Source organism: Clostridia bacterium, assembly GCA_036654455.1.
Classification (GTDB): Bacteria; Bacillota; Clostridia; order Christensenellales; family CAG-314; genus JAVVRZ01.
Window position 1 is genome coordinate 403,700 of the sequence record JAVVRZ010000001.1, and the last position, 46,578, is coordinate 450,277.

Below are 46,578 nucleotides of genomic sequence, written 5' to 3' on the forward strand. Positions count from 1 at the left end.
GCCCGCAGTTGTTGATAAGCTCAACCCTATTAGAGCAACCGTAGGTCCAATTATTACCGCAGGCATAAGCTTGTCAACCCATTTTGTATGAGTAAATCTAATGATAACGGCTATTGCCACATAGATTAGTCCTGCAAATATTGCCCCGACTATTAAACCAAAATAACCATAACCCGCTGTTGCAGCGCCGGTCATTGCGCCCAAAAAGGCAAAGCTACTGCCAAGAAAAACAGGACTTCTTCTCTTTGTAAACAGCAAGTAAACTATACTGCCTACGCCTGCTCCGGCAAGAGCCGCCGATGGGTCTAGTTCTAGTCCGGTTTGCCAAAACACAATCATAGGCACAAGCAAAGTTGCCGCCATAATGGCTAGCATTTGTTGAATAGCGCAAATAATTGTTCTGCCCCACCCCATTTCCTTTGGAGTTGCTTTTACACCATAACGAATTTCCATAGTTTTTTTCTCCTTATTATGCGTTTATATTTGTTTATATTTAAACTAATCTTTTGTAAACAACGCTACGCTGTCAATTTTATCGGTTTCGAATAGTCTTACGGCTACTACTTCGTTAAGGCTAGTAGGAATATTCTTACCTACGTAGTCGGGACGAATGGGTAATTCTCTGTGCCCTCTATCAATTAAGACGGCAAGCTGAATACTTCTAGGTCTACCTAAGGCAATAATAGCTTCAAGCCCGGCTCTTACCGTGCGACCGGTAAAAATAACGTCATCGACTAAGATAATATCTTTTCCGGTGACGTCAAAATCTATGCTAGTGTTATTAAGTTGAGCCGAACTAGATAATTCGGTTAAATCATCTCTATATAGTGTTATGTCAAGTTTGCCACAAAGCACTTCTCCTTCTAAACTTGCTAACTTTTGACTAAGCCTATAACAAAGCGGAGCGCCCCTTGTGACAATGCCTACTAAGGCAATATTAGAAACGCCTTTATTGTGTTCGATTATTTCGTGACTGATGCGAGTTAAAGCCCTGTCTATTGCAATCTCGTCCATTAAAATAACTTTTAAATTCATAGTTCCTCCAATTTACATACAAAAAAAGTCTTGCAAGATAAACCTCGCAAGACAAAAGTAGTCTAACAAAAATATGGTCATCTTGCTGGTATCTCGTACCAAACTTAAAGATTTTTTAACTTCTAAGATATTATCATAAAATAAACTAGGTGTCAACATATTAACAAAAAGATTATTAAATATTTGCAAATTAAAAATAAAAACACTTGATTTTTACCGTTTATTAGTTTAACATAATACTAGCTTAATTAATAAGGAGAGCAAAATATGAATCTTACCATATTTGACCATCCGCTAGTCTCTCATAAAGTTGCCTTGCTTAGAGATGTGAAGACAAACAGCAAACAATTTAGAGAACTTGTGGAAGAACTAGCTATGCTTATGGCATTTGAAGCGTTTAAAGACATTCCCACCTATGAAGTAAGCGTAACTACGCCCCTTGAAACGACTAGCCAACAAGTAGTAGACGAAAATTCCGTAGCTATCGTCCCCGTACTTAGAGCAGGTATGGGTATGGTTTCGGGAGTACAAGCCTTGTTTCCAACGGCAAGAGTTGGTTTTGTTGGCTTATATCGTGACCACCAAACACTCAAACCTTGCGAATATTATTGTAAACTTCCCGACCTTAACGGACGAATTGCAATAGTGCTTGACCCTATGCTTGCAACAGGCGGTAGCGCAGTAGCCGCTATTGATTTACTTAAAAAGCACGGCTGTACAAGAATTAAATTAATGAATATTATCGCCGTACCCGAAGGTATTAACGCCGTACAAACAGCCCACCCCGACGTACAAATTTATTGCGCCGCAGTTGATAGATGTTTAAATGATATTGGCTACATTTTACCCGGACTAGGCGACGCAGGCGATAGACTATTTGGCACAAAATAATATTAAGACCTTATTTTAAGGTCTTAATTTTTTACTTTGGTATAATTTACACGGTTTTTAACAACCGATACTTTTGTTAACTTCTTTTATTTATTTCTTTTGTTAACTACTTTTATCAACTTCTTTTGTCAACTTTAATTAAAATCTTTGGTAAACTATTATTATGCTACTCGTCTACTTGGAACAGCTTTGCCATATTCTACGCTTTCAAAAATATCGGCTTTTGCGCTAGGATAATTTTCAAATCTATAATTGTCCTTATCCTTACCTATCAAGGTAATGTTATCAACCTTAATGTTCTTACCTTTGCCGACCGCATTTGTTTCAAAGTTAGCCGAGATATCGCCGATTGCAAGTATATCGCCATCGACTACGCCTTCTAATTGACCTAGACCTGCAAGTTCGGCTTTGGTGTTAGTATCATACATTTTATTTTTAGCCTTAATTCCATTTAAAGCTATTGCCTTGGGCTTAATCTCGCCACACAATTCGTTACATAAATAATAATTGCCTGCGTTTTTGCCTGTTAATTTAATGTTATAGGTAGAAATTTTCTTATTACCTACATTTTTGTCTTCAAAATAAAGTTGGTCGCACTCGGCGCACACTTCGTCGCCCTCTTTTACGCCAACAAGTTTAAAGTTGTCAACTTTAAGAGTATTTGAACCATCGTATTCCTTACAAATAACATTCTCAACTTTTAATTCCTTAGGCATTACTGAAATAACGCCTTGTTCTACAACCGTATTATACTTGTTTGTCGAGCCTAACAAAGCGTAAGAATTTGTGCGGTAAACGCCAACGCTATTTGTGGGAACATTTTTATTTATTAAAGAAACAATGTCTTTTTTGTCGCCATCGACTAAGCCGTTGATGTCATACTCAATTTTCGGCATTTCGCTACCATATTCGTAAGCCATATCTTTAACCTTAACTTTTAATATTGGCTTATCTATTTTTACATCGTAATTAGAATATACTTTTTTACCAACGGTCACTTTTACTTTATTGCTACCTACGTTTGCCTTAGTAAGATTATAGCTGTAAGCATTTTTGTCTGTGATAGGTTTGCGTTGCATTTCTTTTTCGTTTACATACCAAACAACTTCTTCTTTACCGTTTGAAGTCATTGATTTGTCGGCTACATAATTAAGTTTAACGCTTTCGCCATAAGGCGCTACCGCATTGCCGTTAATTTTGCCCATAACTTGCATTTTATTGGTGTTTGCCCCCATAATGCCAACAATAAACATCACTACAAGCGCAACAAGTAGCAAAAAAACCAAAACTCCGCCTCCGCCTTGACTATCATTATCGTAAGTTCTTGCCCTTTCGCCTGATTCTACGTTATAAATATTAGAACCCATAATAATAGGGTTAGAATTTTCGGTTTTGTCTAATGTACTTTGAAACCCTTGTTCTACGTCCTTATAAGGTAATTCGCTACGCTGTTGCTCTAAGCTAGAAGCTATATTTTGGTTAATTGCCGACTGCTCTTTAAGTTCCTTTTGTTCGGCGTTACTAGGTTTGTCTTTTTTGGTTGCCATTCTTTGCCCTCCTTATATTTTTTATTAGTATGCAACAGCGCTAAAAAAATATTTATGGTTAAAGCTATTAATTTTTCCTCAACAAAATTTAATATTCTATAACCAAAGAAAAACAACGTCAAGATTGCAAAGACAAAAATTATCGACTATATTAATATTCCTCAACCAAAGAAAAATCGATATTAAAGCGTTAACAAAATTATATTGAAAAAAAAATGTCGACTAAATTAAATTTAGTCGACATTAATTGTAAATATTAAAATTCTAGTCTAGGGCTTCAAAAAAATTAAACCTCTTGTCAATGTTAGAGAAAAAGAACCAAATAAGTTCCCTTAGCCCTTGTTTCTTTTCGGCTCGGTGTTTGTCGCAATCTATTACTGTGCGAAGTCCAAATAAAAAGCTAGCCGACATATTATAATAAAAATCTCGTCCAAAATTAGTGGCGACTTGGGGATATATGCGTTGCATACTAAGCGAAAATTTCTTTGCCGTAACCTCTATTAAAGCCTCTATGTAACTGTCAAAATGTTCTTTAAGTCCGCTCTTTACTATTGCAAGCTCTTGTCTATAAGCTAAGACATAGTCAAGCACTTTGTCGGGAAAAACCGCTAAGTCTTGCTCGCTGAGCGAAAAGTTAGTTTCAAATAGCACAACGCCGGCTTCTATCAAATTATTAGTAACCGCCAAAAAAAGAGCTTCCTTATCAATAAAATATCTGTAAATATTGCCTAGCGATGTTTTCGCAAGTTCGGCAATGTTACGAATAGAGGCGTTTTTGTAGCCCTGCTCTAAAAATTCTTGTTTTGCCGAAGCAAGAATACGGTTTCTTACCTCTTCCTTTAAATACTGCATATATACTGCCTCCCTACTTGTATAGTTTAGCATAAAGAAATACAAATATCAATAAATTATGTATTTATTAGTATATATTTATTTTATTATGTAATCAATAGGCGCATTCGAGTAACATTTTGTCGGCAAGTAAGGCTATAAACTCGCCGTTAGTAGGTTTTTCGTTGCTTGAATATACCTTTACTCCAAAAAGACTATTGATATTCTCAATTCTTCCCCTGTTCCAAGCTACTTCAATAGCGTGTCTTATGGCTCTTTCGACCTTTGACGAAGAAGTTTCAAATCTTGTAGCGATAGTTGGATAAAGCCCCTTAGTAATTGTATTAATAATAGAAGGGTTATCAACTGCGAGTTTAATGCCTTCTCGCAAAAATTGATAACCCTTAATGTGCGCAGGTATGCCTACCGATATAAATATATTGCTAAGTTTTTCGTCTAAGGTTTTGAATAAATCATTTTTCCCCATACTGCTTCTCGCCTTAGCTGACGGCCTTTTAATCGCATCGATTAAGGCTTGTGTATTATAAGGCCTAAGCAGATATTGGCTTACCCCAAGCTCATACGCTTTAAGCACAAAGACTTCGCTTTTTAACTCGGTTAGAACTAAGCGTCTAGGCGCAGGCGTTAACTGACCTAATTGAGTAAGCAGAGTAAAGCCGTCCATACCCGGTATCATAATGTCCGTCACAACAACTTCGGCATTTGTCTGTTGTTGCAATTCGACTGCGTTTGCGCCATCATCTACATTATAAACGACTTCGATAAATTCGCTGTCTTTAAACTGATTGGCAATAGCGACGTTTCCCACAAAACCAACTCTTGTTTTCATATTAATCTCCCTATAATTGAATGTAATTAAAATTTAACACACTGAATGGCAGAATTATAGCACTATTTTGTCGTTTTATCAATGATTTTGTACAATAATATTTCAATAATGAAAAATAAAGTTATTATTGTACAATAATAGCTTTATTTATATATAATAATCGTTATTAATGGTTATTTGTTACATTTTACATTGACTGGCTAATCAAATTTAAAATTTAATTATTTAGCGATTAGTATTTTGAACGCATTAGCTTTGCAAGTTACTGTTTGACTAACTTCTTGTTTGTCAAAATAGTCAACGTAGAGCTGGTCTAACGTAATTGTCGCCTCGGTAACACATACAATTACCAAAACTTTGCTTTCTTCTTGTTGTCTAATGTATGCGATATAGCCTTGACCGACTGAGTAAAGCTTGTATATACCGCCAAAACTTGGTAATTTGCGAAGTTGCCCTAGCAAAACATAGAAAGACACAAGTTCTTTATCCTCGTTTCCCCAGGGAAAGCATCTACGACAAAAAGGGTCGCCATAACCCGACAGCCCGGCTTCGTCGCCATAATAAATTGACGGAAATCCAATTAAAGTATATTGAAGTACAGTAGCGAGTAACAACTTTTCTCTTGCTGAGAAATATCGCTCGCCTTCGAGTATTCTTTCGGCAACTTCTTGTTTGTTGCTTCCGCTAAAAACTTGGTCGTACAACGCCGTAATTGCTCTTGCGGTGTCGTGCGAAGAAATAAGACTCATTAAATTATTAAGCACAAAAGAAGGATAATTGTTAATTAATTCGTCCATAAATTCGGCAAGTCCGTAGCTGTTGCCATTTCTAACGAAGTCAATTATGCAATCTTTAAGTTGATAGTTCATAACGCTGTCAAGTTGACCACCTTGAAAATATCTTCTGCGAACGCCATAAGAAATTTTGTTTGTAGCGTCCTCCCAAACTTCGCCGATAATAGCGCAATCGGGTTTAACGGCTTTTGCCCTAGACACAATTTTGTCAAGAAGGGCGTCGCCTATCTCGTCTACGACGTCAAGCCGATAGCCACTAGCCCCTAGTTTAAGCCACTTAGCTACAATGCCATTATCGCCTGCAAAATACTCTTGTAAACTTGGGCTAGCTTCGTTGTGGGTAGGCAGTGTTTTAATGCCCCACCAACTGTCATACTCGGTGCGTTCTTTGTTGGTGAAATTAAACCAGTCGCAGTAAGGGGAGGTCGTAGATTGATAAGCCCCAACGGTAGCGTATTTTCCATCTTTATTAAAGTATTTGCTACTGCTACCCGAATGGTTAAATACTCCGTCAAGTACGACTTTAATGCCTAGCCATTGCGCTTTTTGACACAAATCAATAAAATCTTGCTCGTCGCCAAAGGCGCTATCTATTGTTTCATAGTCTTCGGTATCGTATTTATGGTTAGAATACGCTGTAAAAATTGGCGACAAATATATTGTAGTTACGTTTAGAGAGCGTAAGTAATCAAGCTTGCTAATAACGCCTTTTAAATCGCCTCCGTAAAAGTCATTTGCAAATTTGCCGTTTACAGCAAGATAATTTGGGGTTGTTCCCCATTCTTTCGCTAGTTGGTCTTCACGCAACTTTACTTGACCGCTTTTACAAAACCTATCTACAAATATGTGATACATTACGCCGTTATTTAACCAGCTAGGAATAATATAAGTATTAGAATATACAAGTTGTTGGTAGTAACTAGGATTACAATAGAATAGTACGGCATTTTTGTTGCCACCACAGCCAAGATAAGCTGTCGTGCCCTTTCTAGTGACTGTAAAACAGTACCAATATAGTCCTTTTTTAAGGTCGACCGTGCAAGAATAATAGTCTTGCCCGAGTGCGCTATTGACTTTGACTAAATTATATTTTTGGTCGTTTTGACCGTCTAAATGAATTAGCAAAGACAAATAGACTACGCCTATTGAGCTATCGACTTTGACGCTAAATGTTAATTTACCAGCCTCGCAAGCTCCAACTGTGCTTTTATATTTACTATCTAAGGGATTATACTCAAAAAATTCCATTTTTATCGTTTTCTCCTATTAATATTTTGATTGTTAATTGGTAATTAGTTTTAAATAGGCTTTAAATTCCAAACTTGTTTAGCGTATTGTTCTATGGCTCGGTCGGCGGAAAAAATACCCGAACAAGCTATGTTATGCAAACACATTTTATTCCAGTTAGTCTTATCAAGGTAGGCTTTGTCAAGGCTTAGACAGGCTTTATTGTAAGAGTCGAAGTCCGCAAGGCACATATAAGGGTCGGGTAAATTGTCTTTAAGCAAATAATCTTTAATTACGCTAAAATCTTCTTTGTCAATACCACTACTAAGTAGGTCGATAGCTTGACGCAGTTGGTCGTTTACAAAGTAATATTCCATACTGTTGTAGCCTTCTTTCCATTTTTGACTAACTTCTTGGGCTGTCATACCAAAAATAAAAATATCTTTATTTCCCAGTTCTTGGGCAATCTCTACGTTTGCGCCGTCTAACGTTCCTAACGTAATAGCGCCGTTTAACATAAATTTCATATTGCCTGTTCCGCTAGCTTCTTTGCCGGCAAGAGAAATTTGCTGTGAAACTTCCGCCGAAGGCATAAGCTGTTCGGCAATAGTAACGCTATAATTTTCCAAAAAGACAACTCTAAGCATTTGGGAGATACGCTTATCTTTTTCAATAAGTTTGCCTAACTTATATATTAATTTAATTATTTCTTTCGCCATATAGTAACTGCTCGCAGCCTTTGCTCCAAAAATAAATGTTTGCGGAGTAATTACCATATTAGCGTCATTTTTAAGTTGGCAGTAAAGGCTAACAATGCGAATAGCGTTAAGAAGTTGGCGTTTATACTCGTGCAAACGCTTAGCTTGAACGTCGAAACGAGAATTTGGGTCGACAATTATGCCGTGTTTGCTTAGAGAATTACAAAAATCAATTTTATTTGCAAGTTTAATTTCGGCAAGTCTATCTAGAACGGCGTTGTCGTTTGCAAACTTGTTAAATTGACTAAGTTTGCTAAAATCTGTAATATATTCTTGACCGATAGTGTCGTTTAAAAGGGCGGTTAACCGTGGATTAGCTTGACACAACCACCTACGGCACGCAATTCCATTTGTGATATTTATAAATTTGTCGGGATAGTATTCGGCAAAATCGGCGAATAAGTCGCTCTTTAATATTTGGCTATGAAGAGCGGAAACGCCGTTAATGCTATGCGAGCCAACAACGGCAAGGTTAGCCATTCTAATTTGGTCGTAAGCTATTACCGAAGTAGCCGAAACTTTCTTCCAATCATTGCTCTTTTGCCACATTTCTTGACTTTGACGTTTGTTAACTTCCTTAGCTATATCGTAAAGTCTTGGAAGCAAACGCTGAAACAAGTCCTCGCCCCATATTTCAAGCGCTTCACTTAAAATTGTATGATTTGTGTAAGAACACGTCGCCGTAGTTATTCCCCAGGCTTTTTCCCAGTCAAAACCTTGTTCGTCAAGCATAATACGCATTAATTCGAGTATAGCAAGCACGGGGTGCGTGTCGTTTAAATGAATAGCCGCAACTTTATCAAAGTTAGACATATCTTTATAATATTTGAGGTGGTCGGCAACAATATCTTGCACTGCCGAACTTGTCAACAAATATTGCTGTTTAAGCCTTAAAGATTTGCCGGCTACGTTGTTATCGGCGGGATAAAGCACTTTGGTAATTATTTCGGCTTCGGCGTCTTCCTGCATAGCTTTAAGATATTCGCCTTGTGAAAAAGCTCGCATATCAAATCGTCTTTTGTTTCGAGAAGCCCAAAGCCTAAGCACCGAAACGGCTTGACTGTCGTAACCGCTTATCATTAAGTCGTAAGGGACGGCTTCAACTTCTTGATAGTCAACGTGAGTAAGAACCATTTTGTCGCTACGCCATTGTTCGCTTATTCTACCGCCAAAACGCACGGTTACCGCTTTGTCGGGACGCTCGGTAAGCCAAACAGCTCCGCCCGGCAACCAGTTGTCGGGAAGTTCGGTTTGCCAGCCATCAATTAATTTTTGTTGAAAAATACCATACTCGTATCTTAGGCAATGACCGCACGCAGGATAACCCAAACTTGCAAGAGCGTCCATATAGCAAGACGCAAGACGACCGAGTCCGCCGTTGCCGAGTCCGGCATCGCTTTCTTGTTCGTAAAGATTGTTTAAATCAAAGCCTAAGTCACTTAAAACTTGACTAACTTCTTGCGTTAGACCAAGATTAAAAAGATTGTTTTTTAAGCTTCTACCCAATAAAAATTCCATTGACAAATAGTAAACTCTTTTTTGTCCGTTACTCTTAAAATTATGGTTAAAAATTTTGCGTTTTTGTAATAATATGTTCTTTATTACAAGCGCAAGAGCATTATACATTTGTTTGTCGTTGGCTTCGGCGGGGCTTACTCCACAGCTTGCCGATAAACTGCCTTCTATTAATTGTTGAATTTGTTGCTTAGTCATTAATGTACCTCGTAATATATTTGGCGTTAGTCTAGTAAATAGTAATTTGCGCTAAGTGGCAATAAGTCTAATGTAATTTTGCCTTCGTTATCGGTAATAAAACTGCTCATTTGGTCGGTTGACATAATACAAGTAAATTTTGCCAAGCCATATTTAGTATATAACGTATAATTAGACCTAGTATCTTGTGAAAAATTAAATACGCAAAGCATAGTTTGGCTTGAACTTTTTCTCAAAAAGGCAAGCACGCCGTTATTGTCATTTGCTTGAATGGCAATAAATCCGTCAGGCGAATAGTCAAGCTCGAATAAACTCGGGTGGGACAAGTAAATATTGCCTAGACGAGCAAAATAATCTAGGTAATCTTTATGCGACGCATAGTCAAGTAGCAACCAGTCGACTTCTCTTGTAGGGTTCCACTCGATAAACTGCGCAAGTTCGTTGCCCATAAAATTAAGTTTTTTGCCAACTTGGGCAAATAACAAAGCCGAAAGCGTTTTTAATCCCCTAAACTTTTGCTGGTAATCGCCGGGTAATTTGCCTATTAAGGAACATTTACCGTGTACGACTTCGTCGTGTGAAAAAGGTAAAATATATTTTTCGCTTTGAGAATACATAAGCGGAAAAGTCAATTTGTTGTAAACTTCATAACGTTTGTCAAACGGAGCGCAAAAATACGATAAAGTATCGTTCATCCAGCCCATATTCCATTTAAAATCAAAGCCTAATCCGCCTTGACAAGTACTGCCGGTAACTTTATTAAATGCGGTAGATTCTTCGGCGATTAAAATACAATTCGGGCAAGTAGCGCTAATTGTGTTAGATAATTTGCGTAAAAAATCAATAGCTTCTAAATTATAATTACCGCCATATATATTTTTATTCCATTCGCCGTCGGCTCGGTCATAATCTAAATAAAGCATACTTGCGACTGCGTCAACTCTAAGTCCGTCAAAGTGAAACTCCCTAAGCCAATAAATTGCGCAGGAAATTAAAAAATCTACGACTTGGGGCTTGGCATAGTCAAAAATATTTGTTCCCCAACTCTTATGCTCCCTTCTTGTTTGGTCTTGACTCTCGTATAAGCAACTGCCGTCAAACTCAATCAAGCCAAATTCGTCTTTGCAAAAATGGGCAGGCACAAAGTCGAGAATAACGCCTATGTCGTTAGCGTGGAGAGTGTCGACAAGATATTTTAAATCGTCGGGGTTGCCGTAACGTGAAGTAGGCGAAAAGAAACCCGTAACTTGGTACCCCCACGAATCGTCTAACGGATACTCCGCAAGCGGTAGAAATTCTACATAGTTAAAGGACATTTTTTTACAGTAATTGCAAATTAATGGCGCAAGTTCTCGATAATTATATTCTATTCCATTGTGTCTACGCCAACTGCCTAAGTGCATTTCGTAGATATTTACAGGCTTTTTATCTAAACAAGTCCTCTTATTAATATATCTAGCGTCGCAAAATTCGTACAAACTTTCAAAAACAATAGAATTTGTGCTACCTCTTGTTTGCGAATACTTTGCGTAAGGGTCTGCCTTATATTTAATGCCTTGATTAGTTTCTATTACAAATTTGTATTGGTCAAAGTCGGTAGCCTTAGTAATAACCGACCAAACTCCGTCACTGTCTTTTTTAAGGGGGCAATTCGCATAGTCCCAGTTATTAAACGTGCCAAAAAGATATACTGCGTAAGCGTTTGGCGCATATACTCTAAAAACAAACCTATCTTTATCAAATCGGTTTGCGCCTAAGTAATTATAATCTTGAATATTTTTCACGTTCATCTATTGTATTTTGCAGTAAGGTCTGCAATCCTTTGCGCTTGAAGGCTAGATTGTTCTTTCGCCTGCGCCATATAATTGTCGTTTTTGTTTATAACGCCGTCAAGACAAGATAGGTCTTGCATATTTATAATAATTTCGTCCCAACTTGACGCAAATAAATCTTCAATTTGTGTCTTGACCTCGTTGATATGAGTTAAGTCGTCAAGACTTTTGTCAACCTCTAAGTAACAAACACAATTTGCATAACTGTTACGAGGAGAAATTATGTCTTTTTTAAATGTATTAGCCGTTGGAATAGCTAAATGAGTTAACATTTTTTTATATGTTTTACCAATGTTTTGAGCTTCTACAATTATTTGATTTTTTAGTCCAATCAGTAACTTATCAATAGAAAATCGCCTATTTGTAATAATTTTCTTAATTTTAGGGCGTTTAATATCTATCGCTACAACTTTTAACGTCATAGATAAGTCGTTAACTTTGATTATATCAAATAGCTGTTTAGCGTAGTCAAGCTTTTGACTTAAATATGTCGAGTTTGCTAACGCTTTATAGTTATAGGCAGGATAAATAGTGTTTTCGCATTTTGTTTTTGCCAAGTCTACCTTGTACTTAGGCAATTTATCACTGCCAAGCAAAAAAATATTTTGGTTAGCCCAAACATCGGCGCTTTCAAGCGGAACGCTTTGACTAATTTGCCCGATTAACTTAATATTTGCTTGCGTAGCTTTATTAAAAACTTGAACAAATTGCTCACGCAAAATGTATTGCTCAAATTTGTAGTATTCTATTTCTTCTTCGCAAAGTTTGTTATATTTAATTTTACCTTGCTCGGTAGCAAACTTGATGTCGTCGTCCCAATCTAGCCAAGATTTATTTGTCAGTAGCTTAACTGCGCAAAATAAAGCGTAATCGTCTAACCACTCTTTATTTAAATCGCAAAAGTCGTGATAGCTAGCTATGTTAGGTTGAGCAAAGTAATTTACATAAGCTTTGCTAAAAAGTTTGAGTTTAATTTCTCTTGCGTGGTCTATATCTAAGCAATTTTTCTTCTCGCAAACCAAATCTTGTTGGCAAAGTAACCCTTTCTCGACAAAATAATCAAGGTCAACTAACAAGCTGTCGATTGCAAAGGAAGATAAATATGTAATTGTTCCTATATCCCAATAACTTTGCTTAGCTACCGACAAAAATTTAATAAAACTTTCAGCCTCATAGCCCAAACTACCACAACCAAATTTGTCGGGCAAACTAGATATAGGCAAATAAAGTCCGCTTTTCATAGTAGAAAGCCTAGCGATAACGCAACAAGGAAAATACCTGCAAAATAACTGGCGCTATTGCAAATTAAAATGCTTTTTTTGCGCCATTTATAATTATATAATACTATAAAATAATCGGATATCATAAATAATGTCATTCCTACGGCAAAAAGAGTGGCAAAAACACTCTGTCTATACGTAGCTATGCAAATGCTAAGTAATGCGCAAATAGATATTGTCATAAGGTAAGCTACGACTAACCAAGCGCTATTGCCAAAACTAATAAGTTTAAGCCTTTGAGCGACTATTATAAGTATAAATAAAACAAAACACCCTAGTAGCCCCCAGCTATATGTCGTAAACGGAACGCCAAAAATATTAATCATATAAACTAAGGTTGCAAGTAAGGCAATGTTGCCTACATAAAAAATAATTCCGCCGTTGACTAGCCCTTCTTTTGTATTTGTAGTAACTAAAAAGATATCGCCTGCAAGCGTAAAGACAAGCCCAACCAACATTGCAATTTGAATAATCGGTCTAGTAAAGTTGAGGGCAGAGCCAACTACGGCTAAGGCGAAATAGAGAACGGCTAGGATAGTCTTAACAACTATTCTATTTGTACGATTTTGCCTAACTTCAACAAAGAAATATATAAATAGTAGTACCGCATAGACTACTAAAAATAGTATTTGATATAATTGCATTTGTTCCCCCTACTTTGTTTACGCAAAATAATTATATCATATTTTATAGTAACAATAAAGGTATTTACATAAAAAATCTGTCGCAAAATGTTGATTAAAAAAATGGGACTACCTAAGTAGTCCCAAAAAACAATAGTTTAAAAATTAAAATGCTAATTCTTTTTTTACTTCAATAAAGGCTTCGACGCAGTTGTCAATGTCGGCTTTTGTATGAGAGGCTGACATTTGAGTACGTATTCTAGCTTTATTTTGAGGTACGACAGGATAGTAGAAACCTACTACGTAGATGCCCTTTTTAAGCATAGCTTCGGCAACGTTTGCTGCAAGCGTTGCGTCAAACAACATTACAGGCACAATCGGGTGTCCTTGTCCGGCAAGCGTAAAACCAGCGTCCGTCATTCTTTGACGGAAATAACTTGCGTTATCCATTACACGTTTGCAAGAAGAAGTATCGTTTTTAAGAATTTTAAGAATTTCCAAAGTAGTAGCGGCTATTGAGGGAGCAAGCGTATTACTAAACAAATAAGGACGACTTCTTTGACGCAAAAGGTCTATGATACCTTTTCTACCGCTTGTAAAGCCACCAGATGCCCCGCCAAGCGCCTTACCTAGCGTGCCGGTAATAATGTCTACCCTATTAGTTACGCCACAGTACTCGGGCGTTCCCCTGCCTGTTGCGCCTACAAAGCCCGTTGCGTGAGAGTCGTCTACCACTACAAGACAGTCGTATTTATCGGCAAGAGCGCATATACCTGCAAGGTCGGCAATTATACCGTCCATTGAGAAAACACCGTCGGTTACAATAATCTTTTGTCTTGCGCCCTTATCATTTGCCTCTTTGATACACTGTTCTAGGCTTGCCATATCGTTGTTTTTGTATCTTAAACGCATAGCTTTGCTTAGCCTTACGCCATCAATAATACTTGCGTGATTGAGTTCGTCGCTAATTATAGCGTCCTCTGCCGTTGTGATTGTTTCAAATAAACCGCCGTTTGCATCAAAGCAAGAAGAATAAAGAATGGTGTCTTCGGTTGAAAGATAGTCGCTTAAACTAGCCTCTAATTCCTTGTGGACGCTTTGAGTGCCACAAATAAATCTTACGCTTGACATACCATAGCCGTATTTGTCATAGCTAAGTTTTGCCGCCTTAATTACACGTTTGTCGTCGCAAAGTCCTAAATAATTGTTAGCGCAAAAATTAATAACGCCCCTACTTGCAGTAGTATCGATAATGTTACTTTGCGGTGTGGTAATTATTCTCTCGGTCTTCCACAAGCCTTGCTCTTTGATACTGTCGTTAAGCGAGTCTACAATTTGTTTGCTGTTATTATACATTGATTATTCCCCCTTACTCCAATTTAATATTACTTTGCCACATTCTGCCTTATCCATAAGTTCAAATCCTTGAAGATAATCAGTATAGTCAAAGTGATGAGTGATAATTTTGCTAATATCTAGTCCGCCTTGTAGCATAGATGTCATCTTGTGCCACGTTTCAAAAACTTTACGACCGTAAATACCCTTGATGTTAAGTTGCCCAAAGATTATACGCTCCCAGTCGACTTGGGTATTTTGACTTAAAATACCTAAACAAGCTATATTTCCGCCATTAATCATATTCTCTATCATTTCGGCAAAAGCGTATTTGTTGCCCGACATTTCATAACCTATGTCAAAGCCTTCTTTCATACCCAGTTCTTTTTGAAGTTGCTTTAATGATTTATTAGCCGTATTTACGGTAATTACGTTGGGAACGACTTTTTTAGCTAGTTCAAGTCTATAATCGTTGACGTCGGTAATTACTACTTTTCTCGCCCCGTTATGTAGACAAATTGCCGAAGCCATAATGCCGATTGAGCCTGCGCCTGTAATAAGCACGTCTTCGCCGACTACGTCATAAGTAAGCGCAGTGTGAGTAGCGTTGCCAAACGGGTCAAAAATTGCGTACATATCTTCGGGTATTGATTTGTCGCACGCCCAAAGGTTAGCAAGAGGAATATTTGCATATTGCGCAAAAATACCTTGTCTGTTAACGCCAATGCCTAAGGTGTTATTACACATATCGAGTTGACCACGTCTACAATTACGACAAGTACCACAAGTAATATGACCTTCGGCGCTTACTAAATCGCCAACTTTGAAGTTTGTAGGTCTATCGCTCTTAATTTCTACAATTTCGCCTACAAATTCGTGTCCTATTACCATAGGAATAGGAACATTCTTCGCCGTCCATTCGTCATAACGGTAGATATGTAAATCCGTACCACAAATTGCTGTCTTTCTAATCTTAATTAAAGCCTCGTTTTGTTGTAAGAGAGGTATATCAACCCTTTCGAGTTCTAGCCCTTTGCTAGGATATCTCTTGACTAATGCGTCCATTTTTGGCATAAAAATTTGCTCCTTTGTTATATATTTTTTCACCCATATTCTAGCACACTTTGTAATAGTTTACAACTACGATTGAACATATTATTAAATATTTGCAAATATTTTTATTGAAGAAAATTATTAAATATATATAATTTTTTTGCGGCAAGCTATTTTAAATACAACTCAAATTATCTTTTTGCCAGTACTTTTTTGACAATAAAAAAATTCTTCTATACTGTTAAGATATAGAAGAATATTAATTAAAATTGCATACAAACTAGATTATTTATATTCGTCGCCAAAAATTTGTTGGTAACAATCAAATGACTTTTGTATTACTCTAATTGCTTCGTCTGCGCCCCTAACTTTATCTACGGCAGTTTCCATACCTTCAAGCGCCTTATAAACGGTAAAAAAGTGCCTTATTTCGTCAAAAGTATGACTGGGTAAGTCGCAAATATCCTTATAGGTGTTGTACATTGGGTCTGAAAAAGGTATGGCGATAATTTTTTCATCTAGTCTAGAATTGTCCATCATACTAATTACGCCTATCGGGTAGCATCTAACCATAACCATAGGTTCGATTGCCTCGCTAGAAAGTATAAGCACGTCTAGCGGATCGCCGTCGTCGGCATAAGTGCGAGGTATAAAACCATAGTTTGCCGGATAGTGAGTAGAGGTATACAGTATGCGGTCAAGAATAAGTAGTCCTGTTTCTTTGTCAAGCTCATATTTCTTTTTACTGCCTTTTTCTATCTCTACAACGGCTATAAAGTCCGTAGTAGATATTCGTTTTTTGTTTATTCCGTGCCAGATATTCATTTTTTCCCCACCTTATAATTGATAATTAATTATACTTAAAATGTATTGCCTTGTCAATAAATATTTTATACGGCTAAGTGGTTAAAAAGAGCTGTAAAAATAATTTTCTACAACTCTTTTTATAGTTAACTAATTAACTTGATAAAACTAAGTTTTATTTAACTTCTGCCAAAAAATCTTTAATGCGGTCAAGCCCTTCGTTTATCTTTTCAATGTTTGTCGCATAGGAAAGCCTAATAAAGTTTGGAGCTCCAAAACCCTCGCAAGGAATAACGGCAACCGAAACATTGTCGATAATCAAGCTTGCAAGTTTGTTAGCGCCATCTATTACTACGCCGTTATAGCTCTTGCCAAAGAAACTTGAAACGTCAACCATAATATAGAATGCGCCCTTAGCGTGAATAGCTTTAACGCCCTTAATTGTACTCAATTTCTCTAACATACGATTGCGACGAGCTAAGAATGTCGAGCGCATTTCGTCTAAGAAACTTTCGTCGCTATTTAATGCGACTTGCGAAGCATATTGCGAAGGAGTGTTAGCGTTACTGCTCTCGTGGCTTTGTAGTCCGTCCATAAGTTTAGCTACCCTTGTTGTGGGAGCTGCCGCAAACCCGATACGCCAACCTGTCATAGCGTAGGCTTTGCTCATACCGTTGATAACTATTGTGCGGTCGTACATACCGTCTAAACTTGCGATAGATACGTGTTTGTTACCATCATATACTAACTTTTCATAAATTTCGTCGGCTACTACCCAAATGTTGGGGTGTCTTCTTAGTACGGCTGCTATGCTTTCTAACTGTTCTCTTGAATACACTGCGCCTGTTGGGTTAGACGGCGAATTGAGAATAAGCGCCTTAGTCTTACTCGTAATGGCTTTTTCTAAGTCGCTTGGATTGACTATAAACTCATTTTCGGCAAGACAATTAACAACTACGCTTTTGCCTCCGCAAATGCCAACTAATTCGGGGTAAGTCAACCAGTAAGGCGCAAGAATAATTACTTCGTCGCCCTCGTCTACAAGCACTTGCAAAGCGTTAAATAACGATTGTTTAGCTCCGTTACTAACTACAATTTGAGTTTTGTCGTAAACTAAGTCATTATCTCTCTTAAATTTATCGCATACGGCTTGCCTCAAAACAGGAGTACCCGAACTTGCGGTGTACTTCGTCATACCTTTATCTAAGGCTTCTTTGCCGGCTTCTACTATATGCTTAGGAGTGTTAAAATCAGGTTCGCCCACGCCAAACGATATAACGTTAACTCCCTTTGCCTTTAACTCGTTGCTCTTTGCGGTAATAGCCAAAGTCAAACTCGGCGATACTGCAAGACATCTTTTGCTAAAATTTTCCATTTCTAACTCCTTTTTTGTTAAAAATACTTAAACTAAGTTGTTTAGTTTCTAAAACGGTTGATACTATTCTGTAATGACTGTTCCGCTCTTACCCGCAAGAGCAAGCGCTGTTTTTTCAAGATTGGCAATTACAGCTTGCTTATCGCTACCTTTTACAAATGATAAGGCGCTACTTACCTTAGGAAGCATACTTCCCTTGCCAAACTGCCCCTCAGCCATTAATTTTTCGGCTTGCGAAACGGTTAAAACGTCAAGGTCAACTTGATTAGGCTTGCCAAAGTTTATACTTACCTTGTCAACTGCGGTAAGTATAACAAGCTTGTCGGCAGAAATAATCTTAGCAAGTAAAGCGCTTGCAAAGTCTTTGTCTATTACTGCTGGTACGCCAACATATTTGCCGTCTTGTTCGATTACCGGAATACCGCCTCCGCCAACTGTAATTACTATGCAATTTGAGTTGATTAAAGTAGATATAACGTCTTTTTCAACTATATCGATTGGTAGTGGCGAAGCTACAACTCTACGAAAACCTTGCGCTCCAAAGTCCTTCATAATATAGCCGTTTTCCCTTTCGAGTATCTCAGCCTTTTGTTTGTCGACAAATGCGCCGATTGGTTTAGTTGGGTTAGTAAAGCCCGAGTCGTCTTTATTTACAATAACTTGGGTAACTACCGCTACTGCCGAACGAACAATATTCCTTCTTTTAAGTTCGGTTTGTAGAGCGTTTTGTAAATGATAGCCTATATAACCTTGACTCATTGCCCCACATTCGGGAAAAGGCATTATCGGCGTAGAGTTATCAACCTTATTAGCCGTTTCAAATACGCTATTTATCATACCTACTTGCGGACCGTTACCATGAGTGACAACTACGCTGTGTCCTTGTTCGATTAGGTCGACTATTGCCTTTGCGGTATTAATTACAAGTTCCTTTTGTTGAGTAGGAGTACTGCCAAGAGCATTACCCCCGAGCGCTACGACAAGTTTCATACTCTTTTTCTGCCCCCGTCTATTGTAGCTACCATAATAGCTTTAATAGTGTGCATACGGTTTTCGGCTTCGTCAAATACTTTACTATTTTCACAACGGAAAACTTCGTCGCTAACTTCCATTTCTTTTAGACCATATTTTTCAAATATATCTTTGCCAACTGAGGTTTCTAGGTCGTGGAAAGAAGGTAGACAATGTAAGAAGATACAATTCTTGTTGCCAGTCTTCTTATACATATCCATAGTTACTCTATAAGGTTCAAGCAATTTAATACGTTGCTCGTATTGAGCTTCTTCGCCCATAGATACCCAAACGTCGGTATAAAGCACGTCTGCGCCAGCTACGCCTTCTTCGACATTGTCTGTTAAGGTAACGCTACCGCCGGTTTGTTTGCAAAGGTCTTTCATTTGATTTACTAAGTCTTGGCTAGGGAATAATTCCTTAGGAGCAAGTCCTACAAAGTGCATACCGAGTTTTGCGCAAATTATCATAAGGCTGTTGCCCATATTATTACGAGCGTCGCCTACGTATACTAATTTAACTTGATTTAGGGGTTTGTCAACAAATTCTCTTATTGTCATAACGTCGGCAAGAACTTGTGTGGGGTGATATTGGTCGGTTAAACCATTCCAAACTGGTACGCCTGCGTGTTTGGCAAGAAGTTCAACTACTCTTTGCTCAAAACCACGATATTCGATACCGTCATAAAATCTACCAAGAACTTTTGCAGTATCTTCGAGAGATTCTTTTTTGCCCATTTGACTATTAGATAAGAAAGTTACGTTTGCGCCCTCGTCAAAGCAAGCTGTTTCAAATGCGCAACGAGTACGTGTGCTTGTCTTGTCAAATAACAAAACGATGTTTCTGTTTTCTAGACCTCTGCCTACTTTGCCCTGTTGTTTTTTGGTCTTTAATTCCTTAGCTAAGTCCAATAAATACATAATTTCTTCGGGAGTGTAATCCAAGAGTGTCAATAAACTTCTGCCTACAAGATTAATTTTCATAGTGTGTTCGTACAAAACGTACGACCTCCTTTATTATTTTCTTTCATTTCCATTATAACATTAAGCCGACAAAAATCAAGCAAAAAGCCGTCTGTTTTTTCCATTATTGTTAAAAGTTCTGTAACATTCTGTTACATATATAATATTTTATTTGTTAAATATTTTAAAAAAACTAATTTTATTTTGCTTAGGTATTGCATTCTAGCTTAAACTATGACATAATACAAAAGTATGAACATATTTTAAAGGAGATATTTTATGACACAACTTTACGGTTTTAATCTAGACAAAAAGCAATACATTAAAGAAGTAAATTCTTATGGCTATTGTTATACTCACCAAAAGACAGGCTTAAAACTATTTTATTTGCAAAATGACGACACAAATAAGTCATTTAACATCAGTTTTGCTACGCCACCTGCAAATAGCACGGGCGTTGCCCACATAACTGAACACAGCGTGCTATGCGGTTCGACAAAATACCCCGTAAAAGAGCCATTCGTAGACCTTATTAAAGGTTCTCTCAACACATTCTTAAACGCTATGACCTATCCCGACAGCACGTATTACCCTTTTGCAAGTCAAAACGAGCAAGACTTTATGAACATAATGGGCATTTATCTTGACGCTGTATTTTGCCCTAATTCTGTCAAAAGAGAAGAAATATTCTTGCAAGAAGGCTGGCACTATCACTTAGAGAACAAACAAGACGACCTAACAATTAACGGAGTAGTCTATAACGAAATGAAAGGTTCGTTCTCTTCGCCCGAAACATTAATATTTGAAGAAGTTCAAAAAGCTTTGTTTAACAACGCTTACGCAAATTGTTCGGGTGGCAACCCCGACTTTATCCCCGAATTATCTTATAAGGAATTTGTAGAATTTCACCAAAAATATTACCACCCCAGCAACGCTTCTATCTTTTTATATGGCGACTGCGATATAAATAAAGTTTTAGCCTTTATCGATAAAGAATATCTAAGTAAATTTGATAGACTAGACGTTGATTCTAAGATTATCCCCACCCCTGTTCCCAACAAATTTAAGACGGTAAATATCGCCTACCCGATTGGCGAACAAGATACGCTAGAAGACAAAACTTTTGTAAATATTAGCTATGTCGTAGAGCAAAACCCCGAAATAAATTTTGCTATGAGCGTTCTTGCTCAAATATTGTTTGGCACGGAGGCTTCTCCCGTTAAGCTTGCCCTTCTTAACAACAATTTATGCGGAGACGTTAGCGCAGACTTTGTAGATTCGCTACTTCAACCTGTGTTTACCATACAGGTTTCTAACACAAACCCCGATAAAGTTGAGCAAATTAAGCAAACTATATTCGATACTCTTTACAATTTATACAAAAACGGCATTGATAAAGAATTAGTCGAAGCTTGTTTAAACAAAGCCGAATTCGATTTAAGAGAAGCTAATCACGGCGGTTTGCCAAAAGGCGTAATTTATAGCATTGCTTGCTTATTTAGCAACCTTTACGGCTTAGACGCATTCGCTCCCCTTTATTACGAAGACGTTATCGCTAAACTAAGAGCTGAAATTTCCAACAACTACTTCGAAAATTTACTAGAAGAAAAACTTCTCAATAACGTTTTTGGCGCTATGGTTGTGCTTACGCCTCAAAAAGGCATTGGCGAACAAAAAGCTATTGACGACGCAAAAAAATTAGCCGAATACAAGGCGTCGCTTTCTAGTCAAGAGATTGACCAAATCGTAGCAAAAACTCAGGCTTTACAAGCGTATCAACAAGCCCCCGACACCAAGGAAGCTACAAATACTATACCGGTGTTAAGTCTTAGCGACCTAGACAAAAAATCAAAATTCCTACCCGTTGAAACAAATTGCCAAAATAACGTAACAATAGTTTCTCACCAAACATTTACTAATGGCATAGCTTATGTCAACTTAATGTTTGATACTTCTAGCGTCGCTCAGCAAGACCTTGCATATCTAGGTATACTAAGTAAAGTTTTAAGTAAATTAAACACCGCTAACCATACTTACGAACAAATATCTAAGCAGAGTTTAATTCATAGCGGAGGCATAGAGTTTAGCACAAACGCATATTCAAATAATGCTAACACTAAGACCTTCCACCCCTATTTAATAGCCGAATTTAAGGCTGTTGACGCAAAAATACAACAAACTATCGAACTTGTTAAAGATATATTATTAAATACCGACTTTACCGACAAGGCAAGACTATTACAAATTCTTAACGGCGAAGTAGCGTATAGCCAAATGTTTATGCTTCAAGCAGGACACTCGGTAGTAAGCTATCGTGTAGGCTCGTATTTTAGCCCGATTATGAATTACTTTGAAAAGACTACAATGTACACTTACTTTGATCTAGTCAAATCAATAGTAGCCGACTACGACAATAAGGCAGACGAGCTAGTCGCTAAACTAATTTCTCTTGCAAAGCAAATTATTACAAAACCTAACTTGTTTGTAGGCGTAACGGGAGCAAAAGAGCAAATTGAAGCTCTAAACAAAGCTATTGACCAATTAACAACAGCTTTGCCTGCTAGCCAAATTACTGCGCAACCTCAACAATTTACGGTAGATTGCGCAAACGAAGCTTTCTTAACCCCTTCTAACGTGCAATACGTGGGTCAAGGTTACAACTTTATTGACTTAGGCTTTAAGTATAGCGGTCAACTTCTTGTAGCTAGCACAATACTAAGAAGCGATTATTTATGGAATAACGTAAGAGTACTAGGCGGAGCTTATGGCGCAATGCTCAATATGGGTAGAAACGGCAACTTTGTCTTAGTTTCTTATCGTGACCCTAAGCTTGCAGAAACATATCAAGTCTATGAGAATATGCCTAAGTATTTGCAAGAAATTAACCTTACCGACAAAGAAATATTGAAGTATATTATCGGCACTTTCCAAAGAATTGACGCCCCTCTAACGCCTCAACAAGCAGGACAAACTGCAATAACATATTACATCAATAAACTTACCGCAGACGATATACAACAAACTCGCAACGAGATATTCGCTTGCACTAACAAAGATTTAGTAGCAGTAGCCGACTTAGTTAAGGCAGTACTGAGCAAACACGCAGTTGCAACTCTTGGTAACGCTCAAAAAATACAAGAAAATAAAGATTTATTTAAAAAATTAATCTAAATTTAATTCTTGTGTTAACTTCTAGACTTAGACTATTTAAATTTAAAGCAAAGTCTTAGTTTCAAGTTTCGCAAATATAGTTTATTTTTAACGCTAAAAATACCACCCTTTTTGGGGTGGTATTTTTTTAACAAAGAAATTTATATAAATTTACCTAAGCATTTTAGCTTTAATATTTATCAAAATATTTTAGTCTTTAAATTGTTTGATAATCTTTTCAACCGCATTTGTTAAGTAATCTAATTTGCAAGCTTCTATATCGCCTTTATCGCAAAAAGTAGCAAGATTTTGGTCTATTGGAATACTAGCTAGCAAGGGTATATTATTTTGCTCGGCTACTTTGTTAGTTTTATTTTGCCCAAAGACATATAATTTTTTGTTACAATCGGGACATAACACATAACTCATATTTTCAACAATGCCGATTACGGGTATCTTCATCATTTCAGCCATTTTAACAGCTTTTTGCACAATTAAGGAAACTAATTCTTGCGGAGAAGTAACTACTATAATACCATCGACTTTAATTGATTGAAATACCGTAAGCGGAACGTCGCCTGTGCCCGGTGGCATATCGATAAACATATAGTCTACGTCTTTCCAAATTATTTCACCCCAAAACTGTTTAACGAGATTAGCTATAATTGGACCTCTCCAAATAATTGGTTGCGTTTCGTCGGGCAAAAGCAAGTTAGACGATACAATTTGTATGCCCTTGCGACTTAATTTAGGATACGCTCCGTTGTCGTCGCCGGACAAACTGCCCGAAACGCTAAACATCTTAGGAATAGACGGACCTGTGATATCTGCGTCAAGTATAGCTACCCTCTTGCCTTTGTCAAGCATACCTACTGCAAGTAAGGCTGTAACAAGAGATTTGCCCACCCCGCCTTTACCGCTAACTATGCCTATTACGTGTTTAACGCTAGACTGTGGGTGAAGTTTTTCTTCTAGGCTACGTTCTTGACAATCTTCTTTGCAACTAGAACAATCGTGATTACATTCGCTCATTTTTCTACTTCCTTTTATATTCTTTATTTATATAATCTACTTTTTACTAATTTTTATCAATTCTATTTTTTTGTTTGGTTTTGTTTATTTTAATTTGCTTAGTTTAGCTGTTTGACATTATAGCTAAATAGTTTTTATCTAAACTAAGCAATTAAAAACAAATTTTTCGCAGTAGCGGTCTAAGCGGTCGTTGAAGTAGTTTAATTACTAAGCCAACCGTCAAAGCTAATATTACCGTGCCTTCTCTAATGCCTACGACTTTTCCAAATACAATTAGCGATAAGATAATCGAGCTAATTACCATAAAGACATCAACTAATATTTTAAAAGTGGAAAAACTAAACTTCTTTTGCTTTTTGGTAATCGCAAGCGCAAGCCCTTCGACAGGTAGAGGCAATAAATCGACCTCGACATATAAAAATACGCCAAAAGCGATTAGTATTACGGCTATTGCTAACATACCTAATTGTCCAAAATATGTTGGAAAGCAAAAACCGCCTAGAACTAATTTCCACAAGTCGCAAGAATATCCAAAAATTGTTGAAAATATTAATTGAAAAACATTATACCACGCAAATTTTTTGCCTAGAATGCACCACTGCAAAATCACCCAAACGGCATAAGTAAGCGTTATTGTAACGCTTAAAGGTATATTGGTTGCTAGATAAATTATATAGGGCAAGCTACTCGCCGCAGAAATACCTAAATTGCTATTGATTGCAAACGCTACGCCCAAACCTATAAAAATTAGCCCGACAACGTAGATAATTACCCTAAGAACAAATTTTTTAGCGCTTTTTGCTTGCAAAACTTTATTTACATTTTGCTTGTCAAAAACTTCTTGTTCTGGGTTTAAATCTACTTGATTTTGACAACCTTTTGGAATATTATTGCCTAAATCTTGGTCTATTTCTTGTTCGTTATGCAAATTTTTATTTGTCATTTTAACCTTTATTGTTGTTTTTGATAGGCTAATCGTTCTTGTCCGTCGGCAAGAAAAATTATTCCGCAGTAAGTAAAACCAAACTTAGCAAATAAGTTCTGCATCACCATGTTGTCTTTGTGAGTGTCTACTCTAATATTTTTAATTTTGTCAAAACAAAACTCTAAGCAGGCTTTTGCTACGCCTTTACTGGTTTGACTGCTTGCAAGTCTATGTATGACGCCGTATTTATCCTCATTGAGCCATTTGCCTATGATATAAGAGTAAGTAGAATCATTTGCGATTGTAAAGCAAAAGACTCCGCAAATTGTATTATTTTCAAGACAAACATATAAGTTAGCGTTTAAAATATCTTGCTTGATTATTTGCCTACTGGGATATACTTTTTTCCATTGATTAGGGTTGCCTACTTTGGCCATAAAGTCTTGCGCAGTAGAATAAATTGACATAATATCGTCAAGTTGAGAAATATTTGCGTATTCTATCTTCAAATTAGTACCTCTTTCTAGCAGTAATATAGCACAATAATTTGCCTAAGGCAACAACTACTCAAACATTTTTTGATATCTAGATAAAAACATTTTTAAAAAATTAATGTTCTCTATTTCTTCAAATTTAATTGTTTTAAGCTGATTGCCCTCTATTTGTTTAATATCGGCAAGAGGAATAGCCGTAATTATTGGCGAATGAGTAGAAATAATAAATTGACAGTTGTGATGCGTAGCGTATTCTTGTATAATATAGGCAAGATTATATTGATTTTGGTAAGATAATGCGCTTTCGGGTTCGTCAATTAGATATAGTCCGTTGTCACGCAAGCGAGAATTAAAGAAAGTTAAAAACCCTTCGCCGTGAGAAGAAGTGGACAATTCTCTTTTATACATATTATTTAGCTGAAATAAAGTCGAAGCGTGCGGTTGGACGGCATAACTTTTGGCGGTGTCGCTTAAAGAGCTACTTTCTATTTCATTAATTTGTTCTTTGGCTTCCTTTTTCATTTGACAAACTTGTTTGATATAATCAATAAAGTCTTCGGCTGAAAAAAAGAATTTTGTCTTTGGAGTCGCTCTCCGTTCGATTACAAAACAAGACGTTACTTTTGCTATATCTTCGTTTATGCTATAAGCCGACAAAGAAAAGCAACTGCTTCTTTGAGCGAGTATTTTAATTAAAGTAGACTTCCCTGCGCCGTTATCTCCGCAAAAAATGGTAACTGGGCTAGTAAAACTTATGCTTTTACAGTTGTTGACAAGCGGAATAAAAGGATAGTCCGTTTTAGTTAAATTGTTGTTGACAAGTTTATCAATAAACATTTTTGCTCCCGTTTATCGTTTATTTTGTTTATTTTAATAAGTATATTGTACCATAAAATTAATATCTTTTCAAATGATATTTTATATTAACTAAATAGTAAAAACTTAAATAAATGAAAAAAAGCTAAGTATTTTTCCAAAACATCTTGATTTTATGTGACATTTTGCTATACTTAAAACGTAGACAATATTATGTCTAAATCTATAATAATTGGCGGTGTATTATGCGTATTGAAGAACATCCTATATTGACTTTTCCAAAGGGGAAAATGGTCAAGTTTTATTTTTGTGGCAAAGAACTTTACGGCAAAGAGGGCGAGCCCATAGTTGCGGCTTTACACGACAATAATATCAAGGTGTTAGGCTATTCCAACAAATCACGCCCTCGTGGACTGTACTGCGCAATAGGTAATTGCTCGTCTTGCCTTGCGACTGTAAACGGAGAACCTAATGTTCGCACCTGCGTAACTCCGCTACAAGAGAATATGCAAGTTGAGATACAACACGGCAAAGGAGTGATAAAATGATTAACACAGATTTAGCCATAATTGGCGGAGGCCCTGCTGGTATGCGAGCGAGCGTTCAAGCGGCAAAGATGGGCGCAAAAGTCATTTTAATTGACCGTAACGCTAACTTAGGCGGACAACTTATCAAACAAACGCACAAATTTTTCGGTTCAGAAAAACAATACGCCTCAAAAAGAGGCATTGATATTTGTAAAATTCTACTTCAAGAAGTTTTAGATAATCCAAACATCACCATTATGACAAATGCAACCGTACTTGGCGTATATGAAGACGGCGTAATAACTATCGAACAAAACAACAAATATAAAAAAGTCTTTCCAAAGGCTATTATAGTGGCTACCGGCGCAAGCGAGAAATTTTTACCATTTGCAAATAATGATTTGCCCGGTATTTATGGCGCAGGCGCAGTGCAAACGCTTATGAATGTTTATGGGGTTGCTCCCGGAAACAAAGTTGTGATGGTAGGCGCAGGCAATATAGGCTTAATTGTAAGCTACCAACTACTTCAAGCAGGCGTTTCGGTAGTAGCGGTCATTGACGCTGCCCCAAACATAGGCGGTTACCTTGTTCACGCTAGCAAGCTTGCAAGACTAGGCGTGCCTATTATGACTAGTACGACCATTAAAATGGCGCACGGCGTTGACTGTGTTGAAGGAGTTACCCTAGTCAAACTTGACGCTAATTGGCAAGAAATTCCTTCTAGCGAATTCTATCTTTCTTGCGATAATTTATGTATTTCGGTAGGTTTAAGTCCGCTATGCGAGTTACTCTATCAAGCAAATTGTAAAATGAGCTATGTTTCTACCTTAGGCGGATTTGTGCCTATGCGCAACGAATTAATGCAAACTTCAATACCTAATATATTTATAGCCGGCGACGTTGCAGGCGTAGAAGAAGCTAGTTCGGCAATGGTTGAAGGTTCAATCGCAGGGCTTACGGCAAGCAAATATTTAGGCTTTAATATGCCCGACTACGAAATGACTTTGCAAGATTATTTAAGTCAAATAGCTACGCTTAGAAACGGTCCAATAGGTAAAAAAATTACCCAAGCGCTTGAACAAGTTAAATTAGGAGGTAACGAATAATGTTAGAAAAAACTGGTATCGCCGAACAAAATTTAATTGACCAAGTTATTCCTAGTCAAATAAGGCTCTCAAAAGGCGCTGTGGCGGTCGTTGAATGTTTTCAATGTATTCCCTGCAACCCTTGTTACACTGCCTGCGTACGTGGAGCGATGAAGAAATTGACCGATATAAACGATAGACCCCAAGTCAATACCGACATTTGTAACGGCTGTGGAATGTGCCTTACAAGTTGTCCGGGTCTTGCGATATTTATAGTTGACTGCTCTTATAGCGACAAAGAGTGCTTGATTAAACTTCCTTACGAGTTCCTTCCCCTACCAAAAGAAAACAGTTTTGTAACCGCAACCGACCGTAGCGGTAAACCCGTTTGTCGAGCCAAAGTTGTAAAAGTTACACTTTCGGCTAGACAAGACCGAACCGCTATAATTAGTTTAGTTGCGCCGAAAGAATTTGCTAACGTAATAAGATGTTTTAAAATCGAAGATATTTATTCCAATAACACAATCATTTGTAGATGCGAAGGGCTTACCTTAGGCGAATTAAGAGAGCTTATTCGCAAGGGGTACACTACTCTTGACGAGATAAAGCGTATTTCTAGGGCGGGTATGGGAGCTTGTCAAGGTAGAACGTGCAGGCAACTTATTATGAATGAAATTGCAAAAATTACCAATGTCAAACCGGCAGACCAACTTATGTCGACTTATAGACCGCCGGTAAAACCAATTAAATTAGGACTACTTGCAACGGAGGACGACGACAATGAATAAAAGCGCAAGCGTAGTAATTATAGGCGGAGGTATCTCAGGCGTATCAATCGCTTACGAACTAGCCAAACGAGGACAAAAAAACATAGTTCTACTTGAAAAAAATTTTTTAGCCAGCGGTTCGACGGGCAGGTGCGGAGCAGGTATTCGTATGCAATGGGGTACAAAAACTAATTGTTTGCTCAGTAAATTTGCAGTAGAAAAATATAAAACCGCAAATCAAGAACTTGACTATGAGTATGATATCGAATTTAAACAAGGCGGTTATTTGTTATCGGCTGCGACCGAAAAAGAAATGTCGCAATTTAGAAAAAACGTCGAGCTTCAAAATAGTCTAGGCATTAATAGTAGAATGATTACGCCACAAGAGGCAAAAGAAATTATCCCCTACATTAACACCGATTATATGATAGGCGGAACATTTTGCCAAGAGGACGGACACTTAAACCCTTTCCACACCACGCAGGCTTATGCAAATGCCGCTACAAGGTTAGGCGTTACCATTGAGAAGTTTACCGAAGTTATGGGTATTGAGGTCAAAAACGGCAAAGTTTGTGGCGTAAATACCACAAAAGGCTATATCTCAACAGATACTGTCGTAGATTGTTGCGGTGGCTATTCGCAAAATATCGCAAGCCTTGTAGGCATTAAACTTCCTCTTTATACTCAACGACATCAAATACTTGTCACCGAACCCGTAGAAGAACTGCAAGGGCCTATGTTTATGGGCTTTGTTCACAACATATACATACAACAAACCCCAAATGGCAGTTTTATAATGGGACGAGGCGACGACAACGAGCCTACTGACCTACGTATAACAAGTAGTTGGCAATTTCTTGAAGAAATGGCTAAAAATTGCATTAAATTATTGCCTTTGCTTAAAGAACTTACAGTAATTCGTCAATGGTCGGGGCTATATAATATGTCGCCCGACAAACAACCGATATATGGCAAAGCGCCCGAAGTAGAAGGTTTCTTTGTCGCTGCGGGTTTTTCCGGACACGGCTTTATGTTTGGACCTGTAACCGGCGTAGTTATGGCGGATATGATACTGCAACTACCGCCCGAAGTAGATATTTCGGCTATGCCTTACGATAGATTTACTACGGGAGATTTATTTGTCGAACCAAGCGTAGTATAAATAAATTCTTATAGTTAAACTGTTTAAATAGCTACGCTTATGTGTTATAACTATATAGACCTAGTTATAGTTTTACCATAATTATAATAAATATTTTTATTTTTAAAGGAGATAATAATGAACGGACATTTTTCAGTACCTATGCCAAGTAACGAACCAACCTATTCTTACCTAGTCAATTCCCCCGAAAGGGCATCTTTAAAGGCCGAAATTGCTAGGCAACTTGCTACCGTAATTGATATTCCTATAATAATCAATGGCAAAGAATATACAACAGAAAATGTTAAAACGGTTAGAATGCCCACTCGACATAGTCATATTCTTGCAAATTTGAATATCGCTACGCCCGAACTACTTAAACTAGCTTGCAAAACTTCAATGGAAGCAAAAAAGGACTGGGCAAATATGGCGTGGGAACATAGAGCGAGTATCTTTTTAAAGGCTGCCGAGCTTATTTCTCACAAATATAGAAATTTACTCAACGTTGCAACTATGCTAGGACAAGGAAAAACAGCTTATCAAGCCGAGATTGACAGTGCTTGCGAGCTAACCGACTTTTTAAGATTTGACACTTATTTTGCCGACCAAATATATAAAAATCAACCCAACAATAACAATAATGTTTGGAACCGTATGGAATACCGCCCTCTTGACGGTTTTGTATGCGCAATTAGTCCATTTAACTTTACCGCAATAGGTGGAAATTTACCGTGTAGCCCGGCAATTATGGGAAATACTGTGGTTTGGAAACCCGCTACGACTTCGGCGTTATCTAACTATTATGTAATGAAAATTTTAGAAGAAGCCGGAATGCCAGCAGGCGTAATAAACTTTTGTCCTTGCGTAGGCAAAGACGCAAGCGAATTTATTCTGTCTAACCCAGATATGGCAGGCTTCCACTTTACAGGCTCTACCTCGACTTTCCAAAATATATGGAAATTAGTAGGCAATAATATAGCAAATTATCGCTCGTATCCTCGTCTTGTTGGAGAAACAGGCGGTAAAGACTTTGTATTTGTACACCCTACGGCAAATGTTGATAATGTTGTAGCCGCCTTAGTTAGAGGTTCTTACGAATATCAAGGGCAAAAGTGTTCGGCAGCTAGCAGAGCCTACATACCTCAAAGTTTGTGGCAAGAAATAAAAGAGAAACTACTTGGCGAGATTGCAAAACTAAAAATGGGCGACGTTACCGACTTCGACACGTTTTTAGCCGCAGTAATCGACAAACCTTCTTTTGATACCATTAAAGGTTACATCGACTACGCTAAACAAAGCAAAGACGCAACCGTTCTTTGTGGCGGTTATGACGACAAAATTGGTTGGTTTGTGTCCCCTACGCTAATTCAAGCCCACCGCCCGGACTTTAAAACTATGGTTGAAGAAATATTTGGACCGGTGCTTACGGTTTATATATATCCCGACGAGGAACTTAACCAAACATTAAAACTTTGTGATACTTCTTCAATGTACGCTTTAACAGGTTCAATATTTGCGCAAGACAGACTAGCGTTAATACAAATGGAGCAAGCGCTAAGCAATTCTGCCGGCAACTTCTATATAAACGACAAACCTACCGGCGCAGTAGTTGGTCAACAGCCCTTTGGCGGAGCAAGGGGTAGCGGTACAAACGACAAAGCAGGCAGTATTCTAAACCTCTATCGTTGGACAAGCCCCCGCACGATTAAAGAAACATTTTTGCCTAGTAACGACATAACTTACCCCTATATGAACCAAAAATAAATATGTTTTGGTTAAAAAACAAGATATTATATTTTAAATAATATTTTTAACAATAACTAACTAAACAAGTTTGTGTTTCTAACAATGTAAAAACTTCTAAATAAAACAAAGGGCGTCTTAAATTTAAGACGCCCTTTAATTAATTTAATATATTTTAATTGATTACCGACGCATTACAAAGTGGTCAACGCCGTGAAAATTTCTCTCGCACATTAAAGTAAAACCTAGATGTTCATAAATAGACATATTTACCTTAGTATGCGTTTCAAGTATTGACGAGCGGTCGCCTACAAGTTCGTAAAGCGTTTTTTGTAACAATTTTTTACCACGAGCCTTAGGGTCGATACATATATTTTTTAAATAAATATCTTGCGGTTTAATATACTTTTCAATCGCCTCTTGACAAAATTGCGAATATTCTGTGCCTAGTTTGCAAGCCTTGTTGCCTACTGTTAGGAAAAACGGAATAGAGAAAAAGGGGTTTGCTAGCAAACTTTTGTATCCTCTTGAAATGTCTTCGGGGCGTTTTACTGTCGTTACTAAGGAAAAATCAGCATTTGCATAAGTATAATCTAAGCCATCGTAGACTTCACAGCAAAAGGTGTAATATATTTTTTTGACAAAATTCTTGTCACGCTTAAATAAAAGCGAATATAGCGGATAATCTTTGAAATTTTCAGCTAAAATATATGCGCATTTTTTAAAATCTTTTTCTTGAATTTTTTGCAAAATGCGAGGTCTTTCAATTTGAATTTGGTCTATTCTGTTTACTTTGGATTGATTAATTTCAATTTCCTTTTCTTGATTAGCATTTTGTGGCATTATAATTTTAGCGTTTTCGTCTTGTTTTGCGTTTTGACTTAAAATTATTTTGTTTGGTTGTGATTGGTTAATGTCCTTTTCGTTGAATTTGTCTAGCATTTTAGTTTTTTCTCTCTTGGGTTATTTGAACCCGATATACATATATTTTCTACTAAGCATTGCGTTTTTGCCTTACTAATACATAAAAACGCTCATATTTACTTAATATATTTGTATTTTAACATAAAAAAATTTGACTGGCAAGCAAAAAATAACCCCCTTGTAACCAAAAACGCTTTTAAGTAGAAGTTAAAAAATAAAAATAAATTACAATTTAAAAAAAGATATACTTAACAAAATATGTTCGAGTTACTTTATCGTAACTCGAACATATTTCTGGTCAGGGTGACAAGAATTGAACTTGCGACCTCTTGAACCCCATTCAAGCGCGCTACCAAACTGCGCTACACCCTGTTAAACTGCCTTGTTGGCAGTTTGTAAAATTATAATTTGTAAATATCGTCGCTACTCTCAGGCTTAAATATACGATTATTCTTAATCTCGGTATCGCCTAAAATTGCGTTCTTCTTTAATTTGTTAATATATAGGTAACCTAAAATACCGCACACTATAAGAACAACAAAACATATTGCGCTAGCAAACCAAGGACTAAGCCAAAATTTGGCTACCATTTGCTCACGAGCTGTTATTATATTAGCCTCAAATTGTATATTTGTCAAGATATTAACAACACAATTTGACACAATTTCTATTTTTTTGAGATAGTCATCGCCTAAGGCTTTAAGCCCGAATTCGAGAGTATCGTTTGGCGTGTGCATAACATTATTGCTAGTTACGCTACTTTCTTTGTAGCCTATTGCGGTATTATAATTGCCCGAAAAAATCGAAACTGTTGGAATATTGACGCTTCTAAAACTAGAATTGTCCGAGCTTTGCGCCATTTGGAAATAAGGATAAGTTCCTAATCCGCTAAAACCGGTTATAATGCCTTTACTGATAGGCTTTGCATAGGTCTTTATACCGTAAGCGTTGTTGTTTGCAACGTCGACAAACATATTATTGTAATCGGTATTGATGTCTTCGGCATAAAAATACACGTTATCGCCCATTGAAATTGAGTCAATATTAACCATTAAGGCAATATTATCTCGTTGGGTAGTAGATAGATTAGCAACATATCTTAAAGAACCTAGCATACCAAGTTCCTCAGCTCCAAACGCCACAAAAACTATGTTAAATTTGGTTGTAGAAGTTGCGATTGCCTTTGCAATAGAGAGCAAAGCAGTAATTCCACTTGCATTGTCGCTAGCTCCGTTGCCTACGTTTACGTTATCATAATGAGCGCCAATTACAATTTGCTTTAAATTTGGGCTTGTTATCTTTGTTGAAGCTACTACATTATATGACGTAGCTATCAAACCGTCTTTTTGAAATTGAAATTCTTCTATTTTGCATTCTAGCCCATAGCTTAAAAATTTATCTCTTAGATAAATGCTAGCGTTTTTTTCTCCTTCGCTACCAGCTACTCTTGAAGGACAAGCCTCTAAAAAGTCGTTTAATATATCAAAAGTTGGAAAACTAGTATAGTCCTTATTTTGTTGAATTTCATTCGGCTGAGCTAGGCAAAACGCATCTAATGGAACTAAACTTAAAGTAAGCGTAATCGCTAAAATAATCAATATAATCTTTTTCATATTACGCCACCAAGGTCGCAACGCTTGTCACGCCAAAATACACAATAAATAAAATGAGCTCGCACTTAAAGAAATGAGGTTCGTTTAAGTTGTTAAGATACAATTTTTTAACAGTTTTGTAGAACAATATAGCGCAAATTAGCGTAGCTATTAATGGTATAAGCAGTTGACCCCAAATATGAATTATAGGTGTAATATAATATAATAATTTTAAAACGCCCATAATTAAATGTCGCAAGACAAAAAATGCCGTGACAATTAAGGTAAATTCTGCTTTTGGTAGATAATAAAGTCTACAAAAGTTGATTATAACGCTTACCATTATCATAAGTATGCCTAGCATACATATACCGGTAACTACTGCGACTAATGGAACATACCATAAACTGGCGGTAAAATCTACAAAAATCATACTCATGTAGTCTACAATGCCACAAGTGTCATACCAAAAAGCAAATACATAGGTTACTACGAATGCAATTCTAATAAGCCACGCCGAGAGAGCATATTTTTCTCTTAATTTTTCAATCATTTTTGCTCCTTATTTATAAGTTAAGTAACTGTAAAACCAAAATCTTAATGTGTTGTTCGTTTAAACGCATTGCGCCGACTTCACAATCTAATTTGTAGAATATATCTAACGCATGTTTAAGTTCTTTTGCCGTATATTTTTTTGCCGAACGCTTAGCAATTTCAATGGCGAATTTATTTACCGACATCATTTTTGCAATTTCAACTACGTCAAAGCGAGATATTGAGGCATAAAACATTCTTCGATAGGCGTTATACAACATTCTATACAAGTCACGAGGCTTTTGCGTTGGCAACATAACTTCAAGTAACTGTAACGTTCGAGAAACATTTCTTTCGCATAAGCTATTTGATAGGTCGTAAATTTGAAATTCTATCTCTTTATGCACAAAAGCGTCGACAACATCAATGCTAATATGTTTGTTGAAGGCAATCAATTTGTTTGCTTCGTTAGATATTCTTGACATATCGCAAAGGCAATAGTTTGCCATTTGTTGTAAGGCGTTACGGTCAAAAGAAATATCGGCTAATTTAAACTTAGCTTCTAACCACTTTACAACTTCTTCGACGCTAAGCCTACTACAATCTACGCAAGGAAAATTGTAAGATTTGTAAAAGTCTTGCGCATCTTCGACAACAAATATAAGACAGCAATCGTTGTTGGGCTGAGAAATATAGTTATCTAGGCGTTTAAATTTAGTTAGACTAACCGATTTGCCCTTAGCTTGCTCGGCAGTCTTAATAGTTGGGTTAAAGTCTTTAACAATTACGACTTTTTTAGCAGAAGCGAAGGGAAAAGTCATACAAGCTAAGACTACTTCGTCTATGTTGATGTCGTCACCACAAAAAGTTTGAACGTTCATTTCGGGCAAATTAATTTCTAACGCCTGTTGAATGTAAGTCACTGCTGTTTCACGTAAGTATGCGTCCTTACCTTCGACTAATAGGACGGGATAAAAGTTGCTTTTTAATGAATTCTTTAAGTCGGCAAATTTCAAAATTATCCCTCCTTGTTTTTAACGCTACAATCTTATTTTTAGTTTACCATTATTTATGAAAATTGTAAAGTTACCAAACTGAAAAGTATCGAAAATATATTCTCCGCTATCAAAAGGATTAAAAATTGGTATATTTTGATAATATTTAGCTATTGTGTTAGCATCATTTGAAGCAAATACTGCGTCGACGCTAGCAAGACGCTCGGGATAAAAGTCATAAGTGTCGGCGAGCAAAATTCGGGCCTTACAAACGGTAATCATTATTTGTCGAGCGTCGCCATAATATATCGCTCTAATTACATCGTTTGAATTTGTTTGTAAACAGGCTACTTGATTGAATTCTTTTAGAGTTTGGTCTACTTCATAATTTAGGTTACCCGAAATTTTATAGATATTTGTAACTTTAAATTGTGATAAAATAGCGTGAATAGTACGGCTAGAAGCAACCGAGTAATTTTTAATATAGAGATTAAGATTGTTACACTTGTACCTATTACAATGTTTTTCGAGTATATCAATATCCTTAGTAGAAATAAAATCGCTTAAAACATAAATGTTATTTTCTTTTGTAGTTGCCACCACGCAATTTGCTTGTTCGCCATAAAAATAAACTGCGTCGACATTTTGTTTAGGCAAAGCGTCAAACACCGATAGACCTATTGTAACTATACTTAAAACGCTTAAAATTATGGACTTTTGTCGTAAGGTAAAATTGAAATATCCTCTATATATCAAAAGAATTAACACAAAACAAATAACGCCCGAAGTCAAAGGCGGTAAAATAGCGTAAGAAAAGGGCAATTTTGTAGCCCACAAAGCTAAAAGCCTAATTAGTCTTATAAAAGTCTGCGGAATAAATAAGATGTACCCTATAAACGGCAAGGGCAATAGCCCAACAATTATTGTCCAATAGCCAAACGACAGTATAGGAATAATTAAAATATTAAGCAACACTCCTATAAAAGAAACCGTACCATAAAACCAAGTTAAAATAAAAAATGTTCCTAGCGTTGCGCCTACGCTGATTATAATCGTAGTTAAAACAAAATTTAATATTTTATTTACATTATACTTTTTAAGTATTCTTCTCGTACAATTTGAAAAAGTCGCAATACCAAACACCGCCCCTACCGACAATAAAAATCCGCAGTCAAAAATATAAAATGGCTCTATTAACAATACGACAAAGCTAGCTATTGCAAGCGAAGTTAACATATCGGTTTGCCCGCCTAGTAATTGTACGGCAAGCATAACTACGCACATTACGGTAGCTCGTGTAACCGAAGGGGTAAAACCAATTAGACAGCAATAGAGCAACAGCGGAATTATCGTTAAAAAGAAGCGTTTTACTTTACGAACATTTGCTTTTTGTAAAATAAAACTAATAATAGCCACCAAAAACCCTATATGAAGTCCCGAAACAGCTAGAATATGAGATATGCCACCTTGTCGAAACGCATCTTTATCAGCTTGCTCCATTTGCGAAGTATCGCTAAGCACAAGCGGTAAAGCAATCGAGGCTTCTTCCTTGTCCATATATTTGTATAAAGAATCTTTAATATATCCTCTAATACTATCAATTACGCCTTTATTTGCAGGCATTGTCTTAGCTACGTATATTTTATTTGCCGTATATTTTACGCCTTGCTTATAATGATAGACGTCAATGCCATCTTTAAATATATTGATTGAAGAAACGTCGCCTACGCACTCAAATTTATATCCAATTTCAAATTCAACCGAATTTGCATAAGCGTGGCAAAAAGGATAAACATACAAACTAAGATTTCCGTCAAGTTTAAATTTGTCTCCTCCGTTATCAATTTCAACATCTTGCAAAACTAAATAATTATACTCTTGATTGCTGTCTTTTGTAATATAACCGCTGATTAATACTCTATCAAAATTCTCTTTTTTAGGAGCGACGACAAGATATCTAGCAAAATAGTTAGCAAAACCGCAAGAAATGGCAAGAACGCACAAGCTTACAAAAATTATAGCGTTCTTTTTCTTTAATATAGCAAAGACAACAAGAAAAATTAGAAGTAAAATTGCAGGAATTATGGCATAAACTCTACCATTTGTAAATAAATAACCGCAGTAGACGCCTAATGTAAATATTATAGCAAGAATTACCGTCGGGCGAAAATTTATAAATCTAGCTTTCATAAAGCGTCGCCTATGTAAAATCTACCTTTAAGATAAGAAAATTCGCCTAGCAACTCAATTAATTGCTGTTTATTATCAAATTTATTGTATCTAGCCAAATAGTCAAGTATTAGGTCGATAATTTGCCTATCAATTTTTTGTTCAACTGCGACTTTTTCAAAAGAACGACTATTGACGTTGATTACGAATACAATTTTTCCATAATAAAGATTGTTAAGGTATAAATTACGCTTTGAAGTATCTATTTCTTCAAAATAGTCATAGTTAGTAATAGCGTCTTTAAGAGGTTGCGCCTTTAAAAGAAGCTCTTGATAAGTCGTCCCTGCCGTAAATTCGTAGTAACCCTCATGTTCGACAGCTCCGCCAATATAAATAGTGTAAACTTCGCCCGAATCGTATCCAAAAGTATATTCAAATTGTTTGTATGTAAAGTTATCATAAGTAAAAAAGACAACAATAATATTTACAACAAGAATAGCCAAAAATACGCTAGCATAAATAATTATGGACGTTTTTTTCATAAGTAAAGTCGCCTATATTTAGGTTAAGTGAAAATAAATTATATATTTTTTGTTACTACAATGTCAATACCTAATCCTAAACAGTTGCTCAAAACAACGTCGCCAATGCTTACGGGGTGGGTTAAAACAACATCTTTAAGCAAAGCTAAAATGTCAAATAGTTTATTTTTAGGCACTTCGGCGCTACTCTTTACAGGCACAACTTGATTAGTATTTGTTTTAACAAGGCTTGTCAACATTCTTTTGGGCAATGAAAACTCTTGTTTTGCGTAAATTTCACCACGCTTACAAGTATTTCCCGACACAATAAGTTCCTGACCTACTTTTTCAACCGTTATTTGACAGCCCAAAGGACAATTAATACAAGTAAGTTGCATAAATTAAACCTCCAATTTAACTATTAGGTCGTTGGTAATTGCCGACTTGTCTAGTTCTACGCTGACCATTTCGCCGGGCGACATTACTAAGTAAGCTCTACTTAATATCTTTTGCTCGCCACAATAAATTACAAGTTTTGTTGATTTATAAGTCTTATCTACCCTTAAAAACAGTTTAACTTTGCCTTCGCCTTGACAAATTTGTTGAGGAAGGGCATATCTTACGCCATTTGCGACCGAAACGGCAAATTTTTGAGTAATAGGTAATTTATTTAAGGCATATAGCCCAGCGGATTTGCCTGCTAAAAGTCCTTCTGCGGAAACGTTATCGACAAGGTCGTGAACGTGTAGAGTATTGCCACAAGCAAAAACTCCGCTGATTGAAGTTTGACGATTGTCGTCTACAATCGCCCCGCTAGTTATGCGGTCAAATTGCATATTAGAGGAGGCTACAAGGTCATTTTCGGGAATAAGTCCAACTGAAAGTAACAAAGTATCACATTCGACTATGCGTTTAGTAGATTCTATCACACGCATTTTGTCGTCAACCTCGGCAATTTCAACTGCCTCGACACGAGATTTGCCAATTATTCTTGTAACCGTAGTAGAAAAATATAGCGGAATATCAAAGTCATTAAGACATTGTACAATATTACGCTTTAATCCGCTAGAATATGGCATAACTTCGCAAACCATCAATACTTTTGCGCCTTCAAAAGTCATACGACGAGCCATAATTAAACCAATATCGCCCGAGCCTAATATGACAATTTTTTTGCCGACAAGATAGCCTTCGATATTACATAGTCGTTGCGCAAGCCCTGCGGTAAAAACTCCGCTAGGACGGTCGCCTGCTATATTAATAGCGCCTGCCGAACGCTCTCTACAACCCATAGCTAAAACAACGGCGTTACAAGTGATTTCAAGTATGCCTTTACTTGCAGAAACTACCGTAAGGCTCTTTTGCTGTCCGTCAAGACGCATATCAATTACAAAAGTTGACAACATTGTGTCAATATTAGCGTCGTTGACCAAATTTACAAATCTTTGCGCATATTCTGGACCGGTAAGCTCTTGCTTAAAATAATGTAGGCCAAAGCCATTATGAATACATTGATTAAGAATACCGCCAAGTCTTGCGTCACGTTCGATAATTAATACTTTTGCATTTTGTTCTTTGGCGGATAAAGCGCTAGCTAGCCCCGCCGGACCACCGCCAACGACTACGACATCATAATGTATCATAATTCCTCCTTGATGTTTGCTAGGATAATTTCGCTACCCTTGCCAAGTTTGGTGACTTGCCGTAATGGAATTTTTCTCTCTCGGGCGATAATTTCCATAACACGTTGAGTACAAAAACCGCCTTGACAACGCCCCATACCAACACGCACTCGGCGTTTAAGGGCGTCAAGTGAACTCGGCTTTAAGGGCGAATTTAATGCGTCGACAATCTCGCCTTCGGTTATGCGTTCGCATCTGCATACCATCTTTGCATAAAGCGGATTGCTTTCAATTAATTTAGAAAATTCTTCTTTGGTCATATCTCTTGTCAACGGCCTATGCAAACGAGGCAAAAAGGTCGGCTTTTTTGTCATAACAATATTTGTCTTAGGCAACATCACTTCTGCAACGTGTAGCGCAATCGCAGGGGCAGAAGATAGCCCGGGCGAACAAATGCCTGCAAGCGTAATTAAATTATCCTTTTGTTCAATTACAAAGTCACCGCCAAACGATGCCCTTACTCCCGCAAACACACGTATGCTCTTGCGAAAGTTAACATTCTTTAACATTTCGCTAACGCTTGCTTTAATATAATCAAGTCCGCTAGCTGAAACTGCGGTATCATCGCCGTCGCTAACGGCAATAGAAGTAGGTCCAAGTATAACGTTTCCGTCTGCCGTAGGCGACACAAGCACGCCTTTGCCACGTTGGTCGGGCAATGGAAAACAAGTATGCGTGTAGTTCTTACGCTCCACGCTATCTAATATAAAGTAGTCGCCACGAGTATATAAATAGTCAATTTTGCTACCGCCGGCAAGAGCGTTAATCTTGTCTGCGCCGTAGCCTGCGCAGTTGATTAAAACCTTGCAATCGTAGACGCCCTTATTTGTTGTCACTTTAAAGCCGTTGTTTGTGCGTGTAACGGCAGTAACCTCGCTTTCGAACATTACCTCAGCGCCATTTATTACAGCTTGTTCGGCAAGCGCAATCGTCATTTCGTAGGGCGAAACTATACAAGCGCTAGGGGCATAAAGTCCGTAGCAAATGCAATCGGCTATGTTTGGCTCTTTTAAAAGCAACTGCTGTCTATCAAGAATTTGTAGCCCCTCTACTCCGTTAAGCAGTCCCCTTGCAAGTAGAGTTTGTAGCCCCGACAGCCCGTCTTCTTTTGCAAGCACAAGCGAACCATTATTAATTAGAGGCACGCCAAGTTCTTCTGCAAGCGCCTTGTACATCTTATTGCCCAAAACGTTAAACTTCGCCTTTAATGAGTTGCAAACGGCGTCGTAGCCGGCGTGAACTATACCGCTATTTGCCTTAGAGCAACCGCACGCAACGTCTTCTTCCTTTTCGAGCATAAGCAATCTAAGATTAAACTTAGATAATTCTCTTAATACGGCAGAACCAACAATTCCTCCGCCGATTACAATGCAATCATACATAAATTACACACCTTTAAATTATTTTTCGAAGTCATTATAACAAATATTGACAATATAGTAAAGAAATATGGCAAGTGATTATTAAAGACTGATAAATATAACAATTATTATAAATTTTAATGCAAAACAAAATTGAAACAATACAATTAACCAATATTTGGACAAAAAAACAACCCGCCTTACCTGTCACTACGCATTAAATCAACCTGACATAATCAGGTGGGTAATCTGTCTTAGATTTCTGTCTTCCACTGGGTCGTTTGACCACGCTAACTCAAATATGAGCCGTCGAGGCGTGACATAATGTTAAGAACTCAATTTCCCTTATTTACTTTGTGGTTGACGCAAAAAGCTTAGCCAACAGTTCAAGCGGGTCTACAATTATTATAGCACAAAATTTTTAATTTTACAATATTTTAATAAAAAAAGCTTAACCAAACGGTTAAGCCAAAGCGACAACGACATTATAAAGTTTAAGAAAATTTACAAGACCATAAATACCGTAAAACAAATTAAGACCAACGCACGCTATATATATCCAAAACACAACGCCATCTCGCTTGATATTGTATCCGTACCATTTAAAAGCCATTGAGGGCGAAATAAATATATCGCTAAAAAATTCCTTAACACGATAAACAACGACTTTAAACGCCTCGTTGAAACCACCGCTAAACATAAATGCCAGTACAAACAGCGTACCTACTGCGCCGGCAAAACACATCGCTTGGTAGAAATTAAGCTCTACGCTAACTTGTGGTTGACAAGCGAGAAATAGGCCGTATAGTATAAAAAATAATACGATTGGTATGCCACAGGCAACGGCTACAATTATAAGCACGCCCTTATAGGGCTGTTTTTTCTGTTGATCTTCGTCCATTTGTACATTATAGCTGTATTATCAAATTTTTGCAAGATATTAACATAGTATTTCACCAAAAATTAACAATATAGTATATACTATTCCTCTTTGGCATTCTCTTTGGGCTTAATTATTAAACAACGCAAATTAGAATTGTTCTCTTTGCCCTCAATCAATCTCATTATATTCTGTCTGTGCTTAATAACTATTATTATCCACACTAACGCAACCGCTGTTATGCTAGCGATTGCTACGCTAGAAGTAATTAATTCGTTGGAAATTACAATACAAATGGTGTAAATTAGTTGCCCGGTCAAATGCAATAGCGAAAATACGCTTATTTTGTCACAAATTAAGATAATTATTACCCCTACGACAAGTGCGCAAATCGTAAACCAAAAGTGAATTATCAAAAAGAACCCTAAGCTTGTAGCTACGCCTTTGCCACCCTTAAATTTAAGAAAAACCGGAAAAATATGTCCGCAAACTGCGCAAAATAACATAAAGTAACTTGCAAATACAGCAAGTTCAAAACTGCCAAACAAAGCCTCTATTAAGTATTTGCCCACAACGGCGGCGACTATGCCCTTAGTCATATCGCAAATAAAAGTAAGGGCGCCTAGTTTGTAGCCAAAAGAACGCACAACGTTAGTCGTGCCGGGGTTACCGCTACCGCACGCCCGAATGTCTTGCCTAGCAAATCGCTTTGTAAAAATAATTGCGTAATTAATATTAGATAGCAAGTATATGGCTATGCCAATTAACGCTAGTTGCCACCAATAATCAAGTATTATCATATTTAAAACCTCTATTAATGAGAAATATAATACCATAATTGACCTAAATATGCAAATTATGCAGTAATCAAATAAAAAAAATCAATAATAAAAAAAATATAGAAAACTTTTCGCTTAATTTTTCATTATTAGTTTCTTATAAGAAAAATAGCCTATTATCTTATTAATCTATCTAAAAAAAATATTTCAAGATATTGTCAAAGACTTGCGCAAAAACTCAACTTATGATATAGTACAAAAGCGTAAATGCTTTACGCCTCCATGGTCAAGTGGCTAAGACGTTGCCCTCTCACGGCAGAATCAGGGGTTCGAGTCCCCTTGGGGGTACCAACAAAGAACACACGAATAATTTATTCGTGTGTTCTTTTTCTCTTGTTAAACAATTATCTCAACGCTATTGGTCTTAGCTTGCGGGCTAATAGGCAAATATTAATTGTATCGCCTAAATCGTATTATAGCGTTAACTTCTAGCGATTAAGTTATCTTGCTATACTGAATATGGCAATGTATAGAAACCGCTAGCGTAAGAGATAAGGTCTCCTAATACATTATATCCGTAAACCGTAATCCAAACTTCTAGATTAAAGGTTGTTGTGACTTTTGCGCCCTGGATTAATCTATATTCGCCACAGCCATCGAAATAATACGCTTTTGCATTATCGGCGTTATTTAACGTAACAAGACCGAATGTTGAACCAAGCGGTAAACCTTCCTTTAATGTGTCGGTAGTTAAATATTGATTGCCAAGGCTAGCGTCTAATTTTTCATACATCTTTAATTTCTTAAAGCCGGTATTAAATTCATAATTTAACGCAAATAGAGAAGCGTTAATATTCTCATTGAAAATCATTACCGGATAAGCTCCCTTATACTCATTATCCTTAGAATTAAAGCTATGAGTAGTGACTGACAAACTAACGCTATAACTTACGATATCTTTGTTTGTGTGCATAAACTTAATCTCACTATTAAATGGTAAGTTTGATAGAGTGTTGTTATAAGCCGTTTGGGCGTCTGCGTCTAATAAGCTTGCTACATCTGTAAGTTTATTGCCTGTAAAATCAACTTTTGCGCCTACTGCGTCAAGATTTGCTTGCTTAATAGTAGGCTCAATATTGCCGTCGCTAGATGTTGGAGTTTTTCCAAAGTTAACTCCGTCTCCGGAAAATTGTACTCTATGTGCGATCGCCCAAATACCATTTATCGCAATCATGTTAGTTTTGATTGCTTGTATATTATTCCATAATCTTACCGTTGGCTGACCATTAGTAGTTGTTAGAGTTATTTTACACTCACTTGCATACCCAATTAGATTGCTTGCATACTGCCCAATAGAATGGACAGTAACGTAGGAATTTACATTTGTAAAAGTACAATTTGTCGCTATCGCCTGTCCTTGTGGACGAGCGGTATAACATATAAATACGCCGTAGTATGTGTCACGCGTTAGTACTTCTCCGTATACGTTAAGGTCTATAAACTTAGATTCTGCTTTTTTCGCCACAACAGGATAAAGAGCGCCGTTAGTTCTTACAAGCGAAGCATTTCCGCCTAAAAATACGCTACCATTACGTATAGCGATTATTTCTGCGCAATTAACCAAATATGTCTTAATACCGCTTATTGCAAATCCGCCTAAGTCGATATCAGCATTCTTGACCCAACCAATGCTTTTGTTACCGCCATCGGCATTAAAATCGATATTATTTGTAAGCTTATAATATGTTTTTGTAGCTCCGTCTGCTTTTGCGTCTTCTGTTTTAGATATTTTTTGCCATTGTTCGGTAGTAGAAATAAGGTAAGGATTATTTTCCGTACCATCGCCATCGGTAAAATCAGCGGTTAAGCTAGCGACTACAAGATATTCGTAATTTAACTTAAATTGCGGGGCTGTTTTGTAATAGATAGTTGCAATTCTTTTGCCAACAGTAGTTAAATTGAAGTTATCTACGACAATATTTGCGTCGTTGCACTTAATGGGATGTTCCGTACCATTTTCCGTTGTAATCTTCAATTCAATAGCTGTAAGGGCGGTTGTTCTGTCTGCTTCATTTGCGCTTTTTTGATATTTAATACTTGGGGCGCTAACAAATTCAATCTTTTTAATGTCTTGTAATGTGGCGCAAGCAAATAGTCCGCACCCTATGACTAAACAAAGCGTAATCGCCAGTAATTTTTTTAGTTTCATAATGTTTACTCTCCTTATTTTTTTATATTATTTTTTGATATATCAAGTCGCCATTATAGCGAATTTTTATAGTGTAACCCGTGTAGTCAGCAACCTCTGTATTCGTAAATAAATATGTAGTATGGTTTACACAAGTCAACGTGGTAGAACCTGTTTTTTCTAACGTTACGACATATTTACTAAGGTCATTTAAATTGGTTAGATATTGCGTATAATAAGGCAAACGTATCTTAACTATATTTGCGCCTTTTGAGATAGATACTGCGGTAAAATAGCCGATTTTATCTAAATGCCCTATTAACAAATTACGAGAGTCGTAAATTTTGCCAACATAAACTATGCAGTCGGTGACAAACGTTCTGTCAAAAGTAACCGAACTTGCAATGCTTGGCATACCCGCTGTTTCTAAGCAAGGCAATATTTCGGCATAATTTTTCCCGTCGGTTGGCGCTTTTACAGTAGTCCCCCACGAATAAGACTTTGCCACGTTGACTTGTATATTATTAAGCTTCTCTGCCGATTGATTGATTGCCCCCTGCTCATACAACACATCGCTATTGTTAACAAATACGTTAGCGCCTATTAGGGTTGAAAAAGCGCCAACACAAACGATTTTTACGCTATCGGGAAGTTTTATGGTTGAAAGAGTAGTCGAGTTGCCAACAGTGCTATACAAGCTTACGCTTTCATATTTGGCGCTTGGTATAATTGTAACGCCTAAGTCAAATACGATATTGCTCGCCATTCTCAATTCATTTCCTCTTTGGGTAATTGTATTGTTAGATTGCGAAATATATATGATTGGGTTTGTAGTAGGGTCAAACTTATCTAAGTGAGCTTTTACGCTTTGATTAAGTTTGTTTGCCGTAGTTTGCTCTGCAACGCCTGCTATAATAGTAGCAAAAGACGTACTTATATGGTCTGCATAACTTCTTATTTGCTTAATTGCATTAGAAATGACGTTGTCGCCAAAGTCAAAATATAAGTAGTTTTTGTCAGTAGACAAAGCCGAAACATCGTTAGCGTAAATCGACGTTGTCTCCGCATAAGCTTGATTAGGCGTGTAATCATAGGCTAATTTAACGCTACCCTCTATTGCGGTCTTAGTGTTAGCTAGCTTAACTTCGCTACGAACGGTATCATACCAAATAGAGTTACCCGACGAACTAGCTGTTGGGGTTAAACCGCTTGCAACAATAACGTTGTACGCAGTGTGATAATCTATTGACTTTAAGCCTGTCTCTAATTTATAAATACCTAATTGATCGTTCATATTTGTAACGTTGGTTGTGTCGTTGCTAACCCTAGCTCGCTCTATTATTCCGCCAAAC

The 46,578-nt window shown here is 37.1% G+C and carries 40 protein-coding genes and 2 tRNA genes (1 of these 42 running past the window's edge); 8 read left to right on the forward strand and 34 right to left on the reverse strand.

What is annotated here, in order from left to right; genetic code table 11:
- On the reverse strand, positions 1-453 hold the 5' end (the start) of the coding sequence (locus tag RR062_01955) for a solute carrier family 23 protein (protein ID MEG2026477.1). Its footprint begins 942 nt before the window's first position; only the first 453 of its 1,395 coding nucleotides appear in the window; it begins with the start codon at positions 451-453; the stop codon falls past the left edge of the window.
- A 45-nt stretch (positions 454-498) separates the two neighbouring features.
- On the reverse strand, positions 499-1,035 hold the full coding sequence (pyrR, locus tag RR062_01960) for a bifunctional pyr operon transcriptional regulator/uracil phosphoribosyltransferase PyrR (protein ID MEG2026478.1): 537 nt from the start codon (positions 1,033-1,035) through the stop codon (positions 499-501).
- A gap of 267 nt (positions 1,036-1,302) precedes the next feature.
- Between pyrR and upp the strand changes: the two genes are divergently transcribed.
- The gene (gene upp, locus RR062_01965) at positions 1,303-1,926 is read left to right on the forward strand and encodes a uracil phosphoribosyltransferase (protein MEG2026479.1); all 624 of its coding nucleotides are present in this window, start codon (positions 1,303-1,305) and stop codon (positions 1,924-1,926) included.
- Between the two features lie 161 nt (positions 1,927-2,087).
- Here the strand turns inward: upp and RR062_01970 are convergent, their stop codons facing one another.
- From RR062_01970 to argF, 14 genes are all read right to left on the reverse strand, one after another.
- Positions 2,088-3,473, reverse strand: coding sequence for a YDG domain-containing protein (locus tag RR062_01970; GenBank protein ID MEG2026480.1), 1,386 nt, complete (start codon positions 3,471-3,473; stop codon positions 2,088-2,090).
- 264 nt (positions 3,474-3,737) lie between these two features.
- Positions 3,738-4,325 (reverse strand): TetR/AcrR family transcriptional regulator, encoded by a 588-nt coding sequence (locus tag RR062_01975; GenBank protein MEG2026481.1) that lies wholly within the window; start codon positions 4,323-4,325, stop codon positions 3,738-3,740.
- Positions 4,326-4,419: 94 nt separating this feature from the next.
- On the reverse strand, positions 4,420-5,154 hold the full coding sequence (spo0A, locus tag RR062_01980) for a sporulation transcription factor Spo0A (GenBank protein MEG2026482.1): 735 nt from the start codon (positions 5,152-5,154) through the stop codon (positions 4,420-4,422).
- A 221-nt stretch (positions 5,155-5,375) separates the two neighbouring features.
- Entirely contained in the window at positions 5,376-7,196 is a 1,821-nt protein-coding gene (locus RR062_01985) for a glycoside hydrolase family 13 protein (protein MEG2026483.1), read from the reverse strand.
- 50 nt (positions 7,197-7,246) lie between these two features.
- The gene (locus tag RR062_01990; protein ID MEG2026484.1) at positions 7,247-9,646 is read right to left on the reverse strand and encodes a glycogen/starch/alpha-glucan phosphorylase; all 2,400 of its coding nucleotides are present in this window, start codon (positions 9,644-9,646) and stop codon (positions 7,247-7,249) included.
- Between the two features lie 26 nt (positions 9,647-9,672).
- On the reverse strand, positions 9,673-11,436 hold the full coding sequence (gene glgB, locus RR062_01995; GenBank protein MEG2026485.1) for a 1,4-alpha-glucan branching protein GlgB: 1,764 nt from the start codon (positions 11,434-11,436) through the stop codon (positions 9,673-9,675).
- The gene (locus RR062_02000) at positions 11,433-12,719 is read right to left on the reverse strand and encodes a 4-alpha-glucanotransferase (GenBank protein MEG2026486.1); all 1,287 of its coding nucleotides are present in this window, start codon (positions 12,717-12,719) and stop codon (positions 11,433-11,435) included. Before RR062_02000 ends, glgB begins: the two co-directional genes overlap by 4 nt.
- Positions 12,716-13,402 carry a lysoplasmalogenase family protein gene (locus tag RR062_02005; GenBank protein ID MEG2026487.1) on the reverse strand — a complete coding sequence of 229 codons (687 nt, stop codon included), beginning with the start codon at positions 13,400-13,402 and terminating at the stop codon, positions 12,716-12,718. Before RR062_02005 ends, RR062_02000 begins: the two co-directional genes overlap by 4 nt.
- A 144-nt stretch (positions 13,403-13,546) precedes the next feature.
- Entirely contained in the window at positions 13,547-14,737 is a 1,191-nt protein-coding gene (locus tag RR062_02010; GenBank protein ID MEG2026488.1) for a glycine C-acetyltransferase, read from the reverse strand.
- A gap of 3 nt (positions 14,738-14,740) precedes the next feature.
- Positions 14,741-15,790, reverse strand: coding sequence for an L-threonine 3-dehydrogenase (gene tdh, locus RR062_02015; GenBank protein MEG2026489.1), 1,050 nt, complete (start codon positions 15,788-15,790; stop codon positions 14,741-14,743).
- Between the two features lie 264 nt (positions 15,791-16,054).
- A complete protein-coding gene (locus tag RR062_02020; protein ID MEG2026490.1) occupies positions 16,055-16,594 on the reverse strand; it encodes an inorganic diphosphatase in 540 nt (179 codons plus the stop codon).
- Between the two features lie 154 nt (positions 16,595-16,748).
- A complete protein-coding gene (locus RR062_02025) occupies positions 16,749-17,948 on the reverse strand; it encodes a pyridoxal phosphate-dependent aminotransferase (GenBank protein ID MEG2026491.1) in 1,200 nt (399 codons plus the stop codon).
- A gap of 63 nt (positions 17,949-18,011) precedes the next feature.
- Positions 18,012-18,938 (reverse strand): carbamate kinase, encoded by a 927-nt coding sequence (gene arcC, locus RR062_02030; GenBank protein ID MEG2026492.1) that lies wholly within the window; start codon positions 18,936-18,938, stop codon positions 18,012-18,014.
- Entirely contained in the window at positions 18,935-19,942 is a 1,008-nt protein-coding gene (argF, locus tag RR062_02035) for an ornithine carbamoyltransferase (GenBank protein MEG2026493.1), read from the reverse strand. The genes arcC and argF overlap by 4 nt, the downstream gene beginning before the upstream one ends.
- 258 nt (positions 19,943-20,200) lie before the next feature.
- Between argF and RR062_02040 the strand changes: the two genes are divergently transcribed.
- Complete coding sequence (locus RR062_02040; GenBank protein ID MEG2026494.1) at positions 20,201-23,092, forward strand: insulinase family protein; 2,892 nt, start codon at positions 20,201-20,203, stop codon at positions 23,090-23,092.
- A 189-nt stretch (positions 23,093-23,281) separates the two neighbouring features.
- Here RR062_02040 and RR062_02045 read toward each other — a convergent pair whose 3' ends face one another.
- The 4 genes from RR062_02045 to RR062_02060 all read right to left on the reverse strand — a co-directional run bounded on the left by RR062_02045 (position 23,282) and on the right by RR062_02060 (position 26,359).
- Positions 23,282-24,103, reverse strand: coding sequence for an Mrp/NBP35 family ATP-binding protein (locus RR062_02045; GenBank protein ID MEG2026495.1), 822 nt, complete (start codon positions 24,101-24,103; stop codon positions 23,282-23,284).
- A gap of 151 nt (positions 24,104-24,254) precedes the next feature.
- Complete coding sequence (locus RR062_02050) at positions 24,255-25,046, reverse strand: DUF6198 family protein (GenBank protein MEG2026496.1); 792 nt, start codon at positions 25,044-25,046, stop codon at positions 24,255-24,257.
- An 8-nt stretch (positions 25,047-25,054) separates the two neighbouring features.
- Entirely contained in the window at positions 25,055-25,537 is a 483-nt protein-coding gene (locus RR062_02055) for a GNAT family N-acetyltransferase (protein MEG2026497.1), read from the reverse strand.
- Positions 25,538-25,591: 54 nt separating this feature from the next.
- The gene (locus RR062_02060; protein MEG2026498.1) at positions 25,592-26,359 is read right to left on the reverse strand and encodes an AAA family ATPase; all 768 of its coding nucleotides are present in this window, start codon (positions 26,357-26,359) and stop codon (positions 25,592-25,594) included.
- 224 nt (positions 26,360-26,583) lie between these two features.
- Here RR062_02060 and RR062_02065 point away from each other — a divergent pair, with 224 nt between their 5' ends.
- The 5 genes from RR062_02065 (at position 26,584) to pruA (ending at position 31,622) form a co-directional block, all read left to right on the forward strand.
- A complete protein-coding gene (locus RR062_02065) occupies positions 26,584-26,886 on the forward strand; it encodes a (2Fe-2S)-binding protein (GenBank protein ID MEG2026499.1) in 303 nt (100 codons plus the stop codon).
- The gene (locus tag RR062_02070; protein ID MEG2026500.1) at positions 26,883-27,971 is read left to right on the forward strand and encodes an NAD(P)/FAD-dependent oxidoreductase; all 1,089 of its coding nucleotides are present in this window, start codon (positions 26,883-26,885) and stop codon (positions 27,969-27,971) included. Before RR062_02065 ends, RR062_02070 begins: the two co-directional genes overlap by 4 nt.
- The gene (locus tag RR062_02075) at positions 27,971-28,738 is read left to right on the forward strand and encodes a (2Fe-2S)-binding protein (GenBank protein MEG2026501.1); all 768 of its coding nucleotides are present in this window, start codon (positions 27,971-27,973) and stop codon (positions 28,736-28,738) included. The genes RR062_02070 and RR062_02075 overlap by 1 nt, the downstream gene beginning before the upstream one ends.
- Positions 28,731-29,879: an FAD-binding oxidoreductase gene (locus RR062_02080; protein ID MEG2026502.1), complete on the forward strand. Its 1,149-nt coding sequence runs from the start codon at positions 28,731-28,733 to the stop codon at positions 29,877-29,879. The genes RR062_02075 and RR062_02080 overlap by 8 nt, the downstream gene beginning before the upstream one ends.
- Positions 29,880-29,993: 114 nt before the next feature.
- A complete protein-coding gene (gene pruA, locus RR062_02085; GenBank protein MEG2026503.1) occupies positions 29,994-31,622 on the forward strand; it encodes an L-glutamate gamma-semialdehyde dehydrogenase in 1,629 nt (542 codons plus the stop codon).
- 162 nt (positions 31,623-31,784) lie between these two features.
- On the opposite strand, the gene RR062_02090 is transcribed toward pruA, so the two are convergent.
- The 12 genes from RR062_02090 to plsY form a co-directional block, all read right to left on the reverse strand.
- Positions 31,785-32,543, reverse strand: coding sequence for a hypothetical protein (locus RR062_02090; protein ID MEG2026504.1), 759 nt, complete (start codon positions 32,541-32,543; stop codon positions 31,785-31,787).
- Positions 32,544-32,820: 277 nt separating this feature from the next.
- Positions 32,821-32,897 (reverse strand) — tRNA-Pro (locus tag RR062_02095).
- A 29-nt stretch (positions 32,898-32,926) separates the two neighbouring features.
- On the reverse strand, positions 32,927-34,138 hold the full coding sequence (locus tag RR062_02100; GenBank protein ID MEG2026505.1) for a M20/M25/M40 family metallo-hydrolase: 1,212 nt from the start codon (positions 34,136-34,138) through the stop codon (positions 32,927-32,929).
- A 1-nt stretch (position 34,139) separates the two neighbouring features.
- The gene (locus RR062_02105; GenBank protein ID MEG2026506.1) at positions 34,140-34,670 is read right to left on the reverse strand and encodes a hypothetical protein; all 531 of its coding nucleotides are present in this window, start codon (positions 34,668-34,670) and stop codon (positions 34,140-34,142) included.
- A 13-nt stretch (positions 34,671-34,683) separates the two neighbouring features.
- The gene (gene holA / locus RR062_02110; protein MEG2026507.1) at positions 34,684-35,667 is read right to left on the reverse strand and encodes a DNA polymerase III subunit delta; all 984 of its coding nucleotides are present in this window, start codon (positions 35,665-35,667) and stop codon (positions 34,684-34,686) included.
- 24 nt (positions 35,668-35,691) lie between these two features.
- The gene (locus RR062_02115) at positions 35,692-37,836 is read right to left on the reverse strand and encodes a ComEC/Rec2 family competence protein (GenBank protein ID MEG2026508.1); all 2,145 of its coding nucleotides are present in this window, start codon (positions 37,834-37,836) and stop codon (positions 35,692-35,694) included.
- Positions 37,833-38,357 carry a hypothetical protein gene (locus tag RR062_02120; protein ID MEG2026509.1) on the reverse strand — a complete coding sequence of 175 codons (525 nt, stop codon included), beginning with the start codon at positions 38,355-38,357 and terminating at the stop codon, positions 37,833-37,835. The genes RR062_02115 and RR062_02120 overlap by 4 nt, the downstream gene beginning before the upstream one ends.
- 38 nt (positions 38,358-38,395) lie before the next feature.
- Complete coding sequence (locus RR062_02125; GenBank protein MEG2026510.1) at positions 38,396-38,734, reverse strand: DUF1667 domain-containing protein; 339 nt, start codon at positions 38,732-38,734, stop codon at positions 38,396-38,398.
- A 3-nt stretch (positions 38,735-38,737) separates the two neighbouring features.
- The gene (locus RR062_02130) at positions 38,738-39,979 is read right to left on the reverse strand and encodes an FAD-dependent oxidoreductase (GenBank protein MEG2026511.1); all 1,242 of its coding nucleotides are present in this window, start codon (positions 39,977-39,979) and stop codon (positions 38,738-38,740) included.
- Complete coding sequence (locus tag RR062_02135; protein ID MEG2026512.1) at positions 39,976-41,400, reverse strand: NAD(P)/FAD-dependent oxidoreductase; 1,425 nt, start codon at positions 41,398-41,400, stop codon at positions 39,976-39,978. Before RR062_02135 ends, RR062_02130 begins: the two co-directional genes overlap by 4 nt.
- A 442-nt stretch (positions 41,401-41,842) precedes the next feature.
- Positions 41,843-42,280, reverse strand: a complete 438-nt coding sequence (locus tag RR062_02140; GenBank protein ID MEG2026513.1) for a hypothetical protein — start codon at positions 42,278-42,280, stop codon at positions 41,843-41,845.
- A gap of 80 nt (positions 42,281-42,360) precedes the next feature.
- Positions 42,361-43,059, reverse strand: a complete 699-nt coding sequence (plsY, locus tag RR062_02145) for a glycerol-3-phosphate 1-O-acyltransferase PlsY (protein MEG2026514.1) — start codon at positions 43,057-43,059, stop codon at positions 42,361-42,363.
- Positions 43,060-43,314: 255 nt separating this feature from the next.
- On the opposite strand from plsY, the gene RR062_02150 reads away from it, so the two are divergent.
- Positions 43,315-43,389, forward strand: a tRNA-Glu gene (locus tag RR062_02150).
- A 157-nt stretch (positions 43,390-43,546) separates the two neighbouring features.
- On the opposite strand, the gene RR062_02155 is transcribed toward RR062_02150, so the two are convergent.
- Entirely contained in the window at positions 43,547-45,247 is a 1,701-nt protein-coding gene (locus tag RR062_02155; protein MEG2026515.1) for a hypothetical protein, read from the reverse strand.
- Between the two features lie 22 nt (positions 45,248-45,269).
- On the reverse strand, positions 45,270-46,578 hold a 1,309-nt coding region (locus RR062_02160; GenBank protein MEG2026516.1), incomplete at its 5' end, for a hypothetical protein.

Bases quoted from the DNA above. Each gene is read 5' to 3' on its own strand.
- pyrR (MEG2026478.1), bottom strand. From the start codon at position 1,035: ATGAATTTAAAAGTTATTTTAATGGACGAGATTGCAATAGACAGGGCT.
- upp (MEG2026479.1), top strand. From the start codon at position 1,303: ATGAATCTTACCATATTTGACCATCCGCTAGTCTCTCATAAAGTTGCC.
- RR062_01970 (MEG2026480.1), bottom strand. From the start codon at position 3,473: ATGGCAACCAAAAAAGACAAACCTAGTAACGCCGAACAAAAGGAACTT.
- RR062_01975 (MEG2026481.1), bottom strand. From the start codon at position 4,325: ATGCAGTATTTAAAGGAAGAGGTAAGAAACCGTATTCTTGCTTCGGCA.
- spo0A (MEG2026482.1), bottom strand. From the start codon at position 5,154: ATGAAAACAAGAGTTGGTTTTGTGGGAAACGTCGCTATTGCCAATCAG.
- RR062_01985 (MEG2026483.1), bottom strand. From the start codon at position 7,196: ATGGAATTTTTTGAGTATAATCCCTTAGATAGTAAATATAAAAGCACA.
- RR062_01990 (MEG2026484.1), bottom strand. From the start codon at position 9,646: ATGACTAAGCAACAAATTCAACAATTAATAGAAGGCAGTTTATCGGCA.
- glgB (MEG2026485.1), bottom strand. From the start codon at position 11,436: ATGAACGTGAAAAATATTCAAGATTATAATTACTTAGGCGCAAACCGA.
- RR062_02000 (MEG2026486.1), bottom strand. From the start codon at position 12,719: ATGAAAAGCGGACTTTATTTGCCTATATCTAGTTTGCCCGACAAATTT.
- RR062_02005 (MEG2026487.1), bottom strand. From the start codon at position 13,402: ATGCAATTATATCAAATACTATTTTTAGTAGTCTATGCGGTACTACTA.
- RR062_02010 (MEG2026488.1), bottom strand. From the start codon at position 14,737: ATGTATAATAACAGCAAACAAATTGTAGACTCGCTTAACGACAGTATC.
- tdh (MEG2026489.1), bottom strand. From the start codon at position 15,790: ATGCCAAAAATGGACGCATTAGTCAAGAGATATCCTAGCAAAGGGCTA.
- RR062_02020 (MEG2026490.1), bottom strand. From the start codon at position 16,594: ATGAATATCTGGCACGGAATAAACAAAAAACGAATATCTACTACGGAC.
- RR062_02025 (MEG2026491.1), bottom strand. From the start codon at position 17,948: ATGGAAAATTTTAGCAAAAGATGTCTTGCAGTATCGCCGAGTTTGACT.
- arcC (MEG2026492.1), bottom strand. From the start codon at position 18,938: ATGAAACTTGTCGTAGCGCTCGGGGGTAATGCTCTTGGCAGTACTCCT.
- argF (MEG2026493.1), bottom strand. From the start codon at position 19,942: ATGAAAATTAATCTTGTAGGCAGAAGTTTATTGACACTCTTGGATTAC.
- RR062_02040 (MEG2026494.1), top strand. From the start codon at position 20,201: ATGACACAACTTTACGGTTTTAATCTAGACAAAAAGCAATACATTAAA.
- RR062_02045 (MEG2026495.1), bottom strand. From the start codon at position 24,103: ATGAGCGAATGTAATCACGATTGTTCTAGTTGCAAAGAAGATTGTCAA.
- RR062_02050 (MEG2026496.1), bottom strand. From the start codon at position 25,046: ATGACAAATAAAAATTTGCATAACGAACAAGAAATAGACCAAGATTTA.
- RR062_02060 (MEG2026498.1), bottom strand. From the start codon at position 26,359: ATGTTTATTGATAAACTTGTCAACAACAATTTAACTAAAACGGACTAT.
- RR062_02065 (MEG2026499.1), top strand. From the start codon at position 26,584: ATGCGTATTGAAGAACATCCTATATTGACTTTTCCAAAGGGGAAAATG.
- RR062_02070 (MEG2026500.1), top strand. From the start codon at position 26,883: ATGATTAACACAGATTTAGCCATAATTGGCGGAGGCCCTGCTGGTATG.
- RR062_02075 (MEG2026501.1), top strand. From the start codon at position 27,971: ATGTTAGAAAAAACTGGTATCGCCGAACAAAATTTAATTGACCAAGTT.
- RR062_02080 (MEG2026502.1), top strand. From the start codon at position 28,731: ATGAATAAAAGCGCAAGCGTAGTAATTATAGGCGGAGGTATCTCAGGC.
- RR062_02090 (MEG2026504.1), bottom strand. From the start codon at position 32,543: ATGCTAGACAAATTCAACGAAAAGGACATTAACCAATCACAACCAAAC.
- RR062_02100 (MEG2026505.1), bottom strand. From the start codon at position 34,138: ATGAAAAAGATTATATTGATTATTTTAGCGATTACGCTTACTTTAAGT.
- RR062_02105 (MEG2026506.1), bottom strand. From the start codon at position 34,670: ATGATTGAAAAATTAAGAGAAAAATATGCTCTCTCGGCGTGGCTTATT.
- RR062_02115 (MEG2026508.1), bottom strand. From the start codon at position 37,836: ATGAAAGCTAGATTTATAAATTTTCGCCCGACGGTAATTCTTGCTATA.
- RR062_02120 (MEG2026509.1), bottom strand. From the start codon at position 38,357: ATGAAAAAAACGTCCATAATTATTTATGCTAGCGTATTTTTGGCTATT.
- RR062_02125 (MEG2026510.1), bottom strand. From the start codon at position 38,734: ATGCAACTTACTTGTATTAATTGTCCTTTGGGCTGTCAAATAACGGTT.
- RR062_02130 (MEG2026511.1), bottom strand. From the start codon at position 39,979: ATGATACATTATGATGTCGTAGTCGTTGGCGGTGGTCCGGCGGGGCTA.
- RR062_02135 (MEG2026512.1), bottom strand. From the start codon at position 41,400: ATGTATGATTGCATTGTAATCGGCGGAGGAATTGTTGGTTCTGCCGTA.
- RR062_02140 (MEG2026513.1), bottom strand. From the start codon at position 42,280: ATGGACGAAGATCAACAGAAAAAACAGCCCTATAAGGGCGTGCTTATA.
- plsY (MEG2026514.1), bottom strand. From the start codon at position 43,059: ATGATAATACTTGATTATTGGTGGCAACTAGCGTTAATTGGCATAGCC.
- RR062_02155 (MEG2026515.1), bottom strand. From the start codon at position 45,247: ATGAAACTAAAAAAATTACTGGCGATTACGCTTTGTTTAGTCATAGGG.